A 57,671-nucleotide genomic window follows, 5' to 3' on the forward strand; every position below is an offset into this window, starting at 1 on the left:
AGCAGGAAAATGCCAAGCCAGGACCACAGCAGCACCTTTTTCCCCGGAACAAGAAACCACTGTTTGCCAATGGCCACGGACAACACAAGCGCCATGGAGACAAACAGGATCACCGCCAGACTCAGACAGGGCAGACGGAACGCAGTCCAGACAGGTACGAGCATCCACAGGACCGATCTGGCAATTCCTCCATATCCTGTCCCGTGATATTGGTACACAACAGCGCCGTACAGCGGCACATAGAGCTGCATCAGGGCAAAAAACGCGGCGCGTACCGTCCCCATCCCCAAATGCGAGAACATACCATTGGTCGTCCCGACGCCGCTGTAAACAGCGGCAAGCATCAGCACCAGAAAAAGCAGGGCCAACCCCTTCGCATACCTGCCAATCACACTGTAATCAAGGCAGTAAGTAAAAATCATCAGCACAAATCCCAGAAGAGAATACCGGAGAAAAGACAGGCTCTCCTGGCCGCCAATCAGAAAATGCACGACAATACCAGCGGCACCGATCAAAACCATCAGCGCGATCACCGGCCATGCGACCCGGGGTCTGTGGACCCGGTCCAGAGAGATACCGGCCTCCACCGGACTTCCCATATCCGCGATCGCCGCCTGTTCCGCCGCTTTCACTGTCATCCCCTGCGCGACGTTGTCTGCAATCTGCTCCTCAATATGATCTCTGATCTCCCGCTCTATCATCGGCCATGCTTTTCTACAGCGTATCTGCTCCAGTAATGTATGAATAAAATCTTCCATAACGCTATCCCTCCAACGCCAGCACATCGGAAACGGCCGTACAGTATTGCTGCCACTCTCCTGTCTTCTGACCGAGATGCACTCTGCCCTGTTTCGTAATGCTGTAGTACTTTCTCGTCTTACCCCCGCATTCCTTTTCGTAGGAGACAAGCAGCCCCTTGTCTTCCATTCCATGCAGAAGTGGATACAAAGTCCCCGCCTTCAGCTCAAAGACATTGCGCGAACGCTGACGCAGTGTATCGATCATCTCATACCCGTACATATCTTTCTCCGACAGTAGTTTTAACAACAGCATCGTCATGTTCCCCGACAGGAACGATCTGTCTGTCGCCATATTGGATCCCTCCTTATATAGATGTTCTATGTATAGATTATCTATATAATAGAGCATACGACATTTTCTGTCAATACCTCCCGGCTGATCTCTTCTTAAAAATCTCCGTCTATGACAAAAAACGGCAGAGCCGCTTCTGGCCGTGCCGTAATCTGTCATTATCATTCTCTGTGTTCTTCATTTTAAATGCCGCCTCTTCCTGTTTTACTTCTTCTGCAGAAAGCTGGGAATGCTCAAAGTTTTCTCCTCTACGCTGCTCTTAATATCAGCCGGTCTTTTAATGCCCGAGAGAGGTTGTACATTGACATTTGGCGAAGCAACAGCTGGCGCAGGCGCCTGATGCTGATGCTGGGGCTGAGACTGAATCGGAGCCGCAGCCATATTCTTCGTCGGCATCGTTCTCACAGGTTTTACCTGCTGAGTCTTATATGTCTGGAAATTATTCGGTGTAATCCGAGGCGTCGTATTCGTCTCCAGGCCGGTGGCAATGACTGTGATCGTACAACTGTCGGAGGCCTTCTCATCAAACATGGCACCGAAGATGATATTTACCTCATCACCCGCAAGACTCTGTACATAGTCGGCAGCATCCGCGGCGTCTGCCAGCGTGATGTCCCCCGAAACATTGATGATTACATGGGTAGCACCGGAGATCGTCGTCTCTAACAGAGGGCTTTCCACCGCCATTTTGACAGCGTCCGCCGCTTTGTCATCTCCCTTGCCGGCACCAATGCCGATATGTGCGATCCCTTTGTCTTTCATAACAGTCTGCACATCCGCAAAATCCAGATTGATGATTGCCGGCAGATTGATCAAATCGGTAATCCCCTGCACTGCCTGCTGCAACACTTCGTCCGCCTTTTTCAGCGCATCCGGCATCGTCGTCCGTCTGTCCACAATCTCAAGAAGCTTATCGTTTGGTATCACGATAAGCGTATCTACATTTTCCTTTAACCGTTCGATACCGCCGATGGCATTGATCATGCGCGCCTTCGCCTCAAAACGGAACGGTTTCGTCACAACACCGACTGTCAGTATCCCCATATCTTTGGCAATTTTGGCAACGACAGGAGCAGCGCCCGTACCGGTCCCGCCTCCCATGCCGCAAGTTACAAATACCATATCTGCGCCTTTGATGGCGCTGGTGATCTCTTCTATATTCTCCTCTGCCGCTTTCTCTCCAATCTCCGGTTTCGCTCCGGCGCCCAGTCCTTTTGTCAGTTTCTCACCAATCTGCAACAGTTTGGGAGCCTTACATAGCTGCAACGCCTGCTTGTCCGTATTGATCCCGATAAACTCAACACCGTCAATATTTTCATCAATCATTCTATTTACAGCATTATTACCTGCACCACCAACACCGACTACGATGATCTTAGCTGCAGATTCAGCGTCGTTCGTCTTAATTTCTAACAAAGGTGTATCCTCCTTTTATGGCCCCTGATAAACTCCATATATTCCATGATATTATTTTTCACATAATTTATCAACTGTTTTTTTACTTTTTTTTGCGCCTCTACTGCGTGTCCAGCTCAAAAGTAATGTTGCGCATTTCCTCCGAATAGTTGTCCATTCGCAAAAGTCCCTTCTTCCCAGCCAGTTCCGGTAAGATCGCCTGTAGTTTCATGATCTTTTCCCCAATATTTTCATTGGAGCCAAGACTGACCCTGGCCTCCCCAAAATAAAGGGTCTTATGCATCGATTTACTGAACTGTATCTTATCGGCCTGTATCTCATACTTGTTGAGCAACTGGGTAATATCCAGAATATCGGCAAAAATATCAGGATTGTCAACCGGCAGTTTTTCGTGCATCACCACATAGCCAAAGTGAAGTCCCGTCACCTGTGGAATACCGGCAGTTTTTTTGTCAGACGCCTCCACAATAATTCCGTCCTTGTCAAAATACATATACCGGTCAAGATATTGAATATATCCCGCCAGCGCCTTCTCATATACGGTGATTCTGATCGTATCCGGAGAGAGGATGTCCACATCCATCGTCTGTACAAAGGGGATGTCGTCCACCCCCTTGTTCTTATATTTCAGTGCAAGGTACAGCGAGTTGTCTCCCAGCTTTCCGGTCATGACCATATCCATGATCTCTTCATTACTATAATGTACATTCCCTTCCACATATACGGTCGTCACTTTATAATACCGCAGCAGCGCGGACGCTGCCACCCCCAGTATCAAAAGCGCCCCGCATATACATAAGAGCACCACTGTTCTTCTCTTCATATCCTGCCTCCAAGACTGCGGATATCCTGCTCCAGCGTCTCGTATCCCCTGTCTATGAAATGTCGTCCCGTAATATACGTATCTCCTTTTGCCGCCAGCGCCGCCATGCAAAGCGCCGCCCCTCCGCGAAGTTCCTCGGCTGCCACCCGTGCTCCATGGAGCTCTTTCACGCCTCTGATCCGCACGCAGGAGGCGTCAATCCCCATACATGCGCCCATCTGCCGCAGGCCCGCAACGGCACGGAAACGGTTTTCAAAGATCGTCTCCTCGACAACACTCTCGCCATCTGCCAGCGCCAGCGCCGCCAACAGCTGACTTTGCAGATCCGTCGGATAGCCCGGATACACTTCTGTCTTCAGATAAGGTACCGGCAGCGGCCTTTCCGGCGCCCGCAGCCGGATCTCTCTCTTGCCACAGTCGAGGACACCGCCCATCTGCCGGATGACCGACAGCACCGCCTCAAGCTGTCCCGCATCCGCCTCCGTCAGACTGATCTCACCGCCCGCAGCCATACAGCCAAACAGATACGTACCGGCCACAATTCTGTCACAGGGAATGCAGTATCTGCACGAATGCAGTCTCCTTACGCCCCGGATGCGAATCCGCCTTCCCGCTTCCTCCCGGTGGATCTGTGCACCGGCGCAGACAAGAAATTCGCATAGCGCCCCAATCTCCGGTTCCCTGGCCGCATTGTGGATCACGGTCTCTCCCTCGGCGAGAACAGCCGCCAGAATGCTGTTCTCTGTAGCTCCCACGCTCGGAAACGCGAGTGTAATCTCATTGCCCCATAATTTCTCCGCCCATGCGGTCAGACTGTTACCCGCTTCCTCAAACAGGACTCCCAGACGGGAAAACGCCTGCAGATGGATGTCAATGGGACGCTTGCCGATTACACAGCCGCCCGGATAGCTGATGCTGACCCGCCCTTTTCTTCCGAGAATGGCACCCATCATTACTGCGGAAGAGCGCATCTGCGTCACATACTGCTGCGGCAGACTACTGCCTGCCACGCTGCTGGCATCGACTGTAATCCGGCCGCCTTCCTGCTCCACGTGGCAGCCGACACTCCTTAAAAGCTCCACCATACATAAGACATCCGCGATCCTCGGACAGTTACAGAGTGTCACCTTCCCTTCTACAAGAAGGGTGGCAGCCAGAACAGGCAGCACCGCATTTTTGGACCCCTGTATCCGTACACTCCCGTGAAGCGGATAACCACCGCAAATATGAATAGAATCCACCGATCCACCTTCTCTACCTTTGATGAAAAACGACATATTCTATCATATGAAAAATCCGCATTTATGTATCTTGTACGGCTATACGTCTTTGAAACGAATGGAATGGGACACACTGAGCACCAGTCCGATCTCGACGAGCAAAAACAGGACGGAAGAACCTCCGTAACTGATAAAGGGCAGTGAGATTCCCGTATTGGGAATGGTATTGGTGACGACCGCAATATTCAGAATGACCTGGATCGCGATATGCCCCATAACTCCTACAACAAGCAGCGCCCCGAACAGATCCGGCGCATTGTTGGCAACGATCATAAATCGCCAGATCAGAAGCAGAAAGAGTAAGATGACTGCAATCGCTCCGAATAATCCCAATTCCTCGCAGATAATCGAGAAGATCATATCATTTTGCGCCTCGGGGATAAATCCCAGCTTCTGCATACTCTGTCCCAGCCCTTTTCCGAAAATGCCGCCGGAACCGATGGCATACAACGCCTGCAGCGTCTGAAACCCCTTACCGCTGGCATAAGCCTCCGGATCGAGCCAGGCGAGGATTCGCTCACCGCGGAAATCCAGACTGTCCGATGACGCCATCTGTGTGACGATGTAGACTGCTCCCCCCGCTGCTGCCGCTCCGCTGAGCCCGAGTAAAATAAATTTTTTATAGTCCGGGCTGGAAACAAACAGCATCAGCGCCGCAATCCCGAAAATAATAATGGCGGAACTCAGGTTATCTGTGATCTTCCAGATCATCAGACTGATTGGCACCGGAACAAGAAGCACGATCAGAAACCCCTTTTTGCTGCGGATGCTCTTTCCCATCCTGCATACCATACTGGCCAGAAATAAGATCATACACAATTTTGCAATCTCAGCCGGCTGCAATCGCAGTCCGATACCGAAATCAAGCCATCGTCTCGCCCCCTTTACCTTGACACCGATCGGCGTCAGCACAAGACAGATCAGAACTGCCGAGAGAATATAGCCCGGCACCGCGAATTTCTCCCAGAAATGATAGGGAATATTGGCAGTGATAATCATCGCCGCAATCCCCAGCACCGTGGACAGCGCCTGTTTCTTCAGGTAATATGCCGCATCGCCATAGTCTTTGCTGGCTTCATAAGAACTCGTAGAGTAGATCATCACCATCCCGAAGCCAAGCAGAAACAATACGATAAACAACAGACTGTAATCAAAATACTGATCTGCCTTATTTCTTCTCCTTTCTGTGAATCTATCCAAACTCAATCCTCCAGCTTACTTACTAATTCTTTAAATCTCTCACCCCTGATTTCATAATTGGGGAACATCCCCCAACTGGCACAAGCCGGGGAAAGCAGTACGGCATCGCCGTCATCCGCTTTTTCGGCGCAGACAGCCACTGCCTCTTCCAGACTGTCCACCATGATGATGTTCTCAAAGCCATGTGCTCTCGCACATTCTGCAATCTTATCCCTTGTCTGTCCAAGGAGGACAAACCATTTGACCTTACCGTCAAAAGCCTCTATCCATTCATCGTAATCGCTTCCTTTATCATAACCACCGCCGATGAGGATCGTAGGCCGGTTCATCGCCCGGATTCCCCGGATGGCCGCATCCGGATTCGTCCCCTTGGAATCATTATAATAATCAACGCCTTTTTTCGTCGCCACATACTCGATCCTGTGCTCCACCGCACGGAATTCTCTGACCGTCTCCCGAATGCTCTCCAGCGGTACCCCCATGCTGTGAGCCAGCGCCACAGCAGCCATCACATTTTCCACATTATGAACGCCGAGCAGCTTCATCTCATGAATATTCAACACTTTTACCGGCTCGTCTCCATCGGCAAGATAAATATCATCTCCTTCCAGATAGATTCCCTGCTCCAGCCGGCGCTCAGAAGAAAAATAAAAAGGCTGTGCTCCTGTCCGCTCTCCGAACGCCCGTGTGTACGTATCCTCATAATTCAGAATGCACCGGCTGTCTTTATTCTGATTTTGGGCGATTGACTCTTTGACTTCCACATAGTTTGCCATCGTATGATGCCGGTTCAGGTGATCCGGCGTGATATTGAGAATCGCAGAGACATCCGGCCGGAACGTATAAATCGTCTCGAGCTGGAAGCTGCTGATCTCCGCCACCGTCACCGAAGTGTCCGTCGTATGATCCGCCTCCAGCGTATAAGGATTGCCGATATTGCCGACAACGAAAACTTCTCCCATATAGTCCCGCATAATCTGTCCGGTCAGCGCAGTCGTCGTCGTCTTTCCGTTCGTACCGGTAATGGCGATCAGCTTCCCTCTTGCCTGACAATACGCCAGCTCGATCTCTCCCCATACCGGGACTTTCCTCTCTCTGAACGCCCCGATAAACGGCGTATCCGTGGGCACGCCCGGACTGACAACGACAAGCTGCGCCCTTTTTTCCACTTCTTCCGGCAGTACGCCCGTATAAATCTGCGCATTCACATACGCCGGCAGTTTGTCTTTGATCTCATCCACTGTCAGCCTGTCATTTCCGTCAAAGAGAATGACACGGGCTCCCGCCTTGTAAAGAAGCTGCGCCGCAGCGACACCGCTGATTCCCGAACCGATGACAAGCACATTTTTCTCTTTTAAATCCATACCAATCTCTCCTTCGTGCCTTTTTAAAGTCTCTATAACGCCAGCAGTCCGATCAGGCAAAGGATTGCCGTCCCGACGGAAAATACTGCCACCACACGTGTCTCCGACCATCCGCACAATTCAAAATGATGATGGATCGGCGCCATTTTAAAAATACGTTTTCCGCCGGAGAGCTTAAAATAGCCGACCTGTAAAATTACGGACACCACTTCCAGCAGATAAATGAAACCTACGATCACGATAAATAAGGGCATCTGCATCAGATAAGCACAGGCGGCCACAAATCCGCCGAGGGCGAGAGAACCTGTATCGCCCATAAACACCCTTGCCGGATAAACATTAAAGAGCAGAAAACCGAGCAGAGAACCGACGACCGCACAGGTTACAGGCTCGATGCCGCTTCCCGTACCGATAGCGACCACGGTGAAAAAAGTGGCGACCATGATTGTCACGCTGCTGGCCAGTCCATCCAGTCCGTCAGTAAAATTGGTCCCGTTTACGGTACCGATCACGATAAAAAACAGGATCGGTATGTTCAGAAAGCCAAAGTCGATCGTCATTTCCGGCCGGAAAGGAACTTTCATGGCCAGACTCACATCCGTATAATGTGTCAGATAATAAGCAAAAACTGCCGTCACAACGATCTGTCCGCTCATCTTTTGCAGCGGCGTCAGACCGAGCGAACGTTTGAGCACGACTTTGATATAGTCATCGAGAAAGCCGATCAGTCCAAAGCCAAGTGTCAGAAAGAGAATCGGTATGATCTTCGGATAACTTTTTACATAAGGCAGAGCAGCAAGCATTGCACTTCCCACGATCAGGATACCGCCCATCGTCGGCGTTCCGGATTTTTTCAAATGAGACTTTGGCCCCTCATCTCTCTCCGTCTGTCCCACATGCAGTCTTTTCAAAAACGGGATCACGAGGGGACCTGCCAAAACGCTGATGGCAAAAGCTATGATGACCGGTGTGACCACTGTACTGTATCTTATCATTTCTCTGTTCCTTTCCTGACCGTTTGCTGTAGCCTGTATTTTTTAATGATCCGCAGCAGCGGATGATGTCCGATTGTAATCTGTCTCCTCCAGATAAGGAAGAATGTTTTCAAAAAGCTGTCTCACGACAGGGGCCGCAATCTGTCCGCCATAATAGGTTCCCTGCGGGTTGTTGATGATCGCGATCGCCATCACCTGCGGATTATCCGCCGGTGCAAATCCGAGAAACGAGGAGATATATCTTCCGCTCCCCCTCGGCAATGTCTGGCTTGTCGCCGTCTTGCCGCCGACCCGGTATCCTTCCACGATCGCATTCTTGCCACCGCCTTCGGCCACGACCTGTTCCAGCAGCATTTTCATGATCTCCGATGTCTCATCGCTGACGACCCCTTCCCGGACCGGATAGGAAAAATTCCTGACGGTCCTGCCCTCTCCATCTACGGCGCGGATTCCGAAATGAGGGGTCACCCGCCGACCTCCGTTGACAAAAGAAGCTGCCGTCGTCATCAACTGGATTGGCGTAATCTGAAACGACTGACCGAAAGAGATCGTCGCCAGCTCCACCATGCCGATATTTTCCTTTTTGTGCATGATCGTCGATGCCTCACCGGGAAGATCAATCCCCGTCTTTTCCAGGAGACCGAATTTTTCAAAGTATTCATAATATCTGTCGCTGCCAAGGCGCATACCGACTGTCACAAACACCGGATTGCAGGAATTCATCGTCGCATGGATGAAATCCTGACTGCCATGCCCGCCCCTCTTGTGGCAGCGAATCCTTCTGTCCTCCACAACGATAAAGCCGGGACAGTTGAACGTATCTGTCGTATGCACGACGCCGGCCTCCAGTCCTGCTGCCGCAGTCACTGTCTTAAATGTGGAACCCGGTTCGTACGTGTCATTGATGCAGCCATTGCGCCACATCCGGTTCAGCGCATCCTGTTTCTCTTTCTCCGTCATTCCTGCGCTCACATCTGTCCCCATCGGCGAGGCGGGAAGGGTAAACGGCTCATTCAGATCAAACTCCGGCACATTGACCATCGCCAGGATCTCTCCGTTTTGTGGATTCATCACAACGATGGAAACGCTGTCCGCTTCTTTTGTTTCCATGGCCTGACAGGCGAGCTGTGTGGCATATTTCTGAATATTCATATCCATCGAGATAATCAGATCATTGCCGTCGACCGGTTCGATCCGGTTCTCCCCCGCCTCATCCACTTCAATGCCCCGGGCGTCGGTGACTGTCAGAATCGTGCCGGCCTCGCCCTCGAGCACGGAATCATAAGTCACTTCCAGACCGATGATCCCCTGATTGTCCCCTCCGGTAAAGCCCAGCACTTTGGACGCCAGCTCTCCGTAAGGGTAATATCTTTTATAATCTTCATCCACTTTGACACCGGCCAGATTATATTCTCTGATCCGGTCTCCGACCTCTTTCTCCACATTGCTCTTGATCCGCTCAATGGCGGACACTTTTTCGACCCGGCCCCGGACGTAATCTTCATCCAGAGAGAGTTCCTGACAGAGCATGCTGATGATCTTTTCTTTGTCTTCTATCTGACTGTGAATGACGGAAATGGTGCATACGGTCTTATTATCCGCAAGCACCACACCGTTTCTGTCCACGATCCGTCCCCTCGCTGCCTTGATGCTCCGTTCCCGCTCATGCAACGCTCTCGCCTGTTCCCCATAGTAACCGGAACAATTTATCATCAGATAGGACAGTCGAAAACTCAGTCCGAAAAAACAGACGAAAAAGATCAGAAAGGCGACAAATATCTTTTTCCGATGAAACGTCTTATTTTTCTCCATGCAGACCCCTGACAAAGGAATTACTACAAATTTATTATGTTTCCTTACAGGTTATGACTGCATAAAGCCTTCATTGTCAATCCATAAAGGAAGCGCCGTTCATTGCCTGCCCTGTGGCAGGGTCAATGAGGACACCGGTCTCCGGCTCGATCAGATACCCGGTCTCCGGATCTGTCTCATAACTTGCGATCCGCTCCCGCCACTGTCGTTCTTCCTCAGACATCTCTTCCCCGCCGCCTTCTCCGGCAGCTCCTTCCTCTCCCTCGCCGCCGGTCACCTCCACCGACTCGGGGTCTTGTCCCTCATTTTCTCCCTGAGTTTCTCCGTCCTCTTCGCCTTCCGGCTCCTCCGTCCCGACTCCCGGAATTCTTACGGCAAGGCCGCTCTCTGACATCTCCTGTGTCTCATCCTCCGACAGCTCTTCTGTCATAAAATAGTTCAGATAAGGAAGTACTTCTGTCAGAATATTCCTCACGATACCGGTAGCAAACTTGGCATCGTCCTGTCTCTCCGTATTTGGTCTGTCCACAACCACATAGATCGCAATCTGTGGATCATCCGCCGGCGCATAGCCCATAAAAGAGACCACATAGTTGGTCTTATCACGGGGCACCATCTCCCCTGTTCCCGTCTTACCGCCGATGGCATAACCGGCAGGCCTTGCCGTCTTGCCGGTTCCGTCGGTGACGACGCCGTTGCAGTAGTCCACGATCTTTTCCGAGGTGCTTGCGGACACGGTCTGCTTCAAAAGCCTCGGTTCGATATTTTTGATCGTCGTGCCGTCCGCACTGACGATCTTGCTCACCATATGAGGCTCATAATAATAACCGCCGTTGATCAGGGAACTGAACGCCGTGATCATCTGGATCATCGTCACGTTAAATCCCTGACCGAAGGTGGAGGTGGCGAGTTCGGCCTCACCCATCGTCTCGGACGTATAGACAAGTCCTGCCGTCCGCGCCTCCCCCGCCAGATCGATGTTCGTGCGCAGGCCGAAGTTATATAATTCCTGAAACGTCAGAAAGTTGTCTTTGCCGATGGCATCCCCCATCTGCATCAGCGCCACGTTGCAGGATACCTCAATCGCCCGTTTCACCGTCACCGTATTGTCTCCGAGCCGGTTATGGCAATGGATCTCATGCCCGCCCTTCCAGAGAGAACCGCCGCAGAAATATTCTTCATTTCCCGTCAGTCTTCCGCATTCCAGTCCCGTTGCCGCCGTAAACGGCTTGGCAACCGACCCCGGCTCGTAAGTGCTCGTAATGCAGTAATTTTTCCAGAGTGCGTTCAGATTCGCATACAGCGTATCGTCATCCATCGCATCGATCATCTGCTGTGTGATGACCTCACCCGACTCCTTTCCCTCCGTATCCAGCAGTACCGAGCCGATCAGCGGCTGTGGATTGTAAATATCATTCAAATCATAATTCGGATAGCTTGCCATCGCCAGAATCTCTCCGGTGTTGACATTCATCATAATACAGCCGACATTGTAGGCACCGTTGCCGTCGCGCGCCGCGTTTTGATTGTCATCGTTAAATTTCTTCAGATATTTTTCGACAATGCTCTGAATATTGGCATCGATCGTCGTCACGATCGTATTGCCGTCGATCGCCGCCTTTGTCGTCCGCTCCAATGTGGCATCGTCATTAAGATACCCATATTCCCGGCCGTTAATTCCATTCAACGTATCATTATAATACTCTTCCAGTCCATAAGTTCCCTTATTGTCCTTACCGGTAAAACCGATAATGTCGCTGGCCAGACTGCCGCCCGGATATTTTCTCTCATACTCTTCCTCAAACCAGATGCCTTTGATGTTCGGATTGTTCTCCGTGTCATTTTGCAGTTCCACAAACGGATTGATCTCGTCATAGGATAGTTTCTTTGCCAGCACATAATATTTGGAATTCGGATTGGCGGCGATGTACGCCCGGATCGCCGAGGTATCCAGATCAAAACACTGTCCCAGCGCCTGCAGCGTTGCTTCTATATATTCCTCTTTATCATCCACCAAGTCGGCATCCAGTATGACATTGTATACTTTCTCGCTGACAGCCAGCTTCGTACCCTTACAGTCAACTATATCTCCTCTTTTAAACGGGATCGCCCGGCTGTCGTATCTCTGCTGGGATAGCACCTGTCGTTTATACTGCTCCCCGTTGTCTCTGTTGATCAGTATCAATCTGACACTTAACCCTACAAAAGCTGACAGTACAAGCAAAAACAGTACCACCAGCTTCTTTTGCATCTTCGTTGTAAACTTTACATTGTTCGGTCTTGCTCTCTCCACATATACACCTGCTATCTCAATCCGGAATATCCGCTATCTGTCGCACATAATCACTTCCCTCAGAAGCATATTCCACAACCTGTCCTTCTCCTGCATAGGTCATTCCCAGCTCTTCGATGGCAATCCGCTTGATCTCCTCCAGATCCACACTGCTCTCGATCCTGCTGTACTCTTCATCGTTGGATAATTTCAGTTCGTTCAATTCGCTCTCCAGAGCAGCGATGTGGTTAATGCTGTTGGTAATATCCGACTGCAGTCTGATGTAATTCATCAATATGATGCCTGAAACGATCAGCGCGGCCGCCAGAAAAAACACATAAGCCGGATTCATAAACATCGCCTTTTCCCTGTTCTTTCTCGCTGCGTGACTGTTTCGTGTCCTTTTCGGCTTTTGACGGATCGCTTCTCTTACATCAAGCTGTTTTGCCGTATTGCCATATATATAAACATGATTCCGGTTTCTATCCACTCGTGTACTCGTTTTGCGGTTCGTATCAGACCTTCCCTGATTTCTCACGGTCATCTTTACTCCCTCTTTTCAAATACTCTGAGTTTCGCACTCTTTGCTCTCTGATTCTCCTTTGTCTCCTCACTCCCGGGTAATACCGGTTTTCTCGTGATCACGGTCCCTCTTGACCTGCGCCCGCATACACAGACCGGAAACTCCGGTGGACAGACACAGGGATTTTCATAAGTCCGGAATGCCGATTTGACGATCCGATCTTCCAGAGAATGAAAGGTGATGATACACAGCCTTCCCCCCGGCTGCAACAGATCGACCATCATATCCAGAGAGTCTTTCAACACATCAAGCTCTCTGTTACAGGCAATACGGATCGCCTGAAATGTCTTCTTTGACGGATGTCCCCCTGCTGTCCTCATTTTCGCCGGGATCGCCGCCCTGATAATTTCATTCAGCCGTCCGGTCGTCTCGATTGGTTCTCTCTCTCTCTCCTGTACAATGTGTTTTGCTATATTCTGCGCAAATTTATCTTCGCCATACTCTCTGATGATACGGGATAGTTCTGACAGAGAATACGAGTTGACGATCTCTCTCGCTGTGAGCGTCTGCCTCGTATCCATCCGCATATCCAGTCTGGTATCATACTTATAGGAAAAGCCCCGTTCCAACGTATCAAGCTGATAAGAAGAAACACCAAGGTCCAGCAAAATACCGTCCACCTGACAGATACCGATTTCCTGCAATACCTGTCCCATTTCTCTGTAATTGCTCCTGACGATGGTCACCTTGTCCCCAAACGGGGCAAGCCGTTCCCCTGCCGCCTTCACCGCCGCATCGTCCTGATCGATACCGATCAGACTGCCTTTGGAGGAAAGCCTCTCCGCAATATGATAGCTGTGTCCGCCGCCGCCCAGCGTGCCATCCACATAAGTTCCGTCCGGATTGATATGTAAATATTCTATTACTTCTTCCAGCAATACCGACTTATGTCTGAACTCCATCCGTTACCCTCTGCCCGCTGTGCTGCCGCCAGTCTGAGCTGCTATATGCTCAGACCCAGATCTGCCATATGCTCTGCGATCGTATCCATATCTTCAAAAGAAGCCGCATCTTCCCATCTCTCCCGGCTCCAGATCTCGATCCTGCTTCCCACGCCAATCAGCACAACCTCTTTTGACAGCGCGGCAAACTCTCTGAGAGAACCCGGAAGCAATATTCTTCCCTGCTTGTCCACTTCCACCGCTGCGGCTCCTGCGAGAAAGAAACGGACAAAGACTCTTGCATCTTTATTGGTGATCGGCAGTGATTTCAGCTTTTGTTCGAATGCAGTCCACTCATGATTGTCGTACACAAACAGGCACCCGTCCAAACCCTTCGTCACAACGAACTCATCGCCCAATGTCTCACGGAATTTGGAAGGTACGATCAGTCTGCCCTTTGCGTCGATCGTGTGGTTGTATTCTCCCATAAACATATTGTTCACCTGCCAAAAGCGGTCTGCCACGGAAAATGGACCCCATTTCGAGCCACTTTAATCCACTTTCCACCACCGTAGGTACATTTTATCTTAGTTTTACCCATCTGGCAAGAGGAACTTATGTTTTCCCGACGCAAGCGGAGCCGGAATCTATCGACAGGAAATGACAAACAGCCGGCTCATGCACTCTCACATGAAGCCGGCCGCCTTGAAAAAATCTCAAAACACGTATGTTATTTCTTCTCTTCCTCCGGCAGCTCTGCGCGGATTTCCTTAGTACGAATCTCCCTGCAGATCTGCTCCATGAACTGTGCCAGAGTCTTTTGTCCCTCATCTCCGGCAAAGCGGCTTCTGACACTGACAAGCCCTTCCTGTTCCTCATTCGCCCCAACGACAAGCATATACGGGAGCTTCGCCATTCTCGCCTCTCTGATCTTGTAGCCGATTTTCTCGGAGCGATTGTCCACCGTCACATCGACGCCGCCCTCCGCCAGCGTCTTCCGTACCTGCTCCGCGTAGTCCTCAAACTTCTCGGAGATTGTCAGGATACGAACCTGTTCCGGACAGAGCCATGTCGGGAACTTGCCCGCATATTTCTCGATCAGCCACGCCAGCGTCCGCTCATAGCAGCCAAGTGACGTCCGGTGAATGATATATGGTCGAATCTTGTCGCCGTTTTGATCGATATAATACAGGTCAAAGTTCTCGGCGATCGCACAATCGAGCTGAATGGTGATCATCGTATCCTCTTTGCCGTATACATTCCTCGCCTGAATATCAATTTTCGGTCCATAAAATGCGGCTTCCCCGTCAGCCTCGGTAAAAGGCAGATGATTTTCAAGCAAAATCTGGCGGAGCGCATCCTGCGCCTTCTCCCAATATGCCTCATCGCCAAGATATTTCTCTCTGTTATCCGGGTCCCACTTTGACAGCCGGTAAGTAACATCTTCCTGCAACCCCAGCGTCGCCAGAACATAGTTGGCCAGGTTCAGGCAGCCCTTCAGCTCCTCTTCCACCTGATCGGGCCGAATGACAAGATGTCCCTCGGAAATCGTAAACTGACGTACACGGGTCAGTCCGTGCATCTCTCCGGAATCTTCGTTGCGGAATAATGTCGAAGTCTCGCCGTAGCGAATCGGCAGATCCCGGTAGGAATGCTGTCCGTTTTTATAACAATAATACTGGAACGGGCATGTCATCGGCCGCAGGGCAAACACTTCCTTGTCTGTCTCCTCATCACCGAGCACAAACATTCCATCTTTATAGTGATCCCAGTGACCGGAAATTTTATACAGATCGCTCTTCGCCATCAGCGGCGTCTTCGTGCGCACATAGCCCCACTCTCTGTCCTCCAGATCTTCGATCCACCGCTGCAGCTTCATAATCATCTTCGTGCCCCTGGGAAGCAGAAGCGGAAGTCCCTGACCGATCACATCCACTGTGGCAAACAGCTCCATCTCCCGTCCAAGTCTGTTATGATCGCGTTTTTTGATGTCTTCCAGGTGCGCCAGATAAGCGGCAAGCGCCTCTTTGTCAGGAAAAGCCGTTCCGTAAATACGCTGAAGCTGGGCTTTTTCCGAGTCGCCCCGCCAGTATGCCATCGAAGAGGAAATCAGTTTGAACGCCTTGATGCCCTTCGTACTCATCAGATGCGGACCTGCACACAGATCGACAAAGCCGCCCTGATCATAGAAGGAGATCTCCGCCTCTTCCGGCAGGTCCTCGATCAGCTCCACTTTATAAGGCTCATTCCGGTCTGCCATATATTTGACCGCTTCCGCCCTCGGAAGTGTAAACCGCTCCAGTTTGTGCCCTTCCTTGATGATCTTCTTCATCTCTTTTTCCAGATTGTCCAAATCTTCCCTGGAAAAAGGCGCGTGATCAAAATCATAGTAAAACCCATCTTCGATCGAAGGGCCGATCGTGACCCTGGCGTCCGGGAACAGTCTCTTTACTGCCTCAGCCAGCACATGCGAGCACGTATGACGCATTGCCCGCAGACCGGCTTCGTCTCTGGCCGTCAGGATATTGAGAACGCAATCTCTGTCAATAACCGTGCGCAGGTCTGCGACCTCGCCGTCCACTTCCCCCGCACAGGCCGCACGGGCCAGTCCCTCACTGATGTCACGGGCAATGTCATAGATGCTCATCGCCTGGGCATATTCTTTGCAGCTTCCGTCTTTTAATGTGATCTTCATAGCAATCCCTCTATTTCTGCGCAACATCCTTCATAGAAAAGCTGATGCGCCCCATCTTATCTTTCCCAAGACATACGACCGTCACCTTATCGCCCAGAGTGAGAACGTCCTCCACATGGTTGATCCGCTCTTTGGCAATCTTGGAAATATGGACCATGCCCTCTTTCCCCGGTGCAAACTCGATAAACGCTCCGAATTCCTTGATGCTGACAACCGTACCGGTAAAGATCTGTCCGGCTTCGAACTCCGTGACAATGATCTTGATCATATCAATAGCCTTGTCCATCATCGCCTGATCGGTACCGCATACGGACACTGCGCCGTCGTCCGAAATGTCGATCTTTACTCCGGTGCGCTCAATGATCGCATTGATCGTCTTGCCGCGCTGTCCCACGACATCGCCAATCTTTTCCGGATCGATCTGGATCTGAATGATCTTCGGCGCATACTTACTCACTTCCGGACGTGGTCCGCTGATCGCCGGTCTCATACACGTATCCATAATGAAAAGTCTCGCCTCACGGCATCTGGAGATCGCACTCTCCACGATCGCTCTCGTCAGGCCGTGAATCTTAATGTCCATCTGAATGGCAGTGATACCTGCCGTCGTACCCGTAACCTTGAAATCCATATCGCCGAAGAAGTCTTCCAGACCCTGAATATCTGTCAGAAGTACATAATCATCGTCACTTTCTCCTGTCACAAGACCACAGGAAATTCCTGCCACCATCTTTTTCACCGGTACACCGGCCGCCATCAGCGACATACAGGAAGCACATGTGGAAGCCATCGACGTCGAACCGTTTGATTCAAATGTCTCCGACACGGAACGGATCGCATACGGAAATTCCTCTGTCGAAGGAAGTACCGGTATCAGCGCTCTCTCCGCCAGAGCGCCGTGACCGATCTCACGCCGCCCCGGTCCTCTGGAAGGCTTCGTCTCGCCGACCGAATAAGACGGGAAATTATAATGGTGCATATAGCGTTTGCTCACTTCGTTCTCGTCCAGACCGTCAATTTTCTGCACTTCGGAGAGCGGCGCCAGCGTCGTCACATTGCAGATCTGCGTCTGTCCTCTCGTAAACATGGCGCTGCCGTGAACTCTCGGTATCGTATCTACTTCCGCTGCCAGCGGACGGATCTGCGTGATCTCACGTCCGTCCGGACGCTTGTGATCTTTTAAGATCATCTTGCGGACTGTCTTTTTCTCATATTGATAGATCGCCTCGTCCAGCAGAGCAAGCCATTCTTCATTCTCCGCGAATGCCTCCTCCAGACGCTCCGTGATCTTTCTGATATTCTCTTCCCGCACCTGCTTCTCATCGGTAAATACCGCAGTCTCCATCTCCTGCGCAGGTACGAGCTCTCTGATCTTGTCAAACATCTCCTCCGGAATTGCACAGCTCGTATATTCGTGCTTCGGCTTGCCCACTTCGGAGACGATCTGATTGATAAAGGCAATGATCGTCTGATTGATCTCATGCGCTTTATAGATCGCTTCGATCATCTTATCTTCCGGAACTTCGTTGGCGCCGGCCTCAATCATAATCACTTTCTCACTCGTAGAAGCGACCGTCAGTTTCAGATCCCCACATTTCCACTCTTCCTGAGACGGATTGACAATAAATTCACCATCAATCAGACCGATCTGTGTCATCGCACAGGGACCGCAGAACGGAATATCGGAAATACAGGTGGCGATCGAAGCGCCGAGCATTGCCACCAGTTCCGGACGGCAGGCCGGGTCGACCGACATTACCATATTATTCAATGTCACATCGTTTCTGTAATCTTTCGGGAACAGCGGGCGCATCGGCCGGTCGATCACACGGCTTGTCAGCACCGCATTCTCAGAAGCCTTCCCCTCTCTCTTGTTAAAGCCGCCGGGAATCTTGCCGACCGCATATAATTTCTCTTCAAACTCAACGCTCAGCGGGAAAAAGTCGATCCCCTCCCGCGGTTTCTCGGAAGCTGTCGCCGTACTCAGTACGGTTGTCTCCCCATACTGCATAAAAGCACAGCCGTTTGCCTGTTTCCCTACTTTGCCGATCTCTACCTTTAAGGTGCGCCCGGCAAGCTCCATCGTATAAGTCTTGAACATATTCTTCTCCTTTTCACTTTGCATTATTGTGACAGACAGAAGATGCCGAAACTACTGACCTGTATACATATCAGGCACATGTACACACCTCAGTGGTCTCGGAAGCTCTCTTCTGTCTATATTGGTTCCTGTTTCTCCATATCGAAAAGGCGGATGAAAATCAATCCGCCTTTAATCCATGATTATTTTCTCAATCCCAGTTTTTCGATCAAAGTACGGTATCTTGCAATGTCTTTCTTCTTTAAATATGCAAGCAGGCCACGTCTCTGACCGACCATCTTTAACAGACCCCTGCGGGAATGATGATCTTTCTGATTTGTCTTTAAATGCTCTGTCAGCTCTTCGATCCTCGCAGTCAGTACCGCAACCTGTACTTCCGGCGAACCGGTATCTCCCTCACTTCTGGCATACTGATTGATAATCGCTGTCTTTTTTTCCTTAGAAATCACATTTGTTTCCTCCTGTCTCTCATAATACACCGGCCGCTAAGAACGGGTTGGAGATGCCCTGTCCTGAGCAGTGGTAAAATTCATACCGGATTAGTATATCATACTTTTGTCTTGAAGTAAAGCGTTTTCTGCAAGGCAAACACGAAAACGTGTTGATTGTGAACAGCCACACGTACTGCCTTGGATGAACAAAACCGCACAGGTTTTCTTTCTTGCTCCATGCTCCCGATATAGTATTTTCTCATTGTCCTCTTCTCTGATAAGAACCCTTTTACAACTACTTACGTTTTCAATTATCAAAAGAGTAACGCAGACGCCCTGCATTCACCATCCAGGCTCAGGCAGGGCTTTTCCGGTCATCCATGACCGGAAACTGCTGGCTTTTATGCGGACAATGGAAAACACAAATATCTTCCGCAAGTCGCAATCGCAGAAAAGCTGTGCGGCTTTGCCGTTTCCTCAAGACCATGACGGTCTGTTCTCAATCTCTTCGTTTTCGTGTCTGCCATATTTTCTGTTAAGACAACACTCGTTTGACTGCCGCCGGTGTCCGATAGGTCGCATTGGAAATACGGATACCGGTCTTCGGGCTGCTGGCATGTACGACCTGGCCATTACCGATATACAGCGCCACATGGTTGATCGTTCCGCCTTTTGCATAGAAGATCAGATCGCCCGGCTGAGCATCCGCCAGTGAAATCTTTGTCCCCACGTTGACCTGCTCTCTCGAGGAACGGGGCAGGGATACCCCAAACTGCCGGAACACGCTCTGGACAAATCCGGAGCAGTCCGCTCCCTTTGTCAGGCTTGTGCCGCCCCACACATAAGGATTGCCCACAAACTGTTTGGCAAACTGGCAGAGATCAATGCGCGTATTAGAAATGCCGTTGCCATACATCAGTTCTTTCATCGTAACGGCCGTGTCCAGTTCCTCTTCAATGACACAGTAATCGGTGGAGACGTAAGCCTCCTCGTCATCGAGCATGATTTTCGCCCATCCTTCCGGTTTCTGCTCCACGACTTCCAGCCGCTCGTCCTGCGCTACCAGTGTGATAACCGGACACTCGGTGCTGGGCTGTTCCCGCACCTTTAACGTCTGGGTATTGACTTTGGCCACCGTGTAGACGACTTCCTGCGCCCGCTCTTTTGCCTCTTCCCCGGTCAGCAGATAATCGGTATGCACGTAGCCTTCCACTTTTCCGGACTTGACATAAGCCCATTCTCCCTCAACTTTGAGAATCTCGCAGGCGGCATTTTTCGTCATTTTACCTACCAGCTCACCGTCCTCTCCGGCTTTGTCCCGGACATTCAGATGGTTATCAACCTGCGCTATGCCAAGATTCGTATACCCCCACAGATTGTCCACACTGTTTGCGTCTTTCTGCGCCTCTGCTGTCTCTATAATTTCTGCGTCCTGAATTTCTTCCGTCTCTGACGCGTTTTTTGCTTCTTTTGTATCTTTTTCCTGTTCTGTCTCCCTTGCTGATGCCGTCTCTTCAGCCAGTGCCTCTGCGAACACACGGTCAAACCCCGCCGTCGGTCTCACAAGATCCCTGGTGGACGCCGCTTCCGTATCCATGCCGGCATATAACAATCCCATCACAGCAAGGAGTCCGATTGCCTGTACTGTCCTTTTCTTCATGTTTCCTCCTGCCTCTGATTATTACCGATTTGTTACAAATTTATTACATCTGTCATAAATTGTAACAAATAGTAAAAAGACTGTCAATGGAGGAATCTGATTTCCAATATATACTATCGTACTAGTCTTCCGGCTCCGGCGCATCATAGCATGTTCCGTTTGCCCAGGGGCTTCCGACATCACATCTGCCATGATGATAGGCTTTCCGCATTGTTCCTGTCTCCGCAGACTCCGACACATCCAGCTTCATCCGGCTTTCACTGCCTGCTGCAAACGTATCCAGAAGCCGCATAATATTTTCGACATCCTCTTTTGCCGCTTGTTTCTCTGTCCTGTCTTCTGCCATCTCTTCCTCTCTCCGGTGAGCTTATGTATGACCTATACCGCCTTTTTTTCCTTTTCTTCTCCGTCTTCATTGTTGCTGTGCAAAATGGAGAAGGCAATATTGGTCGCATGATCGGATACCCGCTCCAGACCTGACACCACATCGGAGAACAACATACCCGCCTCCGGTGTACATTCATTTCTCGTCAGCCGTTCCACATGCAGTCTTTGCAGTTCCCGCTCTTTTTCGTCGATGGCATCCTCCAGCTCCATAATATCCTGTACATGTGCCTCATTGCTCGTGGCAAACATATCCACCGAATACTGAACGATCTTATTGACCATATCCAGCATATCTCCCATCTCTTTCTGAGCCGATTTGCTGAAAGTCGCTCCATTCTCTCTCCTGCGGCCTGCGCAGTCCGCCACGTTTTCCGCATGATCGCCGATACGCTCAATGTCATTGACAACATGGAACAAAGCGCCGATGCTCTTCAAATCTTCGATCGGCAGTGTCGTCTGATTGATCTTCACCAGATAGTCCGTGATCGAATGGTTTAAAAAATTAATGTTTTTTTCTACTTTATAGACTTCCTCAATGTCTTCCTCGTCCAATGTAATCAGCGCATTCATGGCGCGGTTCAGATTCTCGCTGGCAAGAGAGGCCATTCTCTCGATCTCTTTGATCACTTCCACAACGGCGGTAGCCGGATTAAACACGACCTTGTCACCGATATATTTGAGCTGGAAGCTGTCGCGATAACCGACTTTCTTGTCATCGCCCGGCACACACAGATAGGTCATCTTTACGAGCAGCCCGGAAAACGGAAACAGCAGAATCACCTGCGCAATCTTAATGATCGTATGCGCATTGGCCACGCACCGCCCCGGATTTCCGCCCGAGATCTCCGACAGCATGGTTACAATGGGGCCGACTCCCACAAGGAAAATAAAATAGAAGATGATTGTGCCAAATATATTGAACAGAAGATGGATCATTGCCGCCCGTTTGGCATCTTTCTTGCCGGCAAGCGAAGCCAGCATCGCCGACGCGCAGGAGCCGATGTTACACCCGAGAATAATGAACATACAGATCGGGAGTCCGAGCAATCCCTGATTGGCCATCAGCAAAATAATGCTCACAGTCACGGAAGAACTCTGAATGACGGTCGTCACGACCGTACCAAGCAGTACCGCCAGAAACGGACTTGTGAGAGAACCGAACAGGAGCGCGATATTCGGATCTTCCCTGAGTCCGGCCATAGCGCCCGACATGCCTGACAATCCCATAAAGAGCACACCAAAGCCAAGCACGATCTCGCCGATTTTTTTTGCCATATTATTTTTGATAAACATTACAGTGATCACCCCGCCGAGTAGAAATACCGGGGCAATTTCAGATAAGTTAAAAGAAACAAGCTGAGATGTCACAGTGGTACCGATATTCGCACCCAAAATGACGCCCGCAGCCTGATACAGAGTCATCAGACCGGAGTTGACAAAGCTGACAACCATGACCGTACATGCGCTGGAAGACTGGACGATCGCCGTAAACACAATACCGACCAACATACCTGTAAAGCGGTTTGTCGTAAAAAACTCAAGAATCCCCCGCAGTTTGTCTCCTGCCACTTTTTCGATCCCTTCGCTCATCAGTTTCATACCAAATAAAAACAATCCGAGTCCGCCTGCCATAGACAATAATACCGAAGCATTCATCTTATGTACCCCTTCATTCCCATCAACCCAAAACTTACGTGCAACAGATTTATAAATAATTTATAAATCTTTCATGCCATTTACATCCATTTTTTATTTTAAGCGATAAAAATGTAAGTGACAAGTACTATTTTACTATATTATTGTATGATTGTATGCAAGTATTCTCTGCCTTCCCGGATGTCTCTCTGCATCTGACACTTTAATTCTTCCACGCAGCGGAATTTCATCTCCGGCCGCTTAAAGGCCAGCAGATTGACAATAATCTCCCTGCCGTAAATATCTTCGTCAAAATCATAGAGATAAGTCTCCACCCCCATGACATTTTCTTCACTGACCGTCGGTTTACAGCCAATGTTGCTGATACTCTGATAATGCCGGCCATGATAAGAGACGTTGGAAAAATAGACGCCCCGCGGCGGCAGCAGCTTATCCGCCGGCGGCAGCAGATTGACCGTAGGCATTCCGATCGTCCGGCCAAGCTGCCGCCCATGGACGACAGTTCCCGTCACGCTGTAGGGAAACCCGATCAATTCCCGTACCTGCTCCATCTTCCCCTGTTCCAGTTGTTCCCGGATCAGGCTGGAACTGATTTCTCTGCCGTCCACACAGATCTTGTCCACGATCTTTACCGTAAAGCCGAGCTTTCTCCCATACTCCAGCATCATCCCGCTGTCGCCCCTTCCCCGGTCGCCAAATGTGACATCGGTCCCCGCCGCCACATAGGCCGCCCGCATCTGTTTTACGAGAATTTCCTCAATAAATGTCTGCGGCGGTATGGCAGCCGTCTCCGCGCACAGTGGAAATTCAATCAGCACATCGATGCCGATCTTCTCGAAAATCCGGCGCTTTTCTTCTCTTGTCATCAGACTCCGGCTTTTTGCTGAGCCGAAAAACACGGACGGCGGCGGATCAAAAGTAAAAACCGCAGCCGCCAGCCCATGTTCCTTCTGTTTTAATATGTATTTTAAAAGCTCCTGATGCCCTCTGTGGATGCCGTCAAACTTCCCGATGGCAACGGCGCACGCTCCGCCCAGCATAAACTGCGTGGTACCCTGTATCAACCGCATAATATGATCCGCTCCCTGTCTGTCCGAAACCGGTATACAAAGCCTCTTTTTACCGATCCGCTCTCTGTCTATCTGTCCAAAAACATTTTCACGGGTTCAAAACGTCCCTTCATAATCCGGAAGGCGTAAATACCGTAAAATTTCCCTTCGTGATCATACACTTTCGCCTGTTCCCCGTCCGTCCATCCCGACCGCCCGGTAACCTGCCGCAAATACAACGGATTTCCATTGCAAACGGCGCCGGTAAATTCTTCTCTGACGGTGATCGGCGGAAGCTGCGCGAACATTTCCTCCACCGGGACAAGCATCTGCCCCAGCTTCCCTTCTCTTTGAGCCGTCTCGATCCCGGCAAGCGTGTTCGCGTCTTCCAGTGCAAATCCACCGGCCTTTGTGCGAAGCAGGCTCTTCATGGAAGCGCCGCACCCTGCCTTCTCCCCTATGTCATGACAGAGCGTGCGAATATAAGTCCCTTTGGAACAGCTTACACGGATTTTTACTTCCGGCAGACGCATGGCAAGGATCTCCAGCTCATAGATCACAATCTCCCGCGCCCTGCGTTCCACCTCTCTGCCCTCCCTCGCAAGCTCATACAGCCGTCTTCCCCCTACCTTGCAGGCGGAATACATAGGCGGTGTCTGTGCATATCCCCCGAGAAAGCTCATGATGACGGTCTCAGCCTCGGCCTCCGTCATCCTCACTTCCCGCCGGGAACGGACCGTTCCTGTCATATCCTGTGTATCTGTCGTGATACCGAACAAAAACTCTGCGATATACTCCTTTCGTCTGTCTGTCAGCATATCGCAAAGTTTCGTTCCGTTTCCGAGACATACAGGAAGCACGCCTTCTGCCTGTGGGTCAAGCGTCCCCGTATGTCCGATCTTTTTCTGTTTTAAGATACCCCGGAGCCTGGCTACCACATCATGGGAAGTGTAGCCCTTCTCCTTGTATACATTGATGACTCCGTTTATCACATTTCCCTCCGGCGGCGCGCCTTCACTGCCGCTCATTGCGCTGTCCTGTCCTCGTCACTGATTGATTATTGATTCCTCCAACTGCCTTTCAATATGTAATGACAGATTATTAATCACATCATGGAACGTGCCTGACATCGTACAGCCTGCAGCTTTCTTATGTCCGCCGCCGCCAAAAAAGGCCGCGATCTTCGCCACATCAACTTTATCCGTGGAACGCATACTTACTTTATATTGCAGTACATCAGTCTCATACATAAATACGGCACACTCCACACCCCGGATGTCACGCAGATGATTGACAATACCGTCCAGATCTTTCGGAGTCACCCCATAAAATTCCATCAGCCTGCGGGTGACAGAGCTGACGACACACCTGCCCTCCAGAAGCAGAATGCTCTCCAGCATCGACCTGCCCATGATCTGGTTCTGGCGGTATGTCTTTTCATAAAACGTGTGCTGGATCAGCGCTGAAAAGTCAAACCCATATCCGATCAGCTCCGCAGCGATCCGCAGCGTTTTCGGCGATGTATTGGAATATTGAAACACGCCGGTATCGTGAATGATGCCGATGTAGAGTGCTTTGGCGATCTCCGCATCCATGTACTGCGCATCGAGCAGATCATACACAAGTTCACTCGTCGAGCTGGCAGCCGCATCAATATATTGGCAGTCTCCGCATCCATGATTACTGATATGATGGTCGATATTAACTTTCTTTTGCGCATCCTGAAACAATGGTTCCGCCTCACCGAGTCTGCTGCTCTCGCAGTCCAGCGCGAAAAACACATCGTATTTCTTTTGCGGACATTCTGTGCGGATCTGCGCAATACCGCTGATCGCATCAAAGATTTCCGCCGGCTTCTCCAGATAGACCGACACTTCCACCCCGGGGGTCACATACTTTTTCAGATACAGATACAGAGCCATGCAGGAACCGACACAGTCCCCGTCCGGCCTGATATGACCACCGATTCCAATGGTCCTGGCGTCTTTTATCACTTCCGATAACTGAAACATACTACCTCTTCCTTCCAAACATTGCTGTATTATGATTCTTACTACTCTTCTTCGTTTCTGCTGCTGTTTCTGTTTACTTCATCAATTTTTTTGGACATGGACACCCCATACGCGATGGACTGATCCATGACAAAGCGGATCTCCGGCGTATTGCGCAGATTGATCGCCCTGGCGAGTTTTGACTTGATAAAACCCTCCGCACTCTTCAATCCCTCCAGCGTGGCTGCCGCTTCCTCGTCGCTTCCAAGAACGCTGATCCATGCTTTACATGTCTTCAGATCGGGCGCCACTTCCACGGACACGACCGAGGTCATGGGAGCGATGCGCGGGTCCTTGATCTCACTGCGGATGATCTCTGCCAGCACTCTCTGCACCTCTCCGTTGATCCTTGTATTCTTAATGCTGTTTTTTTTCATATTATTATCCCTTACCTGCGGCTCTTACCTCGGTACCTCGACCATCGTGTACGCTTCCACGATGTCAAGCTCCTGCATCTGATCAAATCCTTCAAATACAAGACCGCACTCAAAACCGGCTTTTACTTCCTTCACATCATCTTTAAACCGTTTCAGAGATGCCAGATTACCTTCGAAGATCTGTTCCCCTTCTCTCTTAATCCGAACCTGGCAGCCTCTCTGGAACACACCGTCAAGCACATAAGAACCGGCGATATTTCCCACAGCGGAAGCCCGGAAGAGCTGACGCACTTCGGCATGGCCGAGCACCTTCTCCTCAAAGACAGGGTCAAGCATACCTTTCATGGCGGACTCCACGTCTTCGATCGCCTGATAGATGACTCTGTACAGTCTGACGTCCACACCTTCCCGCTCTGCGATCGCCTTCGCCGTTGCATCCGGCCGGATATTGAATCCGATGATAATCGCATTGGAAGCGGAAGCCAGCGTCACGTCCGACTCGTTGATAGCTCCTACACCGCCATGAATACATTTGACGACGACTTCCTCGTTGGACAGTTTCAGCAGACTTTGTTTCACCGCCTCCACGCTGCCCTGAACATCGGCTTTGATAATCAGGTTCAGTTCCTTCAGGTTGCCCGCCTGAATCTGTGTAAACAGATCGTCCAGAGACATTTTGGATTTGGTCTCTTCCAGCTTCTTTTCCTTGTTCTGTGCCAGATACGTATCGGCATAGGATTTGGCCGTCTTGTCATTTTCATGGGCAATGAAGATCTCTCCGGCATTCGGCACATCGGAAAGGCCCAGTATCTCCACCGGCGTGGAAGGCCCTGCCTCCTTGACTCTGCGTCCTTTGTCATCGATCATCGCTCTCACTTTGCCATGACTTGAGCCTGCCGAGATAAAGTCTCCCACATGCAGCACACCTTTTTGTACGAGAACTGTGGCAACCGGCCCCCGGCCTCTGTCCAACTCCGCCTCAATGACCAGGCCTCTCGCCCGGCGCTTCGCATTTGCCTTCAGCTCCAGAATTTCCGCCGTCAACAGAATCGTCTCCAGCAAGGTCTCAATGCCTTCCCCGGATTTTGCCGAAACGGGTACAAATTCCGTGCTTCCGCCCCAGTCTACCGGAATCAGTTCGTATTCCGTCAATTCCTGTTTTACTCTGTCGATATTGGCATTGGGTTTGTCAATCTTATTCACTGCCACGATAATCTCAATCCCTGCCGCCTTCGCGTGATTGATCGCCTCCACCGTCTGCGGCATCACACCATCGTCTGCCGCCACGACAAGAATGGCAATATCCGTGGAATTGGCGCCGCGCATACGCATGGCGGTAAACGCCTCATGTCCCGGCGTATCCAGGAAGGTTATCTTCTCGTTGTTGACATTGACCGTATAAGCGCCGATATGCTGCGTGATCCCGCCGGCCTCCCGGTCAGTCACATTTGTCTTACGGATTACATCAAGCAGAGACGTCTTTCCATGGTCTACATGGCCCATGACACAGATGACCGGAGGACGTTTTGTCATATTCTTTTCGTCCTCTTCCTCTTCCCGCAGCAGCTCTTCGATCACGTCCACCTTGACTTCTTTTTCGCACATAATGTCGTATTCGATGGCGATCTCTTCCGCTGTCTCAAAACTGATCTCCTGATTGACTGTCACGACCTGCCCCTGCAGGAACAGCTTTTTCACGATCACAGAAGGCTGTATTTTCATTTTATCCGCCAGCTCTTTGAGCGTAAGCGTCTCCGGAAGCGTGATCGTCTTGATCTGTTCTTCCTGCTTTTCTTCCACTTTTTTCTCCGGCTTGATAAATCTTCCCGGTTTATTCTTGTTCTTGCCCTCGCCGTCCTCATAGATCGCGTCTTTCTTCGAACGTCTGTCGCGGTCCTGATTTATGCGGCGTTTATCATCGTCCCGATGTTTTTCTGCATCTTTCAGCGGCGCTTCCGGAACAAACGGCTTAGTGCCTGCCGGCTTTCTGAATTTATTGTCCTCCCGCGCATTTCCTCTTTCAGGGCGATTATTATCGTTATAGCCCCTGCCGCGGCCATTACCGCCCTGACCACTGCCCGAATCTTTGCGAAAACGGTTACCGCCGGGGCGATTATCCGTCTGACGGCCTCTATAATCATTGCTTCCACCCGTTCTTTCCTGCGGCTTTCTCTCCTGCTGCCTGCTGTCGCCGCTCTGCTGCTGTCTGTAGGAAGAGCCGCTGGTATTCTTCTGTTGCTGCTCTTTCGCACCAATCACTGCCTCCTGCTGTCTGGCCTGATTCTGCTTCGGCTGGTTCTGCCTTGGTTTGATCTGTCCAACCGGAGGTGTTGGGGAAGGAGGCGTCAGAGGGCGGATCAACGGCCGGCTCATAATATCGTTATCACGATTTCTCCGGTTTCCGTTTCCGCTGCCATTCCCATTGCCGTTTCCTCTGCCCTGTGAAGAAGCGCGCTGTCCACCCTGCATCTTGCTGTTATGCGGATTGCTCACAAAAATGATTTTTTTCTTTTTTTTCGGTGCATCCGCTCTCTGCCCGTCGCCTTGCCCGGCGGCGGATTTTGGAGCTTCGCCCTTTCCGGCAGGTCTCTGCGTCTCTTTTGCCGTCTCCGGCGCGGACACTGCTCTCGCGGCTGTCTGCTTCGGGCTTTGATTTTCCACAGGCTTGGGCGCGGGCGCCTTCTTTTCCTCTTTCACAGGCTCAGGCTGCGGCCGCGCGGCCTTCACCCCGAATTCCCTGCGCACCATATCGGCCACTTCCTTTTCCACGCTGCTCTGTGCCACCTTTACTTCGACCCCTTTACTCTGTAAAAAAGCAATGACTTCCTTACTTTGTTTATCCAACTCTTTTGCAAGTTCATGTACTTTTATTTTCGTCATGCTCACTACCTCCGTATTCGCTATTGTTCGCATTCCAGTCTGTTTATGATATTCTTTGCAAATCCTTCGTCTGTCACGGCGACCGACGCCCGAAACTCTTTCCCCATACAGTGTCCCAGCTGCTCTTTCGACCCGTAGAAATACAGGGGCACTTCATAAAAGCGGCACATATCGGCAAACATCTTTTTCGTATTGTCAGACGCTTCCTCACTTACAATGACCAAAAAAGCCTTACGTCCTTTTACCGCCTTTTCCGTCATAAACTCTCCGCTGACCAGATTTCTGGATCTGGTTGCCAGTCCAAGCAAAGATAATATCTTATTGTTCATTGTGACTCTGAAACTCCTTTTCCAGATTTTCATAAACTTCTGCGGGAATGCTCATCTTAAAGGAACGCTCCAACCCTTTATTTTTCCTTGCTTTCCTCATACACTCCCCGGAAATACAAAGATATGCGCCCCTTCCGTTTTTTTTGCCGGTTTTATCAAGAGAAAACGTTCCCTCTGTGTCCCTCAGCACTCGCATCATCTCTTTCTTGCTTTTCATCTCCCCACAGCCGACGCATCGCCTCACAGGAACCTTTTTATTCATAAGAGTCATCCTCTTCTACAGACATCTCTCCCTCATCATCCTCTGCAGCAGAGAGACCTTCGTCCTCTTCATAGCCTCCGTCTCCCCCGGCAGACATATCGTCCTCACCGGTTTCATTCTCTCCATAAGGCTCATCGCCCTCACAGGCTTCGCTCTCTTCATAAGTCTCATCGCCTTCACAGGCTTCGCTCTCTTCGCAGGACTCGCCGTCCTCATAGGCTTCCTCGTCCTCATATCCTTCCTCGTAGTCATCCATATAATCTTCATAACGGAAACCGGGAGCATCTTTCGCCTGTGTCTCGCTCTTAATGTCGATTTTGTATCCGGTCAGTCTGGCCGCCAGTCTGGCGTTCTGTCCCTCTTTGCCGATCGCCAGAGACAGCTGGTAATCCGGAACGACTACTTTGGCTGTCTTCTCATCCGGATCGGCAAACACGGCGACGATCTTCGCCGGAGAGAGTGCATTCTGGATCAGATTTCCCGGATTTTCATCCCAGTTGATGATGTCAATCTTTTCGCCGCGCAGCTCCTCCACAATAGCATTGACTCTGGCGCCATTCATCCCCACGCAGGCCCCGACGGCGTCCACATTGGGATTGTTGGACCAGACCGCAATCTTCGTCCTGCTGCCGGCCTCTCTGGCAATGCTCCTGATCTCTACCGTTCCGTCTTTGATCTCCGTCACCTCGGCTTCAAACAGACGTTTTACCAGCTCCGGATGCGTCCTGCTCACGAGGATTCTCGGTCCTTTCGGTGTATTGCGCACTTCCAGAATATATACTTTGATCCTCTCGGTCGGCTTGAATATCTCGCCTTTGATCTGCTCTCCCTCACTGAGGATCGCGTCCGCCTTTCCGAGATTGATACTGATATTGCGTCCAAGATACCTCTGGACGATTCCTGTCACCACATCTTTTTCTTTCTCATAATATTGATTATAGATTACGCTTCTTTCTTCCTCGCGGATCTTCTGTAAAATGACATTCTTGGCATTTTGTGTGGCAATCCGTCCAAACTCCCGGGATTTGATTTCTACATGGAGCAGATCGCCCAGACGGGCGTTTTTGGAAATCTCCTGCGCATCCTCCAGCGTGATCTGCAGACAGTCGTCCTCCACCTCTTCCACCACTTCTTTTTCCGCATAGCAGAGAAAATCACAGGTATCTCTGTCGATCTCTACCCTGATATTATCCGATTTTCCGAAATGGTTCTTGCACGCTGTGATCAGAGAATTCTCGATCGCTTCAAACAAGGTGTCCTTGCTGATCTCCTTCTCTTTCTCCAGAATGTCAAGTGCCTCCATCAACTCTTTGTTCATTTTCCCTGATTCCTCCTAATCCTTTCCCTAAAAGTCCAGTGCCAGTCTGATGAGCGCCACTTCGTTTCTCGCAAACACTCTCTCTGTTCCTTCTGTCTCTATCGTCAACGTATGTTTGTCAAAAGCCTTTAACACGCCGAAAAACTCTTTCTGTTTGTCAACCGGCTTATAGGTCTTCAGCTCCACTTCTTCTCCAATGCTCTGCTCCAGATGCTTTTCTTTTTTCAGTGTTCTCCCAAGCCCCGGACTGCTGACTTCCAATATATAGGCATCCGGAATGAAGTCCTCTTCATCCAGCCGGTCGGAGAGCGCACGGCTCACCTTTTCGCAGTCATTGATATTGACTCCCTCCGGCTTATCGATATAGGCCCGCAGATACCAGTCGCTGCCTTCCTTTACATATTCCACATCATAAACAGAAACGCCTGCCGCCTGTGCGATCGGCAGTAACAGCTCTTCCGTGCGCCTCTCATAATCTTTCTTTGCCAAATGATCACCTCTTACTCTTTCCTATGTACCAAAAAATTCCCCAATATCACAAGAAAGAGTGGAACGCATTCCACTCTTTCTACCATACTTTATTTAATTCTTAATTATTATAGCACCGGAAACTGGTAATTGCAAGCGCTTTTGGAAAAAACTGCGAATCAGTCTGCCTGTTCCTCCTGCCCCTGTTCCAATGTCTTCGTAATCTTTTCGATCATCTCGTCTTCTTTCAGGCGGAACTTGATCTCCACACGGCGGGAAGCCGCCATATTCACTTCCTGCGAATTTTCATAATAGATCGGCGTGCTGTACGAACGTCCGTTCACTGTCAGCATCTTCTGAAGCTGCGCCGTCTGCTCTTGCGTCAATCCGTTATCGGTATCCAGACAGAATTTGGCAACTGAATTCGCCCGGCTGTACGACAGTGTCATATTACTCTGATAATCTCCGTCCGTATCGGTGTGTCCCTCAATGATAATTTCTGAGATATACGGCAAAAAGCTGTCCTGCAAAAGTACATCCAGATACATGGGGATGATCTCCCGCAATGTCTCCTTGCTCTCGGGTGTCAGTGTGGCACTGTTATACCGGAACAGCACATCCGAAGAAAAGGTAATCGTCCCCGTCTGTGCATCCACTTTCATCGACGAATTGTTAAAACGATTTTGCAGTTCCCCGATAATATCCGTGCGGATTCCCACAATGTCTCTCAGCTCGCTTCTCGTTGCATCCAGCTCCGCTCTCGCCTCATCGATCTGCAGGTAAGCCGCTTTCAGCTCATCCTCTGTCATCGTCGCCTTGGCGTAGGCTTCCTCCAGTTCCTTCATGGAATTTCTCAGCTCCGCTTCCGAATCTTCCAGTTCCTGTCTCGTGGAATTGAGCTGTAGCTGCGCTTCCTCCAGGTCAGTCCGCTTTTGTTTATATACAAACAGCGTAATGGCAATCAGCAGAATAAAGATCAGCAGCAGCGCCGCCATCATATCCGAATACGACTGCCAGTACCCCGGCTCCTCAAAGATCTCTTTTCTTCTATTTCTCATACATATCCCTCGTCTGCCCCAACGTATACAGCTCGTTGCTGATCGTCTCGCAAGTATCTGACAACTTCTCTTCCACTGCCTTCTGGCGCTCCACCGTCAGACGAAGCGTGTCCTGAATCGAGCTGCAGGAATCCAGCATCCGCTGCATATTCTCCGACAGATACCGGAGATCCCCTGCGCATTCCCCCTGCGCCTGGCAGGAACGCTCCAGCGACTTGCCCAGCTTCTGGAAGTCGGCGCCCAGCGTTTCCGACATACATTTCGTAAACTGACCGACGATCTGCTCGATCCCCCTGATCTGTTCCTGTGCATTTCCCTGCATCATCTCCTGGATCTTCCGCATCGACGACGCGATCGAAGACTGATACAGCAGCATAGCGTCCATTCTTTCGTCTGATGTAAATACGTCCGGCTGTGTATACTCACGGAACACCATCAGGAAATGATCCAGCTTTTCATACGCATCCGCCAGCAGACTGCGGTACACAAATGAAAAGACAAGGGAAAAGAAAATACCGTAAACGGACGTATGGAACGCAACTTTCATGCCGTCCAGAAGCGGCGCCACATTCTCAGAGATTGTAAAGATGTCATTGCCCGAAAAAGAACTGAGACCGAGAGAAAGCCCTAAAAAGGTTCCTAAAATACCAAGACCTGTCATAGCCCCTGAAATACTCGAATTAAAATAAGTCCGTCCCACCCGGTTGAGCAGTTCTTCATTCATATAGTCCTCGATCGGACAGGCCTGCATCAGATTCCCTTTCTTGTCGGTATGCGCGCTCACATGCTTCTGATATTTCGCAAATTGACGGTTTAACAGTGCATTGGCAAACGGTTCCTGTTTCTTCCGGTACTCCGGCCACAGATTCTTTCTGTCCACTTCATACTGCCTTTCCATCTCCTGCGCTGCCCGCGTAAGCGCGCCGGTCACACTGTTGAGCCTGATAAAGCTGGCGATCGAAAGAATAAACAGAACGCCGATAATCACAAGAAAGGCTACATTGATAACAAGATTGCTTGTCAGGACCACATTGCCGTCAAACACTCCGTTGACGCCCAAAATGAAGCCAAAAGTGATCACATACACAAGAATCAGTAAAAAATACCACTTATTTCTCATAATACTCCTCCTCTTTCTGCACATAAGATGAAAAAAGTATAACATACTTTATGTCTGAATGTGTCGAATTTAGTCAAATTTAAGATTTTGTGAAACGGATGAAATTCAGTGTCTGTACTATGTATTTTATCCAATCGGAGTTATCAACAAAAAATATTGCTTTTTTCTTATATTTTTTGTATAATTCTTATATGATTTGTCATATGTTGCAAAAATCTCATAAACCTATCATTCACTAAATGGAGATGTATGCTATGAAAAAGAAAAAAGGAATCGGAATTCTCGCCAAGCTGGTATTGATGTGCGCTCTGCCAATGATCATTCTGGAGGGTATCGTCACTGTTTACTCCATGAACGCTCTGCGCAAAGGTATGCAGGAGGAAGCGTTCCTCGGATTAGACCAGCTGTGCCAGTCTGTGGGCGCTGCCTATGCCGCGTTAGATCCCGGTGATTACCACCTGGAAGGAGATCTGCTGTACAAAGGGGAATATTGTATCACGGAGCGGGAGGAAGTTCTGGACAGTTTTGTTGCCGCTTCCAGCTCTGACGTTACAATCCTTTACGGCGATACACGAAGGGCGACTTCCCTGATCGATCAGCAATCGGGAAACCGTATCATCGGAACAAAGGCCTCGGCGGATGTCGTCGACATCGTGTTGAAGCAGGGAAAAGACTACCGCACCGCAAATATAGTGATCAACAATGAGAACTATCACGCTTACTACAAGCCGCTCAAAAACAGCGACGGACAGATCGTCGGGATGATCTTTGCCGGTCAGCCAAGTACAAACGTCGACTCCGTGATCGCTGTCAGGACTTCCGGCATCACTACGATCGCTGTTACCATTCTGATCGTCTCACTGATCGTCTGTATCATTCTCGTAAAACAAATTGCCGTCACTGTCGTGCACGCGGGAGATATGCTCGTCAAAGTTTCTGACGGCGATCTGCGCATACAATTAAGTAAAAAAGCGGCTAAGGTCAGTAAGAGCGCCAGGAAACGCAGGGATGAAATCGGTACGATGGTCTCCTCCATGTATGGTCTCGTTGAAAAACTGCAGACTATGATCGGTAATATCAAAAATACGACAGATCACCTGTTACAGTCAGGAGAGACACTGAAAACACTCTCCTCTCAGACAAATACTGCCGCCGGTGAGATCGCCGGAGCCATAGAGGACATCGCACGAGGCGCCGCCACACAGGCGGAAGACATTGATCTTGCGACCACACAGGTGAACAATATAGGCGCCATGATAGAAAACATCGTACAGAAGGTACAGGAACTTGACAGAATATCGGTCAATATGAAAAAGGCGGACGATGAATCCGAACAGATCATCAACGAACTGGAAGAATCCAATGACAGAACACGCGAAGCGATCAGAAAAATAGACGCCTCCGTACATACGACCAATGAATCTGTGGGCAAGATCCAGGAAGCAGTCAATCTGATCACGTCAATCGCCAGCGAAACAAGCCTTCTCTCCTTAAATGCCAGCATTGAAGCGGCAAGGGCAGGTGAAGCCGGCAGAGGTTTTGCTGTCGTAGCTTCTCAGATCTCCAAGCTCTCCGAGGACTCCAATCGGTCCGCTCAGACAATCGAGCATATTATCGAACAGCTCTCCGCAGACTCGGAAGCGTCTGTAAAGATTATGGCTGAAGTAGGCGAGATCATTGAGGAGCAGCAAAAGAAACTGAATGAGACGAAAGAAAAATTCGCCGATGTCAGCAAAGGAATCGAGGCTTCCATAGCTGAGACAGAAGATGTCTATGCAGAGACAAAAGATTGTGATGAAGCCCGGATAAAAGTGACTGATATTATCGAAAATCTCTCCGCCGTTGCCGAGAAAAATGCCACATCGACGCAGCAGACCAATGCTTCTATGGAAGAGATGAATACAACGATTCATAAACTTGCAGAATCCGCAAGAAACATAGAGAGCATTGCTGACGAGCTGAAAAGAGACGTCTCCTTCTTTCGTATTTGAAGGGACAACGAATTTCCGATGATCTCAAGAGATATAAAACAGTTATTATATGGAAAACGAAATAAATACAGCTTTTATGCAGGGAATGCAATCCATTCTCATTGTCAAAACTCAATAAGCAGGCACCCTCTTGGGGGTGTCTGTTTTATCGAAGGTTCCCTCGTATTCTCACATACCAGAAAATTCATATCCGCATAATACAAAAAATGCCACAAGCCTCACAAATCAAGGCTTCCGGCACTTTCCTGGGTTGGGCTATTCTCTTGGAATAACAGCGTGTAGGGGAATCGAACCCCTGATTCCGCCGTGAGAGGGCGGCGTCTTAACCTCTTGACCAACACGCCATATTTAGCACTCGTTTATATTACAACATGTCTTGAAAAAAAGCAAGTACTTTTTCGCAAATTTTGCTAAATTTTTTTGCGCTCTCCAACTTTCCTGCCGCTGCGCGGTGAAACAGCACTGGCGTCAGAAGAGACTGTTTTTGCAAAGATGTCTCTTCTGACATCCGATGATATGGAAATGATCAGATCACCAGATCGAACAGGCTGATCTGATTGGACTCGGGCAGATCTCCGAGCAGATGCAGGTCGTGCATCATGTCAACGACTGTCTTAGACACTTTCGTGCGCTCCCGGAAATCATCCTTGGAGAGAAATGGGCCGTCCTTAGCCGCCTCCACGATCGCTTCCGCCGCTTTGTCTCCCAGACCGTCAATGCTGCTCAGAGACGGCATCAGCTTTCCGTCCATGATCCGGAACGATCTGGAATCTGCCTGAAAAATATCGATGGGCACAAACTCAAACCCCCGCACATACATTTCCTGTACATTCTTCATATCTTTATAGCAGTCCTGCTCCTTTTTTGTCAGCGTATCACTTCTGCGCCTGTAGTCTGCCATCACATTTTCCAGATGCTGCTGCCCCTGACACATCAGCTCATAAGAAAACGCTGACGCCCGGATGCTGAAAAAGGCCGCATAATAGGCAAGCGGATAGTTGATCTTACAGTAAGCAATACGCCACGCCATCATCACATAGGCCGCCGCATGGGCTTTCGGAAACATATATTTGATCTTTTTGCACGACCAGATATACCAGTCGGGCACCCCTGCCTCGACCATGGCCTTTTCCATCTCCGGCTGCAGTCCCTTGCCCTTTCTCACTGACTCCATGATTTTGAAGGACAGACTGCTCTCCACTCCCATGCCGATCAGATAGACCATAATGTCATCGCGGGTACAGATCGCCGTCGAGATCGTCGCCTTTCCCTCCTCGATCAGTGTCTGCGCATTCCCCAGCCACACGTCCGTACCATGTGCCAGCCCTGCAATACGCACCAGATCGGAAAACATTGTCGGTTTTGTGTCAAGAAGCATCTGGATCGCAAACTCCGTACCAAACTCCGGGATGCCCAGGCAGCCTAATTTACAGCCTCCGATCTGATCCGGTGTAATGCCGAGCGCTTCCGTGCTCTGAAACAATGACATGACCTGTTTGTCATCGAGCGGTATCGTCACCGGATCTATACCTGTCAGGTCCTGCAGCATACGGATCATTGTCGGATCATCGTGTCCCAGAATATCGAGCTTCAGGAGGTTATGATCGATCGAATGATAGTCAAAATGTGTGGTGACAATATCCGTCGTCATATCGTTGGCCGGATGCTGTACCGGCGTAAAAGAATTAATGTCCTCTCCGATCGGCAACACGATAATTCCTCCCGGATGCTGCCCCGTACTGCGTCTGACTCCCGTACAGCCAAGAACAATGCGGTTGATCTCACAGTTACGTTTTTTCTGACCATGCTGTTCATAATATCGTTTCACATAGCCAAAAGCCGTCTTATCCGCCAGCGTACCGATCGTACCAGCCCGGTACGTCTGTCCGGCGCCAAAGATCACCTCCGTATATTTATGCGCTTTACTCTGGTACTCCCCGGAAAAATTGAGATCAATATCCGGCTCTTTGTCTCCCTTAAACCCGAGAAAAGTCTCAAAGGGAATATCAAATCCATCTTTTTTCAACGGTTCCCCGCAGACAGGACAGACTTTATCCGGCATATCGCAGCCCGCTTTTCCCGCATATTTTCTGACTTCCTCCGATGTGAAGTCGTTATAATGACACTTCCCACAATAGTAATGGGGACTCAGGGGATTCACTTCCGTGATACCGGACATCGTGGCCACAAAGGAGGAACCGACGCTCCCTCTCGATCCTACCAGATAACCGTCTTCCACCGACTTCCACACAAGTTTCTGGGCAATGATATACATGACCGCGAATCCGTTGGTGATGATCGAATGCAGTTCTTTCTCCAGCCGTTCCTTCACAATCTCCGGCAGCGGATCTCCGTACATCTCATATGCCTTGCGATAGCAAATATCGGTCAGTGTCTTGTCACTGTCCGGAATGACAGGCGGACATTTGTCCGGGCGGACCGGTGAGATCGTCTCGATCAGATCAGCGATCTTGTTTGTGTTGGTAATGACGACTTCCTGCGCTTTCTCGTTTCCGAGATAAGAAAACTCCTCCAACATCTCCTCCGTCGTCCGAAAATAGAGTGGAGCCTGATTATCCGCATCTTTAAACCCCTTGCCATCCATTATAATACGCCGGTACACCTCGTCCGCCGGGTCCATAAAATGTACATCACATGTTGCCGCCACCGGCTTGTCAAACTGCTCACCCAGTTCCACAATCCTGCGATTGATATTTTTAATGTCTTCCATAGAACGGATATTTTCTATCTTCTCGGACTCGATCATAAAAGCGTTGTTACCAAGCGGCTGGATCTCCAGGTAATCATAAAAGTTCACAATCCGGGCGATCTCCGCGTCCGGCCTGCCATCCAGCAGCGCCCGGTACAATTCTCCCGCCTCACAGGCGCTGCCAAGCAAAAGCCCTTCTCTGTGCTTCATCACAAAGCTCTTCGGAATCCGCGGCCGTTTGTTAAAGTATGTAAGATGAGACTGTGACACCATCGTATACAGGTTCACCCTGCCCACATCATTCTGCGCCAGCATAATGGCATGATAAGCCGGCATTTTTTTCACTGATTCCGGCGTACTGGCATCCAGAGCGTTGACGTCCTGCAGTGTGGACGCCCCTTCGCTTTTGAGCATCGCGAGAAACCGGACAAAGATTTCTGCGGTCGCCTCCGCGTCATCGACCGCCCGATGGTGATTTTCCAGAGAAATCCCCAGCGTTTTCGCTACGGCATCCAGCGTATGTTTGGCCTGCTGTGGCAGCAGTACGCGGGAAAGTCCCACCGTATCCACATAAGTGAATGCACAGTCCAGTCCCCCTCGCCTGGCATTTTCCTGAATAAATCCCATATCAAAACCGGCATTGTGGGCTACCAGTACGCAACCCTCACAAAACTGTAAAAACTCTGAAAGCACACTCTCTATAACCGGAGCTCCCTCCACATCCTCATCCCGGATGCCGGTCAGCTTTTCAATCCGGAACGGAATCGGTACTTCCGGGTTTACAAAAGTCGAATATCTGTCAATAATCTCCCCGCCCGACACTTTTACCGCACCGATTTCGATGATCTTATTATTTACCGGAGAAAACCCTGTCGTCTCCAGGTCAAATACTACATAGTCCTCATCCAGCCCCTGTTCCCGGCAGTTTGTCACGATTTCCTTCAGATCATCGACAAGATAGGCTTCCATCCCATAGATCACTTTAAAGAAATCGTTCTGATCCGGGTTTTCCTCGCCGGCTTCCTTGCGTCTGTTCTTCTCTGCCTTCCACAGATCTTCCCACACATGATTGGCATCGGGAAAGGCCTGTACCACGCCATGGTCAGTGATCGCTATGGCACGATGCCCCCATTCATACGCCCGCTTTACAATGTCTTTGGCTTCAATCACTCCGTCCATGTCGCTCATCTTCGTATGGCAGTGCAGCTCCACCCGCTTTCTGGCACTCGTATCTGACCGTCCGATCATAAAATCGCCAATCTTTTTGACTCCGACCACGGACCCGATCGTCAGCTCAATATCAAACTTATCAATCGCTGTGACACCTTTGAGCTTGATGCAGGCCCCGGTCCGGATCTGCTGAGACAGCTCCTCCATCTGCTCATTGCGGACAAACATCTTCACTGTGATCGTGTCGGTAAAATCTGTGAGGTCAAAAATCAAAATCGTCCGCTCCCCGCGGATCTCCCGTTTGTCCACCCGCAATATTTTACCGCGGATCACTACCTCTCCCATCTCACCTGCAATCTCTTCTATCTCAATGGCCTCTTCCTCAAAATCCCGGCCATAGATCACATCCGGATTGTCGCTGCGCCGCAGAGGTCTTCTCGCCGCATCGCCTTTGGCTCCACTTCTGCCTTCCATCCTGGCCCGGCCGGCAGATCTGATCTTTTCCTCTGCTGTCGGCTGCGCCGCCCGCCGGCTCTCTTTGCCCGCTCCGGTGTGTCCGGCGTCTCCCTGTTCTGCTGACCCGCCGTTTTTCCCGGCAGCCGCTTCTTTTCGTTCCAAAGCGCTCTGGCCGCCGCTGCCATCCTCCGCCCGTTCCACCATAGCTCTGGCTGCAATCTGCGCCACCTCATTGGCAATCCTCACATCATCGTCCGCCGATGCAGCCGCTTCCTCCTGCTGCTCATAATTTATCTCCACCAGAACCGGAAACCCGAAACGTTCGCCCATAATCTTTTCCAGAATACGGACAAGTTCTTCTCCCTTTTCTCTGACAAAGACACTGTCTTTCACAGTCAGGAGCATCTCTTTTTCTTTCGGGAACGTAATCTCTGCGCCTTTAAAGATCATATACTCCACCTGACTGTATTCTTTCAGCTCAAGCAGAATACTTTCACGATAAAGCTGCATCAGTTTTGGCGGATCATACTGCGCAGACAGATGATATTTCTCATAGATTTTGACAGTCATCACCGCACCGGGAAATAACTGCTGTCTGATCTCTTTCTCTATATGAAATATAATATCCTTTGTAATCAATCGCGGACTTTCCAGAAAAATGCGCAGAAAATCACGACGCTTCGTGGCCGTGATCCTCTCCACAGTCGCCGCCTCCAGAAGCGCCGTCGTCTCCTCATCAAGTTTTAACGTGGGAAACACATCCCCAAAATGTTTTGCCATAGCTCCTCCCGAAATCAGACCGCTTTTATTCCTTCCAGTTCAGCAGCTCTTCCCGCAATGTCTCCAGAAGTCTCTCCTCGGGCACTTTGCGGATAATCTCCCCTTTTTTGATCAAAAGTCCCTCACCAATGCCGCCTGCAATACCGATGTCCGCCTCTTTCGCCTCTCCCGGTCCATTGACGGCGCAGCCCATCACAGCTACTTTCAAATGAAGAGGAATATCCTGTACCATATCTTCCACTTCATTGGCAAGACGGATCAGGTCGATCTGCGTCCTCCCGCATGTCGGACAGGACACGACTTCTATGCCGCCCTCTCGCAGCCCAAGCGTACGCAGAATCAGTCTGGCACTTTTAATTTCCTGCACCGGGTCCCCGGTCAGAGACACGCGAATCGTATCCCCGATCCCTTCATGTAAAATGATGCCCAGTCCGACAGACGACTTGATATTGCCGCTCGTCACAGTGCCCGCTTCCGTAATGCCAACATGCAGTGGATAATCCGTCTGCTCCGCCAGAATTTCATGTGCCTTTACGCACATGAGAACATCCGAAGACTTGATACTGATGACCAGATTGTCATACCCCATCTCTTCGATCAGATGCACCTTATCAAGCGCACTCTCGACAAGCCCCTGGGCTGTCACACCTCCGTATTTCCCGATCAGTTCTTTTTCCAGAGAGCCGCTGTTGACGCCCACGCGGATCGGAATGTTCCGCTCTCTGGCCGCGCTCACGACAGCCTGTACTTTATCCCGGCCGCCAATATTGCCCGGATTGATACGGATCTTATCGGCGCCGTTCTCGATCGCTGCCAGAGCCATCCGATAATCAAAATGAATATCCGCTACGAGCGGAATCCTGATCTGTTTCCTGATTTCTCCCAGTGCCCGCGCCGCCTCAGGCGTCGGCACCGTACAACGGACGATCTCACAGCCCGCCTCCTGCAAACGGTGTATCTGTCTGACCGTAGCTGTCACATCTTCCGTCTTTGTATTGGTCATCGACTGGATCAACACCGGGTTGCCCCCGCCGATCACTCTGTCTCCGATATGAATTACTTTTGTATGTTCACGGTACATTTGTTCTCCTTCCGGATCGCCTGCGCATCCGTATTCTGATTCATTTTTGCTGCCTGCCTCTATTCTAGCATAAGCCTGTTTTCCCATCAATCGGCACATATGACAAAAGTCCTCTCTCGTTCCGTCCCGCTCCTTCTCTCCTTTTGTCTGATCGTCACCTCATATTCTTTCCCCCGTTCAAAGCACTTTGCCGGCAATTCAAATATCAGATTTTCCTCCGTATGATATACCGCTGTGAAGTCCACCAGCAGTTTTTCGCCGGCCCGGTTGCGGATACAGACCGGAAGCAATGTATCTGTAGCCTGTACAGATCTCATCGGACCGGCCACTTCCGCCGCCTGAGGAGACTTCATCGGACCGGCTGCTTCCGCTGCCTGTACAGGCTTTGTCAATCCGGCCAGCCCCGCCGCATACCAGAGTCCTGCAGCCACAAGCAGTGCGGCCCTGCACGCGCTCCCATCACCCCATCTCCCTTCCGTGAGCAGTACGTCCCGAATCAAACGAAACACCCTCTCTTTCTTCCGCCTTCTGCTCTTATCTTCTCCTGATTTCCATCCTTTCACTCCCCGCAGTTTAAAAGCCTCATCCATATCCTCCAATTCTTCGATAACTTCATCCATGGAACCAGGCCGGTCTGCCGCCTGCGGCGCCGTGCATTGCAGTATCAGCCGTTCCAGTCTTTTTGAGAGCAGAGATCTCTGTTCCCTGACAGGGTAAATGCCTCTGGAAGCCGCCGGGTCCTCTCCGGTCACAAGATAAAATAACAGTGCCCCAAAAGCATAAATATCCGTCCGCTCCGACGGACCGCCGCCCGCCAGAAGCTCCGGCGCCCCATATCCTGGTGTATAGCAGCAGGGCTCCGTCTGCTCATGATTCAATGACACCGCCCCGCCAAAATCAAGCAGCGCCGCCTTTCCGTTATGAAAAACAAGGTTCAGCGGCTTTAAATCTCCGTGAATCATTCTTGTCGGCAGTCTGTGCAGAAATCTTACCAGCTCCGCTGCCTGCAAGGCATAGCATACCGCCTCTCTTTCTTCCATCATCCCTTCCTGTGTTATCTTTTCCTGTAATGACATCCCTGTCATATATTCCATGATCAGGCAAATCTGTCCCTGCTCATGGACCACGTCTGCAAGGACAGGAATCCCCTCTTTATGAATCTGTTTCAGCGCCGTTATCTCCCGGGTGACAGCTTCCCTCTGCTCCGCTCCGTGCAGAGGAACGCATTTCATTACCCAGCTTTTGTCGAGGCGTTTATCCCACACGAGATAGGCAGTACCGTTCCCTCCTTCCGCCAGCTTTCTGATTGTCCGATACCTTCTCTCTTCCCGCTCTGTTGTCTGCTTCTCCTGCATATGCTTCCTCCTGCTTCGTCACAATATTACAATGCCTATGGCCGCCATATCGTCGCGGCTCCCTGCCCGGGCAGCCCATTCCCCGAGCAGCTCCAACCTGCGGTCCAGCCCTTCCTCCGCATAATATCTGCTCCCGCGCTCTCCCTTCCCGCTGCCTGCAAACAGACAGGGCCCCAATGCCTGTCCGAGCCGGCTTTCGGGAGCGCCAAAACAAAACCCGTCCGTGGCCAGGAGCAGACAAGTGTGTCTTTTCAACCTGCCCGTATCGAGATACACATGATCCGCCCCTGCCATGCCCAGACATTTACACAGATGTCCCTGATCGTCTCTGTCATCCGCAGTCATGCAGCGTACGCGGCAGGCCTGTCTGCGCGTCGGAACCGCTTTTGCCCGGATATGATAAATGCGGCTGTCACCGATATGCATCAGATAATATCTGTCTTTGACAATCAGAATACCGCTGCATGTCGTTCCCGTCTGTATATGTTGTGTCAGTTGGAATTGTTTCAGATGTTCCTGAATCCGGCAGAACTGCCGATGTAATGAAAATAAGATAAGTTCTTTGGTATTGCTCTGAAAAATCAGTTCTTTTCCTTCGTGATAAAACCAGTCCGTCATTTGGTGGACGACATAGCTGCCTGCCTCCTGGGAGCAGGCCAGACTGCCAATGCCATCACAGACAAGGGCCAGCAGGCACTCCCCTCTTTGCAGCGCCACGTGCTGCAGCGAAAGGGAGTCCTGATTCCTTTTATGTCCCGCTCCGACCGACCAGTATACGCCCGTGCGCATCTGCATCGTTCTTTGCTCCTTTCCTTCGGGTGCCTGCCCGGTAATTGCGAAATCATTGTGTTTCGCAATTACCGGTCTCATTAATGAATCAGTTTCACAATATCATTGTACAGGATCAGTACCATCAATCCACACAGCACTGCAAAGCCTGCAAGATGCACCATGCCTTCTTTTTCCGGCGGAATCGGCTTGCCGCGAATGACTTCCAGCAGGAGGAATACGAGTCTGCCTCCGTCAAGCGCCGGCAGCGGTAACAGGTTAATCACTCCCAGGTTGACCGATAAAAGCATGGCGAGATTCATCAGGTTGACGATCACGACCCATAGTCCGTACGGCTTTGTCTGCTGTGTCACGTCATCCACAAGGACGGCGATACCGATTGGTCCCGAGATCTCATCCCTGCCCGCTTTTCCCTGTATAAGCATTTGCAGACTTCTGAGCGTGGCCTTCAGACCATAGCGCACTTCATAATAGCTGTACTGAAACACCTGTGCCGGGGAACATTTAAAATATTCCGCATATCCCTGAAATCCAAGCAGATACCTGCCGCTCTCTTCGTCGAGTTTCGGCGTCAGTATCGCTTCCCGCGTTTCACCGTCCCGCATATATTCTACGGTGAGTGTTTCACCCTGCCTGAGCATTGTAATCAGGCCAATCTCCCTCGATACATAGATTTTCTCACCGCCCAGCCGGGTGATCACGTCGCCGCTGCGCATTCCCGCTTCCGCTGCCGGAAAGCCGGGGATCACGTCCTGTATGACAGGCTTGTCGCTGTAAGTCGTGCCGATCATAATCAGAGCCAGCAGATATGCGAGTATAAAATTAAAAATCGGTCCCGCCACGACGGTGGAAATTCTGGCCCACACATTGGCGTTTGGAAACGCGCCGGGAGACAAAGGGGCAGCTTCCCCATCCTCATTTTCCTCGCTTTTGCCATCTTCGCCCTCAAACATACAGGCGCCGCCCACCGGAAACAGTTTCAGAGAATATTTCGTGCCGCCTTTCGTGAAAGAACAGAGCGTCGGCCCCATCCCCACAAAAAACTCCTTCACCGTTATACCGTTCGCTTTCGCCAGCAGAAAATGCCCCAGTTCATGAGAGATCACGATGATACAGATAATAAGAATAAATATCAGAATTGTCAATCAATCACCTTCTTAATATATGGTGTGAAATCATATCATAAGTCTGGCTCTCCGCCTCAAGAATCTGATCCACATCAGGATTTTCAATCACTTTATGTTCCCGCATACAGGCTTCGATGATCTCCGCGATACGCAGGAAGGAGATTTCGCCGTCTAAAAACAGACTGACCGCCTTCTCGTTCGCCGCGTTGTATACGGTGGGCATACTGCCCCCGGCCCGCATCGCTTCGAACGCGAGCGGCAGCCCCCGGAACACTTCCATGTCCGGCTTTTCAAACGTAATCTGTGCGAGCTCATAAAAGTCCAGCGAAGGCGCCTTCATCGGCCTTCTCTCGGGATAGAAGAGCGCGTATTGAATCGGCAGTTTCATATCCGGCAGACCAAGCTGAGCGATCACACTTCCGTCTAAGTATTCCACCATGGAGTGAATGATACTCTGTGGCTGCACCACGACCTGGATCTGCTCGAGGTCCACATCAAACAGCCATTTGGCCTCCATCACTTCCAGCCCTTTGTTCACCAGCGTCGCCGAATCGATCGTGATCTTTCTGCCCATCGACCAGTTCGGGTGTTTCAGTGCGTCTTCCGCCCGCATCTGCGCCAGCGCTTCTCTCGTCTTCCCCCGGAAAGGCCCGCCGGAGGCAGTCAGAAGTATTTTCCTGATCTGACTCTTCTTCTCCCCGTTCAATGACTGGAAAATAGCACTGTGTTCACTGTCCACCGGCAGGATCGAGACACCTTTTTCCTTCGCCAGCGGCATCAGCAGATGCCCTGCCGTCACAAGTGTCTCCTTATTGGCAAGTAAAATATCTTTCCCACAGGCAATGGCTGTCAGTGTAGGTCTGACGCCGATCATCCCCACGACCGCCGTCACAAGCGCCTGCATTTCTTCCATGGAGGCGATCTCCAGAAGTCCATCCATACCACATCGCACTTCCACTTCCAGATCCCTCACCCGCTCCCGCAGGTCAGCAGCCGCTTTCTCATCCCACAATACTGCCAGCCGGGGCCGGAATTCTCTGATCTGCTGCTCCAGCAGCACCGCATTGCTGCCTGCCGCCAGTGCTGTCACAGCGATCTCTTCTCTGTAGTTTCTGACGATTTCCAGGGTCTGCGTTCCAATCGAACCGGTAGAACCCAAAATACCTATCTTTTTCATTTGTCTATGCTCCTATCAGTATGTTCGCCATCACATATATGATCGGCGCCGTAAAAATGACGCTGTCAAACCGGTCCATAATACCGCCATGCCCCGGAATACAGGTGCCGTAGTCTTTGACTTCATGGTTTCTCTTGATGGCTGACGCCGCCAAGTCCCCGATCTGCGAGATCACGGCCCCCACGCCGCCGATCGCCGCAAACGCCCATGCCGCATCGGCGCTGGAAATTTCCTGCTCCGCCAATAAGAACGAGAACAGAGCCCCTGCAACGGCAGAACCGGCCACGCCGCCCACCGCCCCCTCGATCGTTTTTTTCGGACTGAGCACAGGCGCCATCTTATGTTTTCCCAGGAGCATTCCTGTAAAATAAGCGCATGTGTCACATACCCAGGAACTGATAAAAATCAGCCATACGACATATCCGCCATACTGCATCTGCCGTGTCAGATAAATAAAAGAGAGCATCACCGGCGCATAGATCACGCAAAAAAAGGCGGCCATCACCTGCTCGGAGCGAAACCTGGGAAACGTCAGCACATAGACTGCCATCATCAGCATCAGCGTGCCGATGAGAAGCAAAAACATCGTCTGCCACAGCTCTCCCTTCCCGATCAGATCGATGCCTTCCGCCGGCATCCAAAGCAACAGATAGTATACCAATGTAAACAGCCAGCCGAGCAGCTTCAGCGCATTATTCTTTCCCTTACCGCAGACGCCTGCCGCCCTGCACAATTCCTGATAGGCAATGCAGGATACGACAAAGAGAACGGCTGCCATGACAGTGCCCCCGGCTAATATGACCGCCGCAGCCAGCACTGTCACGGCAGCGCCGCTCACGATCCTCTTTCCCATATTAAGCCTCCTTCACACCGCCATATCGTCTGTCTCTTGCATTATATGCCTCTATGGCTTTACCCAATTCCACCTCGTCAAAATCCGGCCAGGCAACATCTGTGACATAAAATTCCGTGTAAGCAAGCTGCCAGAGCAGAAAATTAGAAAGACGCTGCTCTCCACATGTGCGGATCAACAGATCCGGCTCCGGTATCCCGCGCGTATCCAGATAGTCGGAGATCAGCTGCTCCGTGACCTGCTCCGGGTGCAGACTTCCGCGCGCCGCCTCTTCTGCGATCTGCCGCACAGCCCGCCTGATCTCATCCCGGCTGCCGTAATTGATGGCAATCTGGAAATGCAGTCCGTCATTGTTCACAGTGGCCGCCTCCAGCTCTTCAATCCGCTCACGAATATCCACAGCCAGCCTTGTCTTGTCACCGATCACGCGGACACACATCCTGTTTTTCTCCGCTGTCTTCAGACAAGTCTTCATATAATTGCGCAGCAGCTTCATCAGTGCGTCGACCTCATCCTGCGGTCTGCTCCAGTTTTCTGTCGAGAACGCATAGACAGTCAGATATTGAATCCCCATCTTATAGGCCTTCTCGCAGATCAGCTCCACCTGTTTGGCACCCTGCACATGCCCGTAATTTCTCGGCATCCCTTTTTTTCTGGCCCATCTGCCGTTGCCATCCAGTATGATCGCCACGTGATTTGGTATCTTCATGTCATTTCCCTCTTTTACAGAAAGGGGAAGGCAACATACAGTGCCCGCCCCTTAGTCTTTCGTAATTACAGTATTTCTATACCGTAAGAATATCTTTCGATTTTTCCTCCACAGCTTTATCAATCTCTTTGATAAACCTGTCCGTCGCTTTCTGCAGCTCGTCCTCCAGCTGCTTGATTTCATCTTCGGAGATCTCTTTGGATAACTTTTTAAAAGAGTCATTTCCGTCCCGGCGAATGTTGCGGACGGCCACTTTACTCTCTTCCCCCTTTTTCCTGATCTCCTTCACCAGATCTTTTCTGCGCTCTTCTGTCAGATCCGGAAATACAAGACGGATCACCGAACCGTCATTTGACGGATTGATCCCCAGATCCGATGTCTGGATCGCCTTCTCGATCACTTTCAGGAGATTCTTCTCCCACGGCGCGATCTGTATCATCCTTGGTTCCGGAACCGAGATATTGCCTACCTGCTGGATCGGTGTGGGCGTTCCATAATAATCTACCTTTATCTTATCCAGAACATGCGGGTTGGCACGCCCTGCACGGATTGTTGCAAAATCTGACAGTAAATAGTCATACGCTTTTTGCATCTTATCATCGAAATGTTTTACCCTTTCGTCCATAACTTTCCTCCTGTTTCAACAAGTCACTTCCGTCCCGCTGAAGTTCCCCTTCACGCTGTTGACAATGCTGTTTTCTTCCTGCAAGCCAAACACCCGCATCGGCATCTTATTGTCTCTTGCCAATATGGAAGCCGTCATGTCCATGACCTGCAGATTTTGGGCGATCACTTCATCAATCGTGACGGAGTGATACTTTTTCGCTGCCGAATTGGTCCTCGGGTCATCGTCGTAGACACCGTCCACCGCTTTGGCCAGTAAGATCATATCAGCCTCTACTTCAACGGCACGCAGCACCACACCCGTATCTGTGGAAAAATAAGGATGTCCTGTGCCGCCTGCAAAAAAGACGACCATTCCGTGAGCAAAATATTTGTTGGCACGGTCTTTGGAAAAAAGTTTCGTAAAAGAACCGCACTCAAAAGGTGTCAGCACACTTGTCCTCATCCCTGTGGAGCGAAATATTTCCGACACATAGATACAGTTCATCACCGTGGCAAGCATACCAATCTGATCTGCCTTCGTCCGGTCGATATTCTTGCTCGTGCGGCCTCTCCAGAAATTACCGCCGCCGATCACAATCCCTACCTGTATGCCGTCATCTGTCAACTGCTTCACCTGCAGGGCGACTTTTCTCACGGTAGGCTCGTCAAAGCCTGTCCCCTTTTCTCCTGCAAGCGCTTCCCCACTGAGCTTTAATAATATTCTGCGCATAATCTTTTCCTGACTTCCGATTTCTGATTATTACTGCTGTTTTGCAGCTTTCTTGCCATTGTTATTTTTCTTGAATTCCTCGAAGAAGGAAGTCGGATTGATGTCCGCATAACACTGAGAGCACATACCTTCGATGACCGCGCCATTGTTGATCTGCACGGATTTGGATTTGATATTGCCCATCACAATCGCAGAAGTATCAAGGATTACCGGTCCATGTACATCGATGTCTCCCTTGACTGCACCTGCGATGACCGCACTGTTGGCAAAAATATTGCCGATAATCACGGAACTCTGTCCGATCTTCACGCTTCCGTCGCTGCGCACTTCTCCGGTAATTTTTGCATTCTCCGCATAAATCTCCGTAGCCTTGGAATTACCCATGATCATCCCTGTAATATTCAGTTTGCCCATAATATCAATGTTACCTTCGATCGTACCGATCACATCCATAGAACCATCGGAAGTCACATCGCCTTTGATCTTCATCCCTGCAGTCACGACCGCTGTCTCATCGCTGATGCTTCTCCCCGCATAAGACATATCCGCCGTCTGCGGTTTTGCCTCTGCAGGCGCTGCCTGTCCTTCCATATCAATCTTCTCCAGTAATGATTCCAATGTATCCGTCATATCGTTTGCCCCCTGTTCTTCCTTCGCTATTTGTCCGGATGCTTCCTCCGTTTCATAAAATTCTTCCACGATCGTTTCCTCTGTCTCTTCATTTGCCGTTTTCGCTGCCGGAGCCGGCTGTGCCTCCATACGGCCCGCCGGCTGCGCCTGTGCACGGCCTGCATTATCGACGGCCGGCTGACGCTGCACTTCCTGCCTGCCTGTCTCTTCTTCCGGAATCAGCTCATTCACCGCCTGTGATAAATCTTCCTTCAGATCTGAAAAAAAGCCCATTCTTTATTATCCTCCATTCCTTTGTATCCTATTATGAATTTGTATTTCCATGCTGTACCGGCACGGTATCTTTTGTGATCGGTAAAATTACCGTATTTTCCATTGCCAATATCGTCTCGATTACTTCGGGCAGAGCCTCCACCGTTGATTTCTTGTCCCCCGAATCATGAAGCAGTATGACTGCCTCTCCGTAATTTTTCAGATTTGCCGTACAGTTGCTGACAATCTGGTTCTTTCCCAGACGCGCGGTGGCATCCCCGCCGGAGATATTCCAATCATACCAGACAATCCCGATTTCATCCAGATAATTTTTCAGTTCCTGCATGTCGGTTCTGCTCGTATGATTGCTGCTGCCGCCCGGGAAACGGTAAACTTCCGGATATTTTCCCGTCACTTCATAGAGATAATCCTGCAGCCGGTTCACATCCATGATAAAGGCTTCCTTGGAGCTGTATATCTCCCGATATATATGACTGTAGGAGTGCATACCGAGCGTATGTCCTTCCTCAAGAATCCTCCGGTAAGCATCCTCGTACCCCTCTTTTCCGTCCGCAACGACAAAAAAAGTGGCCTTCACATCATACTCGTCAAGAATATCGAGAATATCATCTGTATAAATACTTGGTCCGTCGTCAAAAGTCAGATATACTTTGCGGATACCGGGAGGCGGCGTGGCCGGAAGCGGATGTTCTTTCTCTGCTTCTTCCCACTCTTTGATGCTGTCTTCCTCCGTCAGATTCTCGAGATCGTCCGCTTTCGGCTCCTGGGCAGCCTCATCGGTGGCATCTGTCTCAGAGGCCTGCGCGTTGTCGGACTGCGCCGGAACCTCTTTTGCTGACTGCTCCTCCTGCATCTGCGCCACCTGCACTTCCAGAGAACGCACCCGCATACCGAGCAGCACACTGATGACGGTAGGTATCGTTACCGCCGCCAGAAAAGACAGCAAAATAATCCTTTTTAGAATCCATATCCTTTTTTTTCTGTTTCCATTCACTTTATCCGACATAATAAAACTCCTTTCCTATTGTAACACACAAAAGGAAAGGAGAAAAGTGAAATTTCTTACAGTTTTTATTTATTATAACGAATCCGGTAATAATGTTTCCTTTTTCTGCCGTTTGGCTTTCTTTTTTTCCTTCCTGTCTTTGCTTCTCTTATGAATAATCATATAGAAGGTAGGAAGAAGGATCAAAGTCAGCACCGTCGACGCCGTCAGACCGCCCACAATCACGACCGCCATCCCCTGTGTCATCTGGCCGTTCTTGCCATAGCCGATCGCCATCGGGATCATGGAAAGGATCGTCGTCAGCGTCGTCATCAGAATCGGACGAAGCCTGGACTTCCCGGTCTCGATCAATGCCTCCTCCGTGCTCATCGTCTTGCGCAGCATATTCGTATAATCCACATACAGAATACCGTTATTTACCACAATACCGATCAGCATCAGAAAGCCCATCAGTGACACCATACTGATCGTGGACCTGGTGATCAGCAGCAGCAGTATGGACCCGATCAGAGAGAACGGGATACAGAACATAACCATACCCGAATACCGCAGATTCTCAAACTGGATCGCCATCACGATATAAACCAGTAAGATGGCTGTGACAATGGCTGAGATCAGAGCGCCAAACTCCTCATTCATTCTCTCATCCATTGAGTTTGTCACCTGTTCGACGCCGTCCGGCAGAAACGTCTGCGACATCTGCTCCTGGATGGCCTGCTGCGCCGTAAATCTGGCGTCCGCCTCCAGGGTGGCCGTCACACTTGCCTGATACCTGCCATCCTTGCGGGTGATTGTCAGCGGGGAATCCGTGTATACAATATCCGCAATATCAGAGAGCGGCACCGAGACACCGTTTGTGTTCGTCAGCGTGATCCCGTACACATCATTGACGGTAGGATACTCATCCGCCGGATACTCGACCTTGACCGTATATTCTTTGTCGTCGATCATAACATCCATGGCATCTGAACCGCTCATCATTGAGTAAATCATCCCGGAAGCCGCCTGCGGCGTCATGCCCGCCGCCGCTGCCTTGATGGGGTCGATAACGATCTCCACTTTTGTAGCCGCATCCGCGAAAGAAGAGCTGGCGCTGATCACCCCGTCCACTTTCATAATCGCATCCGATGCGATCCGGCAGCCTTCCTTCAGCCTGTCAAGGTCATTGCCTTCCATAGATATGTCATAAGTATTGCCGCTGCCCATGCTCATACCCATCGAAGAAGAGGAAGATACGCTGATCTCACAACTGTCCTCATACCCTTTCAGCTCCTTCGTCCACTCGTCCACGATCTCCGCGGTGCTCAGTTTGCAATTATCCGCCACATAGGCCTGCACCGTGCCGCTGGCATCGGATTCATTGACCATGGCGCTGTAATCGTCGATATAAGAGCTGGCTTCGACAAACGATTCGATCTCCCGTATCTTTTCATCGACCGTGTCCAGTCTGGAACCGGGCCTGAACTGGACCGTCACCGCCACCTGCCCTTCATCGGACTGTGCCATCAGCTCCATATTGACAAACCGAAACAGGAAAATGGAAATTCCGAAGATCACGATCGCCGAAAGTGCAACCAGAACTTTTCTATGTAAAGCCTTGCGCAAAATAATCGCATATTTCTCTCCGACAACTTCCAGCATCCGGTTGACCGGCGTCTCTTTCTTCTCTGTCGGTCTGTACTGGGAGAAACAAAGCGGCACAAGAGTAACGGCAGAAATCAGCGAAGCGATCAGGGAAAATACGATTGTATAGCCAAGCTGTCCGAACATCTGTCCCGACATACCTTCCATCATCGCCAGAGGCAGATAGACGACGACTGTCGTGATCGTAGAGGCCACGATCGACGCCATAACCGTTTTAGTCGCCTCATAGGCGGCATCCATATAGCTCATACCGTCATCTCTTTTCCGGAAGCACATCTCGATAACCACGATGGCATTGTCCACCATCATACCGATGCCGATGACCAGCGCCCCCATCGTGATCATGTTCAGGGAAAATCCCATAAACTTCATGAGGACAAAGGTGATCAGCAGAGAGACCGGCATGGAACTTCCGACAATCAGACTTCCCTTGAAATCTCCGAAGAAAATAAACAGCACAAGCATTGTGATAACAATTCCCACTACAAGTGTCTGTGCAATGGAAACCAGGGAGTCGATGATCGTCTCACTGCTGTCATAGACAGCAGTGATCGTCACGTCCGGATTTTCCGCATTCAGCCTGTCAACGACTTTCATCACTTTATTCGACAGCGTGACGGCGCTGGAACTCTGGATCTTGGAGATACCGACACTGACATTATCCGCCCCGTTATAGCGGCTGTAACTCGTCGGCTCCGCCACCGCATAATGCACATTGGCAATATCACCCAGATGAATCACATTTCCCGTAGCGGTAGTGACCGGTATCGTGGCAATCTCCGCAGGTGTCTTATATTCCACCGCAGAACTCAGATTCAGACTCTGGCTGCCATAGTCTGCAGTCCCCGCAGGCATCGTATAATTAGCCGCAGCTACCGCGTTGGCCACAGAAGAGATACTCAGCCGATATTGCTGCATCAGTTCCGGTACCAGCTCCACACTGATATATTCTTCGTTACCGCCGGAGATCGTCAGATCTGCCACATCGCTGATCTTTTCCAGTTCCGGCTGCACCGTCTCCTCCACGTAGGCGAGAACGTCGATCCCTTCTTCTTTGGTATCCACCGACAGCGTCATCACATCCGAAGCATTCATATCCATGGCGATAATCGTCGGATCTTCCGCATCGTCCGGGAGACTGCGCTTCACCCGCTCCACAGCCTCCTGCATATCGATAAACGCATCGTCCATATCCGTCCCATACTCAAAGGAGAACATAATCATCGACACATTTTCCTGAGAATAGGAATACACATTGTTCAGTCCGGAAAGCGTCCCGAGACCGTCCTCAATCTTTTCCGTCACAAGCTGTTCCACATCTTCCGGTCCCGCCTGGGGATAGACCGTCATCACAAGCATGATCGGCATCTCCATATCCGGGATCAGCTGCAGATTCATTCCCATGACCGAGCTGATACCAAATATAATCAAAGATACAACGATGACCAGAGCGGCAACCGGTCGCTGTAGTACTGTTTTTGTCAACTTACTCATCCGTCACCTCTCCTTTACTGCGCAGCGTCCTCTTTCACCCCGTCATTCTGCTCCATGCTCTCGCCGGTTTCCGCCGCCTTTATCTTCACGGCAGCGCCATCCTTCAGCTGGGACGTCCATGTCGTAATGACCTGACTGTCCACGGTCAGCCCGGACTGTACTTCCACACTCTCATTGTTGGTAATGCCTGTCTCGATCTGCGTCTTTACCGCCTTACCATCCTCCATACAATACACATAGGCTTTCTGGCTCTCGTAATATACGCTGTCCACCGGAATCGTCATCACATGATCGGCCCGCTGCGTCGCAAGTGTAATTTTCACGTTGGTGCCGGAGATCAGACGATCCGCACCGCTTATAAGGCTTGCTTTGATCTTAAACAGTCCGCTTGCCGCATCGGCCACTCCTACGTTTTCCGAAATCTGCGCCTCAAACTGCTCTCCGTTTCTTTCAATGGAAATCTTCTGACCGATCGTCAGCTCTTTCATCACAGTCTCCGCCACATAGAACACAACATTGACCCCATCGTCCGCTGAGATCACATAGGCCGGAGACCCCTGCGCAGCCATATTATTCACCGTCACATTTTTCTGTGTGATCACACCTGATACCGGTGAAGAGACCTTCGTATAGTCAAGCTGTAACTGCGCCGCCTCCACACCGGCCTGTGCCTGCTTTACACCGGCCTGCGCCTGGCTGACGCCCGCCTCCGCCTGCATCTGGCCCGCCTGCGCCGCGATCAGTCCCGCATTGGCGCCTGCAAGCTGATAATTGGCGCCTGCAATGACAACCGCCTTCGTATACAGCTCATAGTCTTCCAGCATTTTCTCTGCCAGTCGCAACGCATCCTCCGCGGAATACACATTATTCTTTGATGTCTCTTTGCTGATCGCCGCGCTGATCTGGCTCAGGCGCAGAGAATCTTTATTGCTGTCCAGACTGCTCCTCGAAGAGCGGAGCGTCTCTTCCTGGGACTGGGCCGCGCTGACCATCACCCCAAGATCGTATTCAGAGCCGGCAGCGCCGTCTGTCATTTCATATATGTAATAATCGGCGATCGCCTGCGCAGAACCGGTATTGATATTATCGGGAATGCGTATCCCCATCTGCTCGACCGTGCTTCTGGCATCGTCCGCACTCCTGGTGCGAATGTCGTTGTACCGGTTTCTCACCTGCTGGAGCTGCCTTGCATATTTATTCATATGGTCTGCATTGTCACGCAGATCATCCATATTGTCTTCCAGATCTTTGTAGGCATCCCGCGCCAGTCCGAACTGTTCTGCTGCCAGCGCTTCGTTCTCCTGCGCCGCTTTCAGTGCATATTTGGCGGAAGCGACCGCATTTTCCAGCTGCATCTCATTCGTCTCGACCTGTCCGAGAGACTGTTTGATCTGCTCCTGTGTGTAGAGCAGATTCAACTCATTGACAGACACACTGGCCCCCGCACTGGCCACGGACGCATTTGCACTGGCCACAGACGCCTGCGCGCTCTCAAGACTGGCCTGTGCCTGTGCCATACTGATCTGTGCGCTGGCATCGTCTACCGTAAATAACAGATCTCCGGCATTGACTCTGTCACCTTCCTCAAAATAAGTGGCGGTGACGTCCCCGCCTACTTTCGCCACAACCGTGATCTCATCTTCCGCCTCCACCGTACCGATAAAATCACCATTCAGCTCGATGCTCTCCGTCTGTGGCAGCGTTGTCTCCACCAGGATTGAAGTATCTTTTTCCGCCTCACTCTCCGTCTCCTGTTTCGGAGCGGGACCGCCACACCCTCCAAGTATCAGGCCGCAGGAGATGGCTGTCACGCAGGCAAATGTCGTAACGCGGGAAAACGTCATACTGTCTTTTGTCTTTGTCACTTTTCTGCTCCTTCTTTTCATGTGCTTACTCCTCGTTTCTGTCCAGTTTTATATTATGTAATAGCTTGGTGATAAGCTGTAACAGCGTCTCGATTTCCTGTGGGGTGAATCCGGCAAACATGCGCTCCATTTCTTTTCCCACCCGCGCTTCAATCAGTCTGCCGAAGATCTCCACATCTCCCCGGATCTTGATCTGCTTGTTTCGTTTGTCAATACTTCCCGGCAGCCGCATGATAAACTGTTTCTTCTCCAGACGCTTTAAAATGCCTGACATCGTCGGATTGCTCACCTGAAAGCGCTTCTCCAGTTCCCTGGCTGTGATCTCCTTGCCATTATCACTGTTGCGCAGCAGATAAATGAGCACCTGCATCTGTGCCGCTGTCAGTCCCACCTGTTCCAGTTCCATATCAAACTTGCTCTTTTGTGCCCGCTCGATCAGCCGCATCGTTGTAAGCAGCCGCAGCTTCATATTTTCTAACGGTTCCTTCTCTGTATCTGCCCCCCCATTGCCCTGGTCGGACTCCATACCACTGTCAAGTTGCATCCCCTCTCCAATTTTTTTATCCAATATGTCGATTGTTCCCTCTGTCACTCCCACTTTCAAGGTCTTCCTTCTTTCTCTTCTCGTTAGAAGTAATATTTTCTATAGCACGCTATGTATTCTATACTCCTTATACTTATATGTCAATCACTTTTATAATATTTTTCTTTAATTTCATAAAACCTTAATTTTTGTTTTGCCCAAAGCAACAGAGGGACGCTCCCCTGAAAGCTGACCGTCCCTCTGCTTCTGCCTTTTATTTCCTCTGCTCTCCCCCGCAGTGGCCGCTACAGTGCCTGCAGTCGCACCCACATTGCAGCGATTTCCCGTTTTTTTTATCTCGTATCATCCCTCTGACGATACAGACGACAATCCCCGTGAGGATCGCCGCAGTGATCGCTGTTCCCATATCGTTTCACGCCCCGTTTCTTTTTTATTTTTAATCTTAATCCTGCAGCCTTCCGGCCTCTTCACCCGTCTTTACTTCGCCAGCGCTTTTTTATGGCTGTCGATCTTCATACACTGTGTCCTGCCCTCCGTATACGGCCGAAACAGCAGGAATAGGAAGCCCGCGGTCAATACGAATGCCGCTGCCGTACCCAGGCCGAATGTTCCTGTCGTGACAAGCATACCGATCTGATAAATGCACAGACTGACAATATATGCCAGCGCACACTGATAGCCGATCGCAAACCAGAACCATCTGATGTTGTTCATTTCTCTCCTGATCGCACCCATCGCCGCAAAGCAGGGGGCGCACAGGAGATTGAATACGAGAAACGCATAGGCGGACAGTGCCGTCATATTCCCTGCCAGTGTTCCCCAGTATTCGGCGCCATCCTCGGCCACTTCTGCAAATCCAAAGAGAATGCCGAATGTGCCGACTACATTTTCCTTCGCCACCAGTCCCGTGATCACTGCCACAGCAGATTTCCAGTCGCCAAACCCACATGGAAGGAATATCCAGGCAAAGGCGCTGCCAATTCCTGCCAGTATGCTGTGATCAATCTCCATCGCCTCAAGCATCCTGAACTGGCCGTCCACCCAGCCAAAATATGTCGTGAACCAGATGAGGATCGTCGACAATAAGATAATTGTACCGGCTTTTCTGATAAATGACCAGC

Annotated in this window: 48 protein-coding genes and 1 tRNA gene (2 of these 49 running past the window's edge); 1 reads left to right on the plus strand and 48 read right to left on the minus strand. The window is 50.6% G+C overall.

What is annotated here, in order from left to right; all coding sequences use genetic code 11:
• From V1224_11155 to V1224_11300, 30 genes are all read right to left on the minus strand, one after another.
• Nucleotides 1–758, minus strand: the 5' portion of a protein-coding gene (locus tag V1224_11155; protein WWR15040.1) for an FtsW/RodA/SpoVE family cell cycle protein. Its footprint begins 571 nt before the window's first position; the window shows 758 of its 1,329 coding nt (coding positions 1–758); the start codon lies at nt 756–758; the stop codon falls past the left edge of the window.
• Nucleotides 759–762: 4 nt separating this feature from the next.
• Nucleotides 763–1,092, minus strand: a complete 330-nt coding sequence (locus V1224_11160) for a PadR family transcriptional regulator (protein ID WWR15041.1) — start codon at nt 1,090–1,092, stop codon at nt 763–765.
• Nucleotides 1,093–1,296: 204 nt separating this feature from the next.
• Nucleotides 1,297–2,508 carry a cell division protein FtsZ gene (ftsZ, locus tag V1224_11165; protein WWR15042.1) on the minus strand — a complete coding sequence of 404 codons (1,212 nt, stop codon included), beginning with the start codon at nt 2,506–2,508 and terminating at the stop codon, nt 1,297–1,299.
• 100 nt (nt 2,509–2,608) lie between these two features.
• Complete coding sequence (locus V1224_11170; protein ID WWR15043.1) at nt 2,609–3,331, minus strand: FtsQ-type POTRA domain-containing protein; 723 nt, start codon at nt 3,329–3,331, stop codon at nt 2,609–2,611.
• Nucleotides 3,328–4,572 carry a UDP-N-acetylglucosamine 1-carboxyvinyltransferase gene (gene murA, locus V1224_11175; GenBank protein WWR15044.1) on the minus strand — a complete coding sequence of 415 codons (1,245 nt, stop codon included), beginning with the start codon at nt 4,570–4,572 and terminating at the stop codon, nt 3,328–3,330. Before murA ends, V1224_11170 begins: the two co-directional genes overlap by 4 nt.
• 78 nt (nt 4,573–4,650) lie before the next feature.
• Nucleotides 4,651–5,817 (minus strand): putative peptidoglycan glycosyltransferase FtsW, encoded by a 1,167-nt coding sequence (locus V1224_11180; protein WWR15045.1) that lies wholly within the window; start codon nt 5,815–5,817, stop codon nt 4,651–4,653.
• A complete protein-coding gene (gene murD, locus V1224_11185; GenBank protein WWR15046.1) occupies nt 5,814–7,175 on the minus strand; it encodes a UDP-N-acetylmuramoyl-L-alanine--D-glutamate ligase in 1,362 nt (453 codons plus the stop codon). Before murD ends, V1224_11180 begins: the two co-directional genes overlap by 4 nt.
• A gap of 32 nt (nt 7,176–7,207) precedes the next feature.
• A complete protein-coding gene (gene mraY, locus V1224_11190; protein ID WWR15047.1) occupies nt 7,208–8,170 on the minus strand; it encodes a phospho-N-acetylmuramoyl-pentapeptide-transferase in 963 nt (320 codons plus the stop codon).
• A gap of 42 nt (nt 8,171–8,212) precedes the next feature.
• On the minus strand, nt 8,213–9,982 hold the full coding sequence (locus V1224_11195) for a penicillin-binding transpeptidase domain-containing protein (protein WWR15048.1): 1,770 nt from the start codon (nt 9,980–9,982) through the stop codon (nt 8,213–8,215).
• A gap of 76 nt (nt 9,983–10,058) precedes the next feature.
• Entirely contained in the window at nt 10,059–12,275 is a 2,217-nt protein-coding gene (locus V1224_11200; GenBank protein WWR15049.1) for a penicillin-binding transpeptidase domain-containing protein, read from the minus strand.
• A 16-nt stretch (nt 12,276–12,291) separates the two neighbouring features.
• Nucleotides 12,292–12,798, minus strand: a complete 507-nt coding sequence (locus V1224_11205) for a cell division protein FtsL (protein ID WWR15050.1) — start codon at nt 12,796–12,798, stop codon at nt 12,292–12,294.
• 2 nt (nt 12,799–12,800) lie between these two features.
• Complete coding sequence (rsmH, locus tag V1224_11210; protein WWR15051.1) at nt 12,801–13,739, minus strand: 16S rRNA (cytosine(1402)-N(4))-methyltransferase RsmH; 939 nt, start codon at nt 13,737–13,739, stop codon at nt 12,801–12,803.
• A gap of 41 nt (nt 13,740–13,780) precedes the next feature.
• Entirely contained in the window at nt 13,781–14,212 is a 432-nt protein-coding gene (gene mraZ / locus V1224_11215; GenBank protein WWR15052.1) for a division/cell wall cluster transcriptional repressor MraZ, read from the minus strand.
• Between the two features lie 236 nt (nt 14,213–14,448).
• The gene (gene thrS / locus V1224_11220; GenBank protein ID WWR15053.1) at nt 14,449–16,413 is read right to left on the minus strand and encodes a threonine--tRNA ligase; all 1,965 of its coding nucleotides are present in this window, start codon (nt 16,411–16,413) and stop codon (nt 14,449–14,451) included.
• A gap of 10 nt (nt 16,414–16,423) precedes the next feature.
• Complete coding sequence (locus tag V1224_11225) at nt 16,424–18,514, minus strand: polyribonucleotide nucleotidyltransferase (protein WWR15054.1); 2,091 nt, start codon at nt 18,512–18,514, stop codon at nt 16,424–16,426.
• 182 nt (nt 18,515–18,696) lie between these two features.
• The gene (gene rpsO, locus V1224_11230) at nt 18,697–18,963 is read right to left on the minus strand and encodes a 30S ribosomal protein S15 (protein WWR15055.1); all 267 of its coding nucleotides are present in this window, start codon (nt 18,961–18,963) and stop codon (nt 18,697–18,699) included.
• Nucleotides 18,964–19,480: 517 nt separating this feature from the next.
• On the minus strand, nt 19,481–20,605 hold the full coding sequence (locus tag V1224_11235; protein WWR15056.1) for an NlpC/P60 family protein: 1,125 nt from the start codon (nt 20,603–20,605) through the stop codon (nt 19,481–19,483).
• 121 nt (nt 20,606–20,726) lie between these two features.
• Nucleotides 20,727–20,951 (minus strand): hypothetical protein, encoded by a 225-nt coding sequence (locus V1224_11240; protein WWR15057.1) that lies wholly within the window; start codon nt 20,949–20,951, stop codon nt 20,727–20,729.
• Nucleotides 20,952–20,983: 32 nt separating this feature from the next.
• Nucleotides 20,984–22,648 (minus strand): Na/Pi cotransporter family protein, encoded by a 1,665-nt coding sequence (locus tag V1224_11245; protein WWR15058.1) that lies wholly within the window; start codon nt 22,646–22,648, stop codon nt 20,984–20,986.
• A gap of 140 nt (nt 22,649–22,788) precedes the next feature.
• Nucleotides 22,789–23,718, minus strand: a complete 930-nt coding sequence (gene ribF, locus V1224_11250; protein WWR15059.1) for a riboflavin biosynthesis protein RibF — start codon at nt 23,716–23,718, stop codon at nt 22,789–22,791.
• A gap of 68 nt (nt 23,719–23,786) precedes the next feature.
• Entirely contained in the window at nt 23,787–24,689 is a 903-nt protein-coding gene (gene truB, locus V1224_11255) for a tRNA pseudouridine(55) synthase TruB (protein WWR17472.1), read from the minus strand.
• A 54-nt stretch (nt 24,690–24,743) separates the two neighbouring features.
• Nucleotides 24,744–25,709, minus strand: coding sequence for a bifunctional oligoribonuclease/PAP phosphatase NrnA (locus tag V1224_11260; GenBank protein ID WWR15060.1), 966 nt, complete (start codon nt 25,707–25,709; stop codon nt 24,744–24,746).
• A gap of 41 nt (nt 25,710–25,750) precedes the next feature.
• Nucleotides 25,751–26,125, minus strand: coding sequence for a 30S ribosome-binding factor RbfA (gene rbfA, locus V1224_11265; GenBank protein ID WWR15061.1), 375 nt, complete (start codon nt 26,123–26,125; stop codon nt 25,751–25,753).
• Between the two features lie 24 nt (nt 26,126–26,149).
• Nucleotides 26,150–29,005, minus strand: a complete 2,856-nt coding sequence (gene infB / locus V1224_11270; protein ID WWR15062.1) for a translation initiation factor IF-2 — start codon at nt 29,003–29,005, stop codon at nt 26,150–26,152.
• A gap of 20 nt (nt 29,006–29,025) precedes the next feature.
• The gene (locus tag V1224_11275) at nt 29,026–29,334 is read right to left on the minus strand and encodes a ribosomal L7Ae/L30e/S12e/Gadd45 family protein (protein ID WWR15063.1); all 309 of its coding nucleotides are present in this window, start codon (nt 29,332–29,334) and stop codon (nt 29,026–29,028) included.
• Entirely contained in the window at nt 29,324–29,596 is a 273-nt protein-coding gene (locus V1224_11280; GenBank protein ID WWR15064.1) for a YlxR family protein, read from the minus strand. Before V1224_11280 ends, V1224_11275 begins: the two co-directional genes overlap by 11 nt.
• Complete coding sequence (gene nusA / locus V1224_11285; protein ID WWR15065.1) at nt 29,589–30,914, minus strand: transcription termination factor NusA; 1,326 nt, start codon at nt 30,912–30,914, stop codon at nt 29,589–29,591. The genes V1224_11280 and nusA overlap by 8 nt, the downstream gene beginning before the upstream one ends.
• A 27-nt stretch (nt 30,915–30,941) precedes the next feature.
• Nucleotides 30,942–31,403, minus strand: coding sequence for a ribosome maturation factor RimP (rimP, locus tag V1224_11290; protein WWR15066.1), 462 nt, complete (start codon nt 31,401–31,403; stop codon nt 30,942–30,944).
• A gap of 158 nt (nt 31,404–31,561) precedes the next feature.
• Nucleotides 31,562–32,440 carry an OmpA family protein gene (locus tag V1224_11295; protein ID WWR15067.1) on the minus strand — a complete coding sequence of 293 codons (879 nt, stop codon included), beginning with the start codon at nt 32,438–32,440 and terminating at the stop codon, nt 31,562–31,564.
• Nucleotides 32,430–33,560 (minus strand): MotA/TolQ/ExbB proton channel family protein, encoded by a 1,131-nt coding sequence (locus V1224_11300; GenBank protein ID WWR15068.1) that lies wholly within the window; start codon nt 33,558–33,560, stop codon nt 32,430–32,432. The genes V1224_11295 and V1224_11300 overlap by 11 nt, the downstream gene beginning before the upstream one ends.
• 254 nt (nt 33,561–33,814) lie before the next feature.
• Here V1224_11300 and V1224_11305 point away from each other — a divergent pair, with 254 nt between their 5' ends.
• The gene (locus tag V1224_11305; GenBank protein WWR15069.1) at nt 33,815–35,551 is read left to right on the plus strand and encodes a methyl-accepting chemotaxis protein; all 1,737 of its coding nucleotides are present in this window, start codon (nt 33,815–33,817) and stop codon (nt 35,549–35,551) included.
• Between the two features lie 272 nt (nt 35,552–35,823).
• Here the strand turns inward: V1224_11305 and V1224_11310 are convergent.
• From V1224_11310 to feoB, 18 genes are all read right to left on the minus strand, one after another.
• A tRNA-Glu gene (locus V1224_11310) sits at nt 35,824–35,895 on the minus strand.
• A 182-nt stretch (nt 35,896–36,077) separates the two neighbouring features.
• Nucleotides 36,078–40,667 carry a PolC-type DNA polymerase III gene (locus V1224_11315; protein ID WWR15070.1) on the minus strand — a complete coding sequence of 1,530 codons (4,590 nt, stop codon included), beginning with the start codon at nt 40,665–40,667 and terminating at the stop codon, nt 36,078–36,080.
• A gap of 25 nt (nt 40,668–40,692) precedes the next feature.
• Complete coding sequence (gene ispG / locus V1224_11320; protein ID WWR17473.1) at nt 40,693–41,748, minus strand: flavodoxin-dependent (E)-4-hydroxy-3-methylbut-2-enyl-diphosphate synthase; 1,056 nt, start codon at nt 41,746–41,748, stop codon at nt 40,693–40,695.
• An 86-nt stretch (nt 41,749–41,834) separates the two neighbouring features.
• Nucleotides 41,835–43,103 (minus strand): serine/threonine-protein kinase, encoded by a 1,269-nt coding sequence (locus V1224_11325; GenBank protein ID WWR15071.1) that lies wholly within the window; start codon nt 43,101–43,103, stop codon nt 41,835–41,837.
• A gap of 18 nt (nt 43,104–43,121) precedes the next feature.
• Nucleotides 43,122–43,973, minus strand: coding sequence for a protein phosphatase 2C domain-containing protein (locus tag V1224_11330; protein WWR15072.1), 852 nt, complete (start codon nt 43,971–43,973; stop codon nt 43,122–43,124).
• Nucleotides 43,973–45,037, minus strand: a complete 1,065-nt coding sequence (gene rseP / locus V1224_11335) for an RIP metalloprotease RseP (protein ID WWR15073.1) — start codon at nt 45,035–45,037, stop codon at nt 43,973–43,975. Before rseP ends, V1224_11330 begins: the two co-directional genes overlap by 1 nt.
• Nucleotides 45,038–45,041: 4 nt before the next feature.
• Nucleotides 45,042–46,196: a 1-deoxy-D-xylulose-5-phosphate reductoisomerase gene (locus V1224_11340; GenBank protein WWR15074.1), complete on the minus strand. Its 1,155-nt coding sequence runs from the start codon at nt 46,194–46,196 to the stop codon at nt 45,042–45,044.
• 4 nt (nt 46,197–46,200) lie between these two features.
• Nucleotides 46,201–47,049: a phosphatidate cytidylyltransferase gene (locus tag V1224_11345; protein ID WWR15075.1), complete on the minus strand. Its 849-nt coding sequence runs from the start codon at nt 47,047–47,049 to the stop codon at nt 46,201–46,203.
• Nucleotide 47,050: 1 nt separating this feature from the next.
• The gene (locus V1224_11350) at nt 47,051–47,758 is read right to left on the minus strand and encodes an isoprenyl transferase (GenBank protein ID WWR15076.1); all 708 of its coding nucleotides are present in this window, start codon (nt 47,756–47,758) and stop codon (nt 47,051–47,053) included.
• Nucleotides 47,759–47,834: 76 nt separating this feature from the next.
• On the minus strand, nt 47,835–48,383 hold the full coding sequence (gene frr, locus V1224_11355; GenBank protein WWR15077.1) for a ribosome recycling factor: 549 nt from the start codon (nt 48,381–48,383) through the stop codon (nt 47,835–47,837).
• Nucleotides 48,384–48,398: 15 nt separating this feature from the next.
• Nucleotides 48,399–49,094: a UMP kinase gene (gene pyrH / locus V1224_11360; GenBank protein ID WWR15078.1), complete on the minus strand. Its 696-nt coding sequence runs from the start codon at nt 49,092–49,094 to the stop codon at nt 48,399–48,401.
• A gap of 30 nt (nt 49,095–49,124) precedes the next feature.
• Nucleotides 49,125–49,997: a polymer-forming cytoskeletal protein gene (locus tag V1224_11365; protein ID WWR15079.1), complete on the minus strand. Its 873-nt coding sequence runs from the start codon at nt 49,995–49,997 to the stop codon at nt 49,125–49,127.
• Between the two features lie 31 nt (nt 49,998–50,028).
• On the minus strand, nt 50,029–51,003 hold the full coding sequence (locus tag V1224_11370) for a polysaccharide deacetylase family protein (protein WWR15080.1): 975 nt from the start codon (nt 51,001–51,003) through the stop codon (nt 50,029–50,031).
• A 72-nt stretch (nt 51,004–51,075) separates the two neighbouring features.
• The gene (locus V1224_11375; protein WWR15081.1) at nt 51,076–54,141 is read right to left on the minus strand and encodes an efflux RND transporter permease subunit; all 3,066 of its coding nucleotides are present in this window, start codon (nt 54,139–54,141) and stop codon (nt 51,076–51,078) included.
• Nucleotides 54,142–54,155: 14 nt separating this feature from the next.
• The gene (locus tag V1224_11380; protein ID WWR15082.1) at nt 54,156–56,027 is read right to left on the minus strand and encodes an efflux RND transporter periplasmic adaptor subunit; all 1,872 of its coding nucleotides are present in this window, start codon (nt 56,025–56,027) and stop codon (nt 54,156–54,158) included.
• A gap of 4 nt (nt 56,028–56,031) precedes the next feature.
• Nucleotides 56,032–56,604 (minus strand): MarR family transcriptional regulator, encoded by a 573-nt coding sequence (locus tag V1224_11385; protein WWR15083.1) that lies wholly within the window; start codon nt 56,602–56,604, stop codon nt 56,032–56,034.
• A gap of 199 nt (nt 56,605–56,803) precedes the next feature.
• A complete protein-coding gene (locus V1224_11390) occupies nt 56,804–56,956 on the minus strand; it encodes a FeoB-associated Cys-rich membrane protein (protein ID WWR15084.1) in 153 nt (50 codons plus the stop codon).
• Between the two features lie 71 nt (nt 56,957–57,027).
• Nucleotides 57,028–57,671 carry the 3' portion of a ferrous iron transport protein B gene (gene feoB / locus V1224_11395; GenBank protein ID WWR15085.1) on the minus strand. 1,549 nt of this gene lie beyond the right edge of the window, so only the last 644 of its 2,193 coding nucleotides appear in the window; the start codon falls outside the window, past its right edge — the gene reads right to left on this strand; the stop codon is at nt 57,028–57,030.

The sequence above is a fragment of the Lachnospiraceae bacterium JLR.KK008 genome, from assembly GCA_037015955.1.
Lineage (GTDB): Bacteria > Bacillota > Clostridia > Lachnospirales > Lachnospiraceae > VSOB01.

What these genes read in the sequence shown, in the direction of transcription:
- V1224_11160 (WWR15041.1), bottom strand. Translation starts at nt 1,092, where the DNA reads ATGGCGACAGACAGATCGTTCCTGTCGGGGAACATGACGATGCTGTTG.
- V1224_11170 (WWR15043.1), bottom strand. Translation starts at nt 3,331, where the DNA reads ATGAAGAGAAGAACAGTGGTGCTCTTATGTATATGCGGGGCGCTTTTG.
- murD (WWR15046.1), bottom strand. Translation starts at nt 7,175, where the DNA reads ATGGATTTAAAAGAGAAAAATGTGCTTGTCATCGGTTCGGGAATCAGC.
- mraY (WWR15047.1), bottom strand. Translation starts at nt 8,170, where the DNA reads ATGATAAGATACAGTACAGTGGTCACACCGGTCATCATAGCTTTTGCC.
- V1224_11195 (WWR15048.1), bottom strand. Translation starts at nt 9,982, where the DNA reads ATGGAGAAAAATAAGACGTTTCATCGGAAAAAGATATTTGTCGCCTTT.
- V1224_11205 (WWR15050.1), bottom strand. Translation starts at nt 12,798, where the DNA reads ATGACCGTGAGAAATCAGGGAAGGTCTGATACGAACCGCAAAACGAGT.
- rsmH (WWR15051.1), bottom strand. Translation starts at nt 13,739, where the DNA reads ATGGAGTTCAGACATAAGTCGGTATTGCTGGAAGAAGTAATAGAATAT.
- mraZ (WWR15052.1), bottom strand. Translation starts at nt 14,212, where the DNA reads ATGTTTATGGGAGAATACAACCACACGATCGACGCAAAGGGCAGACTG.
- thrS (WWR15053.1), bottom strand. Translation starts at nt 16,413, where the DNA reads ATGAAGATCACATTAAAAGACGGAAGCTGCAAAGAATATGCCCAGGCG.
- V1224_11225 (WWR15054.1), bottom strand. Translation starts at nt 18,514, where the DNA reads ATGTTCAAGACTTATACGATGGAGCTTGCCGGGCGCACCTTAAAGGTA.
- V1224_11235 (WWR15056.1), bottom strand. Translation starts at nt 20,605, where the DNA reads ATGAAGAAAAGGACAGTACAGGCAATCGGACTCCTTGCTGTGATGGGA.
- V1224_11240 (WWR15057.1), bottom strand. Translation starts at nt 20,951, where the DNA reads ATGGCAGAAGACAGGACAGAGAAACAAGCGGCAAAAGAGGATGTCGAA.
- V1224_11245 (WWR15058.1), bottom strand. Translation starts at nt 22,648, where the DNA reads ATGAATGCTTCGGTATTATTGTCTATGGCAGGCGGACTCGGATTGTTT.
- ribF (WWR15059.1), bottom strand. Translation starts at nt 23,718, where the DNA reads ATGCGGTTGATACAGGGTACCACGCAGTTTATGCTGGGCGGAGCGTGC.
- V1224_11260 (WWR15060.1), bottom strand. Translation starts at nt 25,709, where the DNA reads ATGTTTCAGTTATCGGAAGTGATAAAAGACGCCAGGACCATTGGAATC.
- rbfA (WWR15061.1), bottom strand. Translation starts at nt 26,125, where the DNA reads ATGAAAAAAAACAGCATTAAGAATACAAGGATCAACGGAGAGGTGCAG.
- infB (WWR15062.1), bottom strand. Translation starts at nt 29,005, where the DNA reads ATGACGAAAATAAAAGTACATGAACTTGCAAAAGAGTTGGATAAACAA.
- V1224_11275 (WWR15063.1), bottom strand. Translation starts at nt 29,334, where the DNA reads ATGAACAATAAGATATTATCTTTGCTTGGACTGGCAACCAGATCCAGA.
- V1224_11280 (WWR15064.1), bottom strand. Translation starts at nt 29,596, where the DNA reads ATGAATAAAAAGGTTCCTGTGAGGCGATGCGTCGGCTGTGGGGAGATG.
- nusA (WWR15065.1), bottom strand. Translation starts at nt 30,914, where the DNA reads ATGAACAAAGAGTTGATGGAGGCACTTGACATTCTGGAGAAAGAGAAG.
- V1224_11295 (WWR15067.1), bottom strand. Translation starts at nt 32,440, where the DNA reads ATGAGAAATAGAAGAAAAGAGATCTTTGAGGAGCCGGGGTACTGGCAG.
- V1224_11300 (WWR15068.1), bottom strand. Translation starts at nt 33,560, where the DNA reads ATGAGAAATAAGTGGTATTTTTTACTGATTCTTGTGTATGTGATCACT.
- V1224_11305 (WWR15069.1), top strand. Translation starts at nt 33,815, where the DNA reads ATGAAAAAGAAAAAAGGAATCGGAATTCTCGCCAAGCTGGTATTGATG.
- V1224_11315 (WWR15070.1), bottom strand. Translation starts at nt 40,667, where the DNA reads ATGGCAAAACATTTTGGGGATGTGTTTCCCACGTTAAAACTTGATGAG.
- ispG (WWR17473.1), bottom strand. Translation starts at nt 41,748, where the DNA reads ATGTACCGTGAACATACAAAAGTAATTCATATCGGAGACAGAGTGATC.
- V1224_11325 (WWR15071.1), bottom strand. Translation starts at nt 43,103, where the DNA reads ATGCAGGAGAAGCAGACAACAGAGCGGGAAGAGAGAAGGTATCGGACA.
- V1224_11330 (WWR15072.1), bottom strand. Translation starts at nt 43,973, where the DNA reads ATGAGACCGGTAATTGCGAAACACAATGATTTCGCAATTACCGGGCAG.
- V1224_11340 (WWR15074.1), bottom strand. Translation starts at nt 46,196, where the DNA reads ATGAAAAAGATAGGTATTTTGGGTTCTACCGGTTCGATTGGAACGCAG.
- V1224_11345 (WWR15075.1), bottom strand. Translation starts at nt 47,049, where the DNA reads ATGGGAAAGAGGATCGTGAGCGGCGCTGCCGTGACAGTGCTGGCTGCG.
- V1224_11350 (WWR15076.1), bottom strand. Translation starts at nt 47,758, where the DNA reads ATGAAGATACCAAATCACGTGGCGATCATACTGGATGGCAACGGCAGA.
- frr (WWR15077.1), bottom strand. Translation starts at nt 48,383, where the DNA reads ATGGACGAAAGGGTAAAACATTTCGATGATAAGATGCAAAAAGCGTAT.
- pyrH (WWR15078.1), bottom strand. Translation starts at nt 49,094, where the DNA reads ATGCGCAGAATATTATTAAAGCTCAGTGGGGAAGCGCTTGCAGGAGAA.
- V1224_11365 (WWR15079.1), bottom strand. Translation starts at nt 49,997, where the DNA reads ATGGGCTTTTTTTCAGATCTGAAGGAAGATTTATCACAGGCGGTGAAT.
- V1224_11370 (WWR15080.1), bottom strand. Translation starts at nt 51,003, where the DNA reads ATGTCGGATAAAGTGAATGGAAACAGAAAAAAAAGGATATGGATTCTA.
- V1224_11375 (WWR15081.1), bottom strand. Translation starts at nt 54,141, where the DNA reads ATGAGTAAGTTGACAAAAACAGTACTACAGCGACCGGTTGCCGCTCTG.
- V1224_11380 (WWR15082.1), bottom strand. Translation starts at nt 56,027, where the DNA reads ATGAAAAGAAGGAGCAGAAAAGTGACAAAGACAAAAGACAGTATGACG.
- V1224_11390 (WWR15084.1), bottom strand. Translation starts at nt 56,956, where the DNA reads ATGGGAACAGCGATCACTGCGGCGATCCTCACGGGGATTGTCGTCTGT.